General features: G+C 71.5%; 61 protein-coding genes (1 of these 61 running past the window's edge). 39 read left to right on the top strand and 22 right to left on the bottom strand.

The genetic code is table 11. The annotated features are described in order from the left end of the window. Positions 1 to 2 precede the first annotated feature (2 nt). The 5 genes from ACIGFK_RS14685 to ACIGFK_RS14665 all read left to right on the top strand — a co-directional run bounded on the left by ACIGFK_RS14685 (position 3) and on the right by ACIGFK_RS14665 (position 3,944). Positions 3 to 686, top strand: a complete 684-nt coding sequence (locus ACIGFK_RS14685) for a MobC family plasmid mobilization relaxosome protein (protein ID WP_400051959.1) — start codon at positions 3 to 5, stop codon at positions 684 to 686. Between the two features lie 12 nt (positions 687 to 698). Next, the gene (locus tag ACIGFK_RS14680) at positions 699 to 2,411 is read left to right on the top strand and encodes a mobilization protein (protein WP_400051958.1); all 1,713 of its coding nucleotides are present in this window, start codon (positions 699 to 701) and stop codon (positions 2,409 to 2,411) included. A 103-nt stretch (positions 2,412 to 2,514) separates the two neighbouring features. Continuing rightward, a complete protein-coding gene (locus ACIGFK_RS14675) occupies positions 2,515 to 2,946 on the top strand; it encodes a hypothetical protein (protein WP_400051956.1) in 432 nt (143 codons plus the stop codon). A 96-nt stretch (positions 2,947 to 3,042) separates the two neighbouring features. Next, positions 3,043 to 3,717 carry a hypothetical protein gene (locus tag ACIGFK_RS14670; RefSeq protein ID WP_400051954.1) on the top strand — a complete coding sequence of 225 codons (675 nt, stop codon included), beginning with the start codon at positions 3,043 to 3,045 and terminating at the stop codon, positions 3,715 to 3,717. A 38-nt stretch (positions 3,718 to 3,755) separates the two neighbouring features. After that, positions 3,756 to 3,944: a hypothetical protein gene (locus ACIGFK_RS14665; protein WP_400051952.1), complete on the top strand. Its 189-nt coding sequence runs from the start codon at positions 3,756 to 3,758 to the stop codon at positions 3,942 to 3,944. A 359-nt stretch (positions 3,945 to 4,303) separates the two neighbouring features. Here the strand turns inward: ACIGFK_RS14665 and ACIGFK_RS14660 are convergent, their stop codons facing one another. The 3 genes from ACIGFK_RS14660 to ACIGFK_RS14650 form a co-directional block, all read right to left on the bottom strand. Beyond that, positions 4,304 to 4,864 (bottom strand): DUF317 domain-containing protein, encoded by a 561-nt coding sequence (locus ACIGFK_RS14660; RefSeq protein ID WP_400052095.1) that lies wholly within the window; start codon positions 4,862 to 4,864, stop codon positions 4,304 to 4,306. Between the two features lie 234 nt (positions 4,865 to 5,098). Further along, complete coding sequence (locus ACIGFK_RS14655) at positions 5,099 to 5,425, bottom strand: hypothetical protein (RefSeq protein ID WP_308313446.1); 327 nt, start codon at positions 5,423 to 5,425, stop codon at positions 5,099 to 5,101. 132 nt (positions 5,426 to 5,557) lie between these two features. Then, positions 5,558 to 5,920, bottom strand: a complete 363-nt coding sequence (locus ACIGFK_RS14650) for a DUF317 domain-containing protein (protein WP_400051951.1) — start codon at positions 5,918 to 5,920, stop codon at positions 5,558 to 5,560. A gap of 383 nt (positions 5,921 to 6,303) precedes the next feature. Here ACIGFK_RS14650 and ACIGFK_RS14645 point away from each other — a divergent pair, with 383 nt between their 5' ends. The 3 genes from ACIGFK_RS14645 to ACIGFK_RS14635 all read left to right on the top strand — a co-directional run bounded on the left by ACIGFK_RS14645 (position 6,304) and on the right by ACIGFK_RS14635 (position 11,047). Then, the gene (locus ACIGFK_RS14645; protein WP_400051949.1) at positions 6,304 to 8,280 is read left to right on the top strand and encodes an ATP-dependent nuclease; all 1,977 of its coding nucleotides are present in this window, start codon (positions 6,304 to 6,306) and stop codon (positions 8,278 to 8,280) included. Continuing rightward, on the top strand, positions 8,277 to 10,208 hold the full coding sequence (locus ACIGFK_RS14640) for a UvrD-helicase domain-containing protein (RefSeq protein WP_400051947.1): 1,932 nt from the start codon (positions 8,277 to 8,279) through the stop codon (positions 10,206 to 10,208). Before ACIGFK_RS14645 ends, ACIGFK_RS14640 begins: the two co-directional genes overlap by 4 nt. A gap of 254 nt (positions 10,209 to 10,462) precedes the next feature. After that, entirely contained in the window at positions 10,463 to 11,047 is a 585-nt protein-coding gene (locus ACIGFK_RS14635) for a DinB family protein (RefSeq protein WP_400051945.1), read from the top strand. A gap of 92 nt (positions 11,048 to 11,139) precedes the next feature. On the opposite strand, the gene ACIGFK_RS14630 is transcribed toward ACIGFK_RS14635, so the two are convergent. The 18 genes from ACIGFK_RS14630 to ACIGFK_RS14545 all read right to left on the bottom strand — a co-directional run bounded on the left by ACIGFK_RS14630 (position 11,140) and on the right by ACIGFK_RS14545 (position 26,217). Next, on the bottom strand, positions 11,140 to 12,180 hold the full coding sequence (locus tag ACIGFK_RS14630) for a collagen binding domain-containing protein (RefSeq protein ID WP_400051943.1): 1,041 nt from the start codon (positions 12,178 to 12,180) through the stop codon (positions 11,140 to 11,142). A gap of 80 nt (positions 12,181 to 12,260) precedes the next feature. Continuing rightward, entirely contained in the window at positions 12,261 to 13,949 is a 1,689-nt protein-coding gene (locus ACIGFK_RS14625; protein ID WP_400051942.1) for a collagen binding domain-containing protein, read from the bottom strand. Between the two features lie 88 nt (positions 13,950 to 14,037). Then, entirely contained in the window at positions 14,038 to 14,514 is a 477-nt protein-coding gene (locus tag ACIGFK_RS14620; RefSeq protein WP_400051940.1) for a hypothetical protein, read from the bottom strand. A 20-nt stretch (positions 14,515 to 14,534) separates the two neighbouring features. Beyond that, positions 14,535 to 15,344 (bottom strand): DUF317 domain-containing protein, encoded by an 810-nt coding sequence (locus ACIGFK_RS14615; protein ID WP_400051938.1) that lies wholly within the window; start codon positions 15,342 to 15,344, stop codon positions 14,535 to 14,537. 65 nt (positions 15,345 to 15,409) lie between these two features. Continuing rightward, entirely contained in the window at positions 15,410 to 16,618 is a 1,209-nt protein-coding gene (locus ACIGFK_RS14610) for a hypothetical protein (RefSeq protein WP_400051936.1), read from the bottom strand. A 35-nt stretch (positions 16,619 to 16,653) separates the two neighbouring features. Further along, positions 16,654 to 17,913: an MFS transporter gene (locus tag ACIGFK_RS14605; RefSeq protein WP_400051935.1), complete on the bottom strand. Its 1,260-nt coding sequence runs from the start codon at positions 17,911 to 17,913 to the stop codon at positions 16,654 to 16,656. Between the two features lie 82 nt (positions 17,914 to 17,995). Next, positions 17,996 to 19,291: an MFS transporter gene (locus tag ACIGFK_RS14600; protein ID WP_400051934.1), complete on the bottom strand. Its 1,296-nt coding sequence runs from the start codon at positions 19,289 to 19,291 to the stop codon at positions 17,996 to 17,998. 97 nt (positions 19,292 to 19,388) lie between these two features. Further along, positions 19,389 to 20,246 (bottom strand): winged helix-turn-helix transcriptional regulator, encoded by an 858-nt coding sequence (locus ACIGFK_RS14595; protein WP_400051932.1) that lies wholly within the window; start codon positions 20,244 to 20,246, stop codon positions 19,389 to 19,391. A 47-nt stretch (positions 20,247 to 20,293) separates the two neighbouring features. Beyond that, a complete protein-coding gene (locus tag ACIGFK_RS14590; protein WP_327386839.1) occupies positions 20,294 to 20,719 on the bottom strand; it encodes a hypothetical protein in 426 nt (141 codons plus the stop codon). Then, positions 20,720 to 21,163 carry a hypothetical protein gene (locus tag ACIGFK_RS14585; RefSeq protein WP_400051930.1) on the bottom strand — a complete coding sequence of 148 codons (444 nt, stop codon included), beginning with the start codon at positions 21,161 to 21,163 and terminating at the stop codon, positions 20,720 to 20,722. Next, the gene (locus ACIGFK_RS14580) at positions 21,160 to 21,603 is read right to left on the bottom strand and encodes a hypothetical protein (protein WP_400051928.1); all 444 of its coding nucleotides are present in this window, start codon (positions 21,601 to 21,603) and stop codon (positions 21,160 to 21,162) included. Before ACIGFK_RS14580 ends, ACIGFK_RS14585 begins: the two co-directional genes overlap by 4 nt. Before the next feature lie 38 nt (positions 21,604 to 21,641). Next, positions 21,642 to 21,947, bottom strand: coding sequence for an SH3 domain-containing protein (locus ACIGFK_RS14575; RefSeq protein WP_400051926.1), 306 nt, complete (start codon positions 21,945 to 21,947; stop codon positions 21,642 to 21,644). Between the two features lie 153 nt (positions 21,948 to 22,100). Further along, positions 22,101 to 22,808 (bottom strand): hypothetical protein, encoded by a 708-nt coding sequence (locus ACIGFK_RS14570; protein ID WP_400051925.1) that lies wholly within the window; start codon positions 22,806 to 22,808, stop codon positions 22,101 to 22,103. Between the two features lie 55 nt (positions 22,809 to 22,863). Further along, positions 22,864 to 23,535 (bottom strand): hypothetical protein, encoded by a 672-nt coding sequence (locus tag ACIGFK_RS14565; protein ID WP_400051924.1) that lies wholly within the window; start codon positions 23,533 to 23,535, stop codon positions 22,864 to 22,866. Beyond that, positions 23,532 to 24,170, bottom strand: a complete 639-nt coding sequence (locus ACIGFK_RS14560; protein WP_400051922.1) for a DUF3631 domain-containing protein — start codon at positions 24,168 to 24,170, stop codon at positions 23,532 to 23,534. Before ACIGFK_RS14560 ends, ACIGFK_RS14565 begins: the two co-directional genes overlap by 4 nt. Continuing rightward, entirely contained in the window at positions 24,167 to 24,667 is a 501-nt protein-coding gene (locus ACIGFK_RS14555; RefSeq protein WP_400051920.1) for a hypothetical protein, read from the bottom strand. Before ACIGFK_RS14555 ends, ACIGFK_RS14560 begins: the two co-directional genes overlap by 4 nt. Then, a complete protein-coding gene (locus tag ACIGFK_RS14550; protein ID WP_327386832.1) occupies positions 24,664 to 25,329 on the bottom strand; it encodes a DUF4913 domain-containing protein in 666 nt (221 codons plus the stop codon). The genes ACIGFK_RS14555 and ACIGFK_RS14550 overlap by 4 nt, the downstream gene beginning before the upstream one ends. 132 nt (positions 25,330 to 25,461) lie before the next feature. Beyond that, positions 25,462 to 26,217, bottom strand: a complete 756-nt coding sequence (locus ACIGFK_RS14545; protein ID WP_191869075.1) for a site-specific DNA-methyltransferase — start codon at positions 26,215 to 26,217, stop codon at positions 25,462 to 25,464. A gap of 835 nt (positions 26,218 to 27,052) precedes the next feature. Between ACIGFK_RS14545 and ACIGFK_RS14540 the strand changes: the two genes are divergently transcribed. The 11 genes from ACIGFK_RS14540 to ACIGFK_RS14490 all read left to right on the top strand — a co-directional run bounded on the left by ACIGFK_RS14540 (position 27,053) and on the right by ACIGFK_RS14490 (position 37,578). Beyond that, positions 27,053 to 28,165, top strand: coding sequence for a C40 family peptidase (locus tag ACIGFK_RS14540; RefSeq protein ID WP_400051918.1), 1,113 nt, complete (start codon positions 27,053 to 27,055; stop codon positions 28,163 to 28,165). A 169-nt stretch (positions 28,166 to 28,334) separates the two neighbouring features. Beyond that, the gene (locus ACIGFK_RS14535; protein WP_030861899.1) at positions 28,335 to 28,637 is read left to right on the top strand and encodes a DUF6112 family protein; all 303 of its coding nucleotides are present in this window, start codon (positions 28,335 to 28,337) and stop codon (positions 28,635 to 28,637) included. After that, complete coding sequence (locus ACIGFK_RS14530; RefSeq protein WP_400051917.1) at positions 28,637 to 29,317, top strand: hypothetical protein; 681 nt, start codon at positions 28,637 to 28,639, stop codon at positions 29,315 to 29,317. Before ACIGFK_RS14535 ends, ACIGFK_RS14530 begins: the two co-directional genes overlap by 1 nt. A gap of 30 nt (positions 29,318 to 29,347) precedes the next feature. After that, the gene (locus ACIGFK_RS14525) at positions 29,348 to 30,670 is read left to right on the top strand and encodes an ATP-binding protein (protein ID WP_400051915.1); all 1,323 of its coding nucleotides are present in this window, start codon (positions 29,348 to 29,350) and stop codon (positions 30,668 to 30,670) included. Between the two features lie 77 nt (positions 30,671 to 30,747). After that, a complete protein-coding gene (locus tag ACIGFK_RS14520) occupies positions 30,748 to 32,208 on the top strand; it encodes an SCO6880 family protein (protein ID WP_400051913.1) in 1,461 nt (486 codons plus the stop codon). Positions 32,209 to 32,252: 44 nt separating this feature from the next. Continuing rightward, a complete protein-coding gene (locus tag ACIGFK_RS14515) occupies positions 32,253 to 32,714 on the top strand; it encodes a DUF6238 family protein (RefSeq protein WP_376053671.1) in 462 nt (153 codons plus the stop codon). A 30-nt stretch (positions 32,715 to 32,744) separates the two neighbouring features. Beyond that, complete coding sequence (locus ACIGFK_RS14510; protein WP_400051911.1) at positions 32,745 to 34,235, top strand: ATP-binding protein; 1,491 nt, start codon at positions 32,745 to 32,747, stop codon at positions 34,233 to 34,235. A gap of 31 nt (positions 34,236 to 34,266) precedes the next feature. Next, a complete protein-coding gene (locus tag ACIGFK_RS14505) occupies positions 34,267 to 35,049 on the top strand; it encodes a hypothetical protein (protein WP_400051909.1) in 783 nt (260 codons plus the stop codon). A gap of 212 nt (positions 35,050 to 35,261) precedes the next feature. Further along, entirely contained in the window at positions 35,262 to 35,651 is a 390-nt protein-coding gene (locus ACIGFK_RS14500; RefSeq protein WP_400051907.1) for a hypothetical protein, read from the top strand. 11 nt (positions 35,652 to 35,662) lie between these two features. Beyond that, a complete protein-coding gene (locus tag ACIGFK_RS14495) occupies positions 35,663 to 36,427 on the top strand; it encodes a glycosyltransferase family 2 protein (RefSeq protein ID WP_400051905.1) in 765 nt (254 codons plus the stop codon). Next, positions 36,424 to 37,578 (top strand): hypothetical protein, encoded by a 1,155-nt coding sequence (locus ACIGFK_RS14490; protein ID WP_400051903.1) that lies wholly within the window; start codon positions 36,424 to 36,426, stop codon positions 37,576 to 37,578. The genes ACIGFK_RS14495 and ACIGFK_RS14490 overlap by 4 nt, the downstream gene beginning before the upstream one ends. A 13-nt stretch (positions 37,579 to 37,591) precedes the next feature. Here the strand turns inward: ACIGFK_RS14490 and ACIGFK_RS14485 are convergent, their stop codons facing one another. Continuing rightward, the gene (locus tag ACIGFK_RS14485) at positions 37,592 to 37,828 is read right to left on the bottom strand and encodes a hypothetical protein (protein ID WP_053627885.1); all 237 of its coding nucleotides are present in this window, start codon (positions 37,826 to 37,828) and stop codon (positions 37,592 to 37,594) included. Positions 37,829 to 38,140: 312 nt separating this feature from the next. Between ACIGFK_RS14485 and ACIGFK_RS14480 the strand changes: the two genes are divergently transcribed. The 20 genes from ACIGFK_RS14480 to ACIGFK_RS14385 all read left to right on the top strand — a co-directional run. Next, positions 38,141 to 38,362 carry a hypothetical protein gene (locus tag ACIGFK_RS14480; protein ID WP_191869161.1) on the top strand — a complete coding sequence of 74 codons (222 nt, stop codon included), beginning with the start codon at positions 38,141 to 38,143 and terminating at the stop codon, positions 38,360 to 38,362. Positions 38,363 to 38,555: 193 nt separating this feature from the next. Next, a complete protein-coding gene (locus ACIGFK_RS14475; RefSeq protein ID WP_400052092.1) occupies positions 38,556 to 39,698 on the top strand; it encodes an AAA family ATPase in 1,143 nt (380 codons plus the stop codon). Next, positions 39,695 to 41,494 carry a hypothetical protein gene (locus ACIGFK_RS14470; protein ID WP_400051901.1) on the top strand — a complete coding sequence of 600 codons (1,800 nt, stop codon included), beginning with the start codon at positions 39,695 to 39,697 and terminating at the stop codon, positions 41,492 to 41,494. Before ACIGFK_RS14475 ends, ACIGFK_RS14470 begins: the two co-directional genes overlap by 4 nt. Positions 41,495 to 41,933: 439 nt before the next feature. After that, positions 41,934 to 42,194 carry a hypothetical protein gene (locus ACIGFK_RS14465; protein WP_400051900.1) on the top strand — a complete coding sequence of 87 codons (261 nt, stop codon included), beginning with the start codon at positions 41,934 to 41,936 and terminating at the stop codon, positions 42,192 to 42,194. A 105-nt stretch (positions 42,195 to 42,299) separates the two neighbouring features. Beyond that, positions 42,300 to 42,716 carry a hypothetical protein gene (locus tag ACIGFK_RS14460; RefSeq protein ID WP_053627888.1) on the top strand — a complete coding sequence of 139 codons (417 nt, stop codon included), beginning with the start codon at positions 42,300 to 42,302 and terminating at the stop codon, positions 42,714 to 42,716. A gap of 100 nt (positions 42,717 to 42,816) precedes the next feature. Next, positions 42,817 to 43,683, top strand: coding sequence for a relaxase/mobilization nuclease (locus tag ACIGFK_RS14455; protein WP_400051898.1), 867 nt, complete (start codon positions 42,817 to 42,819; stop codon positions 43,681 to 43,683). Further along, positions 43,680 to 44,330 (top strand): hypothetical protein, encoded by a 651-nt coding sequence (locus ACIGFK_RS14450; protein WP_400051896.1) that lies wholly within the window; start codon positions 43,680 to 43,682, stop codon positions 44,328 to 44,330. Before ACIGFK_RS14455 ends, ACIGFK_RS14450 begins: the two co-directional genes overlap by 4 nt. 10 nt (positions 44,331 to 44,340) lie before the next feature. Further along, on the top strand, positions 44,341 to 45,129 hold the full coding sequence (locus ACIGFK_RS14445; RefSeq protein ID WP_400051895.1) for a hypothetical protein: 789 nt from the start codon (positions 44,341 to 44,343) through the stop codon (positions 45,127 to 45,129). A gap of 271 nt (positions 45,130 to 45,400) precedes the next feature. After that, a complete protein-coding gene (locus ACIGFK_RS14440; RefSeq protein ID WP_400051894.1) occupies positions 45,401 to 45,784 on the top strand; it encodes a hypothetical protein in 384 nt (127 codons plus the stop codon). Then, on the top strand, positions 45,781 to 46,569 hold the full coding sequence (locus ACIGFK_RS14435; RefSeq protein ID WP_053627893.1) for a DUF317 domain-containing protein: 789 nt from the start codon (positions 45,781 to 45,783) through the stop codon (positions 46,567 to 46,569). The genes ACIGFK_RS14440 and ACIGFK_RS14435 overlap by 4 nt, the downstream gene beginning before the upstream one ends. Next, the gene (locus ACIGFK_RS14430; RefSeq protein ID WP_400051893.1) at positions 46,566 to 47,423 is read left to right on the top strand and encodes a DUF317 domain-containing protein; all 858 of its coding nucleotides are present in this window, start codon (positions 46,566 to 46,568) and stop codon (positions 47,421 to 47,423) included. Before ACIGFK_RS14435 ends, ACIGFK_RS14430 begins: the two co-directional genes overlap by 4 nt. Before the next feature lie 27 nt (positions 47,424 to 47,450). After that, positions 47,451 to 47,816 (top strand): hypothetical protein, encoded by a 366-nt coding sequence (locus ACIGFK_RS14425; protein ID WP_250743056.1) that lies wholly within the window; start codon positions 47,451 to 47,453, stop codon positions 47,814 to 47,816. Continuing rightward, the gene (locus ACIGFK_RS14420) at positions 47,807 to 48,646 is read left to right on the top strand and encodes a DUF317 domain-containing protein (RefSeq protein ID WP_400051891.1); all 840 of its coding nucleotides are present in this window, start codon (positions 47,807 to 47,809) and stop codon (positions 48,644 to 48,646) included. The genes ACIGFK_RS14425 and ACIGFK_RS14420 overlap by 10 nt, the downstream gene beginning before the upstream one ends. Positions 48,647 to 48,666: 20 nt before the next feature. Then, complete coding sequence (locus ACIGFK_RS14415; protein ID WP_400051889.1) at positions 48,667 to 49,260, top strand: hypothetical protein; 594 nt, start codon at positions 48,667 to 48,669, stop codon at positions 49,258 to 49,260. 37 nt (positions 49,261 to 49,297) lie between these two features. Then, a complete protein-coding gene (locus ACIGFK_RS14410) occupies positions 49,298 to 50,539 on the top strand; it encodes an acetyl-CoA carboxylase biotin carboxylase subunit family protein (protein ID WP_400051887.1) in 1,242 nt (413 codons plus the stop codon). Then, positions 50,536 to 51,309 carry a DUF317 domain-containing protein gene (locus ACIGFK_RS14405; RefSeq protein WP_400051885.1) on the top strand — a complete coding sequence of 258 codons (774 nt, stop codon included), beginning with the start codon at positions 50,536 to 50,538 and terminating at the stop codon, positions 51,307 to 51,309. The genes ACIGFK_RS14410 and ACIGFK_RS14405 overlap by 4 nt, the downstream gene beginning before the upstream one ends. Positions 51,310 to 51,351: 42 nt before the next feature. Next, positions 51,352 to 53,160 (top strand): type IV secretory system conjugative DNA transfer family protein, encoded by a 1,809-nt coding sequence (locus ACIGFK_RS14400; RefSeq protein ID WP_400051883.1) that lies wholly within the window; start codon positions 51,352 to 51,354, stop codon positions 53,158 to 53,160. Further along, positions 53,157 to 54,377 (top strand): DNA cytosine methyltransferase, encoded by a 1,221-nt coding sequence (locus tag ACIGFK_RS14395; RefSeq protein ID WP_400051881.1) that lies wholly within the window; start codon positions 53,157 to 53,159, stop codon positions 54,375 to 54,377. The genes ACIGFK_RS14400 and ACIGFK_RS14395 overlap by 4 nt, the downstream gene beginning before the upstream one ends. Next, positions 54,374 to 55,513, top strand: coding sequence for a DnaB-like helicase N-terminal domain-containing protein (locus ACIGFK_RS14390; RefSeq protein ID WP_400051880.1), 1,140 nt, complete (start codon positions 54,374 to 54,376; stop codon positions 55,511 to 55,513). Before ACIGFK_RS14395 ends, ACIGFK_RS14390 begins: the two co-directional genes overlap by 4 nt. A gap of 559 nt (positions 55,514 to 56,072) precedes the next feature. Further along, a protein-coding gene (locus tag ACIGFK_RS14385; RefSeq protein WP_400051878.1) for a hypothetical protein crosses the window boundary here: on the top strand, positions 56,073 to 56,573 show its start. Its footprint extends 984 nt past the window's final position; 501 of the gene's 1,485 nt are visible here — the first part of the coding sequence; the start codon lies at positions 56,073 to 56,075; the stop codon falls past the right edge of the window.

Genomic DNA, 56,573 nt, shown 5'->3' with positions numbered 1-56,573 from the left:
CGATGCCCTCAGCCGAGAACCCGCGCGAAGCGAAGCCGGACCAGCCCGTCAGACCGGCCGAGTCCCCCGGACGTGACCACCGTTCGCCTGGCACCAACTCGCTCCCAGGAGGAGCAAGTTATCCCTTTGGACACTCCACCATCGGCGGAGTGTCCAAAGGGTTCCCTGCCCCTGGGGGGCAGGGCCTCGTCCGGCGCCGGGGGACGCCTGACGAGGAGGCTGCGACCGAGGGCGGATCGCAGCCAGGAGGGGACCAACAGCCCACGCACGAAACCGCATCTGCCGCGCCCGCAGCAGCCCGTACCCGACGCCGTACGTACAAGCGCCGTCAGCGCCCCAACGTGTGCAGCGTCCGTATGAGCGACGACGAGCTCGTGCTCGTCGCGACCGCTGCCAAGACAGCCGGCGTCACCCTCGCCGGCTTCTTCGCCCGCGCCGCCCTCAGCGCCGCCCGCGATCCGCAGACCAGCGCCGCGGCCATCGCAGGGCGCCGCGAGATGGTCGCCGAGCTGTTCGCTGCCCGCCGGGACCTCGGACAGATCGGCAACAACCTGAACCAGCTGACCCGCGCGATCAACTCCGGTGCCCAGCCGCCCGACGCCCAGCTCGACGCCGTACTCGACGCGGTCCACGGCGCCTCCGCTCGTGTCCAGGGCGCCACAGACCAGCTCCTCGAACACACCTAGGACTCCACACCCATGGTCCCGAAGATCCACAAGCGCGGGCAGCGCACCATCGGCCTCCTCTGCTACTTGTACGGGCCGGGCAAGGCCGAGGAGCACGTCGACCCGCACCTGGTGGCTTCCTGGGACCACGGCGCCCCCGACCCCGGACGCGATGCCGAGGTCACTTACAAGCAGCTCCAGCAGCTCCTCGATCAGCCCCTGGCCCTGCTCGCCGAAGACGAACGGCCGGCGAAGCACGTGTGGCACCTGTCGGTGCGCAACGGCCCCACCGACCGGACCCTGTCCGACGAGGAATGGGGCGACGTCGCCCGCCGCATGGTCGCCGCCGCCGGCATCGACGACCCCGACCAAGGCTCCGGCTGCCGCTGGGTCGCCGTACGCCACGCGGACGACCACATCCACATCCTGGCCACGCTGGTGCGTGAGGACGGCAACCGGCCGGATCTCGATTTCGACGCCGTGCGCGTCCAGGCCGAAGCCCGCCGTCTGGAAGAGGAGCTGGGTCTGCGCCGCCTCAACCCCGGTGACGGCACCGCCGCGAAGCGGCCCACCAGCGCCGAACGCCACAAGGCCGCCCGCCAGGGCCGCGAGCGCACCGCCCGCGAGGAACTCCGCGAGACCGTCCGACGGGCTGTGGCCGGAGCCGAGAGCGAGAACGAGTTCTTCGACCGCCTGGGCGCCGCCGGCGTTCTGGTGCGCACGCGCGTCGCACCGTCCGGTGACCTCCTGGGGTACACGGTCGCGCTGCCCGGAGACGTCAACGCCCAAGGGGAACCGGTCTTCTACCCGGGCTCGAAGTTGGGCCCGGACCTGTCCCTGCCGCGGATCCGGGAGCGCTGGTCCGGCCGCCGGACCCACAGCCGGGCCGCTGAGCAGACGGTGCCGTCGGGGCCCGCATCGGCGCGGCGCCGGGCAAGCACGGCGCTGTGGCAGGCGGTGCTCGTCATGGACGGCGCGGACGACGCGGTGGCTGCGGCGTACATCGCGGCTGCCGGTGAGGTCCTGGACGCGCTCGCGAAGACGTCCGCCGCCCACACCCGGCGCCAACTGCAAGAAGCTGCCTACGTGTTCGAGCGGGCCTCCCGCTCCCACGTGCGGGCCGAACGCGGTCATGACCGGGCTCTTCGTCAGGCTGCCCGTGACCTGGTCTACAGCGGTCCGGCGCTCGGGCGGGGGGAGGACGGAGCGACGACCGCGATGGTGATCGACGCCGTGTTCTTCCTGGTGACCGTGGCCGCGCACTGGCATGGGAAGAAGGCACACGCCCAGCAGGCCGCCGCCGCCCAGCTGGCCGCCGAGCATCTGCGCACGGCCTACCGGGCCGCCGCCGCGCAGCCGATGGGTGTGCTGGCCGTACGGGGCCGGTCCCTGGCTCCTCCGGTACTGCGCCGCCAGGTCCAGCGGGTCCGGGAAGCACTGCCGTCGCCGTTGGCGGAGCAGGTCCTGGCGGAGGCCGGGTGGGCGGCGTTGGCGGCAACCCTTGCCGATGCCGAGGCGGCCGGGTACGACGCCACCGCGCTGCTGGCCGATGCGGCTGCCCGCCGGGAGCTGGCGAGCGCCGAGTCGGTTTCCGACGTGCTGGTGTGGCGGCTGCGCCGCGCCGCGGACCTGCCGGCCGACGCCCAGGCGGCGCCCCTGCCCGACGGTGGCTCCGTCCGGTCATCTCCCTCCGGGCGGAAGGCCGGGAACCCGGCCGCGAAGGGTCCGCAGCGCCGCAGGAGGTAACCGGACTTTCAGGGATTCGCGAGTTGCTGCAGATGGGGGCGGTGGGGCACGCTTCATGACCCGCCGACGTGTGCGGGGAGCCAACTCTGGGAGGGGAGCCCAAGTGTTCGGTCGCAGGAAGGCGAAGCAGGAGCGTGGGGAGATGGGGCCGGCGGGTGTTCCGTGGCTGGCGTACCCGGAGCCGCAGTGGCCCGAGCCGGCCCCCTCGGCGCCCGAACCCGCTCCGGCCGCTGCGGTAGTGGACGACTTCCTGCCGCCGGACTTCCGGATGGACACCGACGACGAGCTGGCCGGCCGGTTCATGCTGTGGCGGCGCCCCCTGGTCGTCGAGGGTGAGGTCCGCGCCTGCCCGCAGTGCCAGGCGTACCGGGACTGGGTCATCCTGTGCACCCAGGGCCGGATCTGGCTGCGCTGCCGCGACGAACACGAGACCCTGGAGCCCCACCTCGACGTGGCCTGGTACAACCGCAACAGCGGCCCGAGCAACGGCAAGTTCGGCACCCTCGAGGAGGGCCTGCGCTCCCTCGACCACTGATCCGGCACCGCGCCCCTGGACCCCCTGTATTCCTGCCCCGCCGCTCCGAGGAGGCGGCCACGGTCAGCCCACTCGCATCCGACCCAGGGAACCCGCATGCGCCTTCGCCATTCCGCCATCCTCACCAGCACCTGCCTCGCCCTCTGGGCCCTGACCGGCTGCTCCGCCCCGCCCTCCCACAGCGCGCCCGCCTGGAAGCAGGCAGAGACGCCCATAGCTACCGCCGGCGACCACGGAGTGCTGCCGTCGGAGCGGCTCACGGACGGGTTGCTCACCGCCGACGATCTCGGCCCCGGCTACACCGCCCGCCCCGCCACAACCACGGGTTCGCCCGAGGCGTCCGTCCAGGGCTGCCCGCAGCTGGAGCAGCTGGGCAGCGCCGTGGACAACCCGTACGTGATGTTCCCGAACCAGGGGAAGCGGGTCTTCACCGGCCCCGGCGGCACCCAGCTGACCGAGGAGTTGTACTCCGCATCGCCCAAGGAGCTTGCCGCGGGGGCCGGGCGGATCATGACCGCGATGGGCGCCTGCCCGTCGTACCAGCTGGTCACCGCCACCACCGTGGCGGAGGTCCGCACCCAGACAGTGGCGGTGCCCCGCCTCGGCGACGAGCAGTGGGGGCAGGTCCTCACCGTCACCGCCGGCGGACGGCGCACCATCGTCCAGCAGACCGTGATTCGCGCCGGGGCCGTACTCCTGGTCATCTCTGGCAGCCCGGCAGAAGTCACGGTCCACGCGCAGGCCGCCCTGACCAAGGCAACAACCCGCTGAGCCCCCTGTCCCCTTTCCTTCTCCTATATGGAGGTTCCGTGACCGAGTTCGTGTCCGCGGAGGCCCTCACCCGCCTCACCGCCGCCGGCGATCCGCAGGTGCGGCTGATGGTGGCCCTCGCTGCCCTAGGAGCAGACCGGGCGCAGATTGTTGGCGCCAGGTCCACCGGGCGCCGCGGCGAAGTCGCGCTTCCGGACAGCGAGCGTGCCACGGCGGCGTTCGCCTAGCTGCAGTCCCTGCTCGGCGCAGCCAACGCCCAGGCAGTGCGCCGCTCCGGCATCTGTGCCCGTGCTGCCCATCTCACGGAAAGCCTGGCCGCAGACGGGGGTCTCCCGGCTCTCCACTGGCACAAGCCCGGTGACCAGCCGCACGGAGGTGCCACGGGCCACGGCCGCTGACCGGCGGACAAGGCCACCTCTCCAACCGACGCCCCGCCCGACTCGCGCACACACGCCGAGGCCGGGCGGGGCGCCGGTCTCGTCGGCAGGCATCGCGACCGTCTTCTGGAGCCGCACATCGATCCGTGACCGTACTGCGGCGCAAAAGGCCGACGGCCGGACCCAAGCGGGGTCCGGCCGTCGGCTAATCAGACAGTCGGTTGCACAGTGAGCTGGCCCTCGCTGCTCTCCGGCAAGGTATGGCGGAGCACCGGTGCGGGCGAGGCCAGAGAGGCGGCGAAGGCCGCGACGAGATCATGCGGCGTGCTCGCGGAGAACATGGCGGCCCACAGGAGCCCGGCGCCCATTCTCGGTTCGCACCATGCCTGCCAGCCCGCCGCATCCGCCTCGGGATTGAGGACGAGCGGGTCGCCGTCCTGAATGCCCTCGTCCGGCAGGGTCGTCAAGACCATGGTGGCGGCCAGCCGGGGGTCGGACATGGCGGTGGAGGTGTCGAGGTCGCAGACCCAGCCACCTCCGGCTAGCGCGTCGAGCACCATCTGCGGCCCGGCGTAGCCGTGGGCGGGATCCGGGCGGCCCTCCAGTGCGAGCAGGAAGTCGGTCACGGCCTCGGGCGGGGTTCCGGCGGAGAAGTATGCATTCCACTGGGGAAGGCTGTCGGGGGTAGCCCGGGCAGAGACAGTCCACGCCACCGGCTGATCGCCCAAGAGGATGGGCTCGTCGGCCAGCACCCACTGCGCCCAGCTCAGTGCATCCTGCGCGACGTACAGGACGGTGCTGCGAAGTACCTGCCGGGCTTCGTCGGACTCGTCGGGCTCACGCCGGCCTCGGACAAGGGTGAGGCTGGTCCAGCCCGCATCAGTGAGGTGGGAGCCGACTTGGTCAGCAAGGAGGCCATCGTCGCCGGCGAGGTGGCGCGGGGTGACCCAGTAGGCAGGAAGCGAAGAGAAGTCAGGGGGCGGGGGCAGGAGTGCTCCTTGTCGTCAAGGGGTGTCGCGGCTCGTGTCGCCGTCGGAGACGGCGCGCAGCCGCCGTCCCCGTGCAGGCGGCTCGACTGGAGGCATCCAGGTGAGGGCTTCGGCGACCGGCCTGGGCAGGTTCCCGTATTGCACCGCCTCCGCGTCCTCGGCGAGATACACGATCGGCCGTTCGTCATGGTCCGTGCCCACAATCACGGCACCCATCTTGTGGGCCATGGGGAAGAAGGGGTTGATCGCGAGCCGGACACGGGCGGAGGGGTCCGCCGCGGACAGGTGCTTCATCAGGTCGGCGACGGTCATCTCGACGCCGGGCTCGGGCTGAGGGGCCACGGTTCTCCTCACGGGCGGAAAGCGCTGTGGTGGATGCGGATGTGCGCCGCGCGGCCTGCGAGAACAGAGCGCGGGGGAACAGGGGAGCCGCCGGAGGCCGGGGGCGAGGATCCGCGCCGCAAGGCGGCGTGGTCACTGCTGTCGGCGAGCGGTGGCGAGCACCTCGGAGACGGTAACGGCCACGAGCCGTGCCGGGGTTTGGGGATCGAATACGACACGGTAGCCAGGAACCTTGGCGGTGCCGGTGACGGCCAGGACCCAGCCCTCATCCTCCGCTCCGGGCCGGCCGTCGGGAAACCAACCGAGATACAGCCGGCCGTCAGCCGAAGAGATGTGGGTGTCGGCCCTGTCATCGACGATGAGGGTGAAGTCGCCGTTCGCCTCGGGGAAGCAGTCGATAACCTCGGTCGGCTGACCGGGCCCCAGAAGCCAACTATGCAAGCGCAACTTCTCGATCGTAGTGCGGAATCCAGCGTTCGATAGCTCCACCGTCACACGCATCACCTCTCTGACCTGGGAACATTCCGAATCCTCGGGAAGGTCGTCTAGGTTGACATGCACTGCAACGTTGCACCAGTCCTTGCGGGATCTTTCCTGTCTGCCACCGGCGAACTCTGCCCTTGGACATCTGTGGGATATCAGATCCTGTGGCCGAATCTCACGGCAGGTGGCCACTCAACGGCCGATTGGCCACGAATCCGAGCCCGACTGGTCAGCTTGTTCACTCCGTGGAGTGAGTCGACGCGAGGTCCGCTGAACCGGGTGGGGGCTAGGGCAGCAGCCACACCTCCAGCACGGCTCTCGTCAGGATCACACGGTTTCAATACCATCATGTGCGCGGTCGCCGTTCATGACGTCGTTTTACCGGAAAGTGACGAATGTTCATCGAGAAGCTCGTGCTAGAGAATTTCAAGTGCTTCGGGCCGGGGCGCACTTCCCTTCGCCTGGACCGGGGCATGACTGCCTTCATCGGTGCCAATGGTTCGGGCAAAACCGCGGCCTGCGAGGCGCTGCTGCGATTGTTCGGGATATCCGGGCAGGAGCGGTCGGTACGTGTGGACGACTTTCACGTGCCCGTCGGCGAGACCCACCCCGCCGCCAGCCGCGAGCTCACGATCGAAGTGGTGCTCGCGTTCCCCGAACTCGACGACAGCGGGGAGAACAACGATGGCGATGCCGCGGATGATGCGGAGCGTCAGCAGCAGGCCGAGCCGCCCCGAGCGGTCCCGGAGTTCTTCCGACGCATGGCCACTGCAGAGGATGGCGACCTGAAGGTCCGGGTGGCACTCCGGGCCGAATGGGTCGATGACGGCACCGTGGAAGGGGCGATCACCGAGTCACGCGTGATCGTCAACACCCTTGCCGAGGAGTACAGCGAGGACGACTATGTGCAGCTGACTGCTGCGGAGCGCAGCCGCATCCAGATGATCTACATCCCGGCCTCCCGGGACGGCGTGCGCCAGGTGACGGCCTTTCTCCGCAGTCGGCTGTGGCGAGCTGCGCAATGGTCAACTGACCTGCGTGACCTCGTCAGTGGCCACGCGACCGAAGTCGCCGAGAAATTCACCGAAGAGCCCGTGGTCCAGGCGGTCGAAAGCGCGCTGACCACCCGGTGGCAGGAACTGCACGACGCGGGGCTGCACTCGGATCCCAAACTGCGACTCCTCGATGGCGACTTCAACCAGCTGGTCCGCGACTCCGAGCTCGTATTCGAGCCCGACCACAACGGTCGCTCCAGGCCAGCCCGCATGCTGAGTGACGGACAGCGGTCACTGCTGCACCTCGCCCTGGTCGCGGCAGCTATCGACGTCGAGGCCGCGGTCCACGAAGGCCAGCACAGTGATGACTTCACGCTGCAGGCCGCTCACCTGCCACACCTGACCCTGATCGCGGTGGAGGAACCTGAGAACTGCCTTTCGCCGTTCTTCCTGTCCCGCATCGTTGGCCAGCTGCAAGATCTGAGCGGCGCCACAGCGACGCAGACGATCCTCTCCAGCCACTCCCCCAGTGTCATGACCCGCATCCGTCCCGAGGACGTCCGACACTTCCGTACGGCGTCGGCCACCGCGACCGCATCAGTCCGCGAAATCACCCTCCCCGACGACACCACCGAGGCAGGCAAGTACCTGCGGGAGGCGGTGCGTGCCCACCCGGAGCTGTACTTCGCCAAGTTCGTGGTGCTCGGCGAAGGCGACACCGAGCAACTCGTCATCCCCCGAATCGCACAAGCCCACGGCGTACAGCTTGACCCGTCGTTCGTAGCGATGGTGCCGCTCGACGGCAGGCACACCAATCACATGTGGAAACTGCTCCACGACCTGGACATCCCCCATGCCACCCTATTGGACCTCGACTACGGCAAGGTCGGCGCGGGCCCGGCCCGCCTCCGCGATGCCTGCAAACGCCTCATCGACAACGGGCTGGACCCGCTAGAAGGGCTCGCCGACTACGACGAGGTCGAGGAGATCCACGACGACCTCCTCCTCAAGGACATCAAGCCGATCCTGACCCACCTGCGCACATTCGCCGTCTTCTACTCCGCGCCGCTCGACCTCGACTACGCCATGCTGTGGGCGTTCGACAACGCCTACAAAAACGTAAGGGGCAACCAGCGCGGCCCGGCCTCCAGTGATCCCATCACCTCGGTCCTGGGTGAGAAGGGGACTAGGCCAGCCTTTTGGAACGAGTCACGGGCCGAGTCGCTGGGCTGGTACCGCTACCTGTTCCTGACGCGGTCGAAACCGAGCACCCACTTGGGCGCGCTCGGCCGCATCAGTGACGAAGAGCTCCGGCTGAATTCGCCTAAGGTCCTCAAGGCTCTCGTGGAGCACATCCGGAAGGAGATCTCGCGTTGAGCGCATCAGACCGTCTCGCTCCGACGAGCGCTCCGCCACTGCGCCCCAAAACACTGATCTCGGTGGAGGATTGGCGCCCTGCGGGTATCGAGGATCTAGAGCCGGCCGCGTGGGAAGCTCTACAGGACACCGGCAATGTGGCAGTCGTCGCCGGGCCGGGCGCGGGCAAGACAGAGTTCCTCGCTCAGCGCGCCGCCTATCTCCTGCAGACCGGGCTGTGTCCGTGGCCGCAGCACATTCTGGCGATCTCCTTCAAGCGGGACGCTGCCGCCAACCTCGGCCGCCGGGTCGCCGCCCGCGTTCCGGACCACGCCAGCCGCTTCGCGTCGATGACCTTCGACGCATTCACCAAGGGGCTGGTGGATCGGTTCGCGCCAGCCCTCCCACCGGACTGGCGGATGAGCCACGGGTACGACATCCGCATGACGACCGACTCCGAAGTGAGCGACTTCCTCAACACCGTCGCCTTCTCGGCGCCACAGACGCTGGCCGGGCAGCTCGGGTTTCAGCCCGGGCGCTTCGTCTCCGACATCGTCGGGGGATGGAACCTGCCCGAGAAGGTGCCGGCGGACAACAACGTCGACGCCGTCTCCTACGCCGTACGCGAGTGGTGGCGCTCCCGATACCTGCGGTCGGGGAAGGCGGAGGTCGACTTCGTCATGCTCAACCGGCTCGCCGAGCTGCTGGTTCGCACGGTGCCGAAGCTCCGGCGTGCCCTGCGGATGACTTACCCCATTGTTTTCGTCGACGAGTTCCAGGACACGACCAGCGCACAGTTCTCCTTCCTCACGTCAGTGTTCGGCGAGGAGACTTCGGTGACCACGGTCGGGGATGGCAAGCAAAGGATCATGGGCTGGGCCGGCGCAGTGCCCGAGGCCGTCCAGCGTTTCACCAGCACGTTCAACGCCACCACCTACTGGCTGGCATGGAACTTCCGCTCTAGCGACGCCCTGGTCGCGCTGCAGCACGTGATCGCCAGCAAACTCGATCCGACCACAGTGCGAGCCACGTCGAAAGCAACTGCCGAGGATGGGCACGAGCCGGCCATGTTGTGGACGTTCTCCGGCGGAGATAGAGAAGCGAAGTTCATCGCCGACTGGATCGCCCAGGACATCGCTGGCTCGAGCCGTGCACCGGCAGACTTCGCGCTCATCGCACGACAGAGAATCAAAGACTTCGAGCCGCTGTTTCGGGCCCGCCTCGCCGTACACGGCATTCGAGTCCGCAACGACGACGCGCGGGTCGGCAAGATGACCCTCCAAGATCTACTGAAGAGCGAGACGACTCGCCTGTTCGTAGGACTGCTCCGGCTGGCGCACCAGCCCCGTGGGCTCGCCGCAGCGTGGCAGGAGGTAGCGGCGACTTTGGAACGTGTACACGGCGCAACCGACGACGAGACGGCCCAGCAGCGTGTCGGCGAGGACCTGAGCGACCTGACCACCCAGCTCCGTGCCTGGCAACAGTCCCACCCTCCGTCGACCACGTCTGCGACGGAAGCCGTCCGAAAGGTGCTCGACCTCGTGGACAGCGCAGCCCTACGCCGCTATGTGAAGGCCACGGCACCCGGCGAGGAGTTCGATCTCATCACCGACGCATTCGAGAAGCGCCTTGAATCGGTGCTTGACGGAGCGGCCGACTGGGGTGTGGTGATCGACGAGTTCGAGTCCGCCGATGCCGTCGTCTTGCTCACCACTCACCGCAGCAAGGGCCTCGAGTACCACACCGTTTTCTTCCTCGGTATTCACGGCAAGCAGTGGTGGGCCCTCGGAAGGGACCCGCGTGAAGGAACATCAACCTTCTTCGTGGGTTTGTCCAGGGCTGCGCAACGGCTGGTCTTCACCACGGACCGGTCCGAGCGTAACGGCCCCATCGCAGCCTTCTTCGCGATGCTCACCCAGGCGGGCGTGCCCGAGATCGACCAGGGATAGGGCCAGCCCCGTGAGACTGCCCCGTCCGACACAGTGTGAGATGCCTCGTAAAGCCGCGGGTCCCAGCTTCGCTTCGGTATGCGAACTATGAGACCCCGCACCATCGAAGTAAGGGATTGCCTCACGTGGAGGTTCCGCGAGTTGCTTGTAGCTGGTCAGGGCGGCGGCCGTGGCCAGGCCTCGGCTCTGCCAGTCGTTGCGGACCACATACTCGATCTTGAGGCCACGAGCAGCTCATGGCAGGCTCGTGCCCCGTGATCGATGAGTTCGCGAAAGACAATCTGCACAACAGACTGCGGCGGGACCGCGAGGCGCTGCTCTGGAAACTCGACGGCTTGTCCGAATATGACGCCCGCCGGCCTTTGACAGCGACCGGGACCAACCTTCTCGGCCTGGTCAAACACGTGGCCACCGTCGAGGCCAGGTACTTCGGCGAAGTCTTCGACCGTCCTTCCCCGGAACCGCTGTGCCGGTGGCAGGAATCCGGCGGGAGCGATCAGTGGGCTGCCGAACACGAGACCCGCGATCAGATCATCGGGTTCTACCGGCGCACGTGGGAACACTCGGACGCGACGATCAACAAGCTTCCCCTCGACGCCCCCGGCCACGTGCCGTGGTGGCCGGAGCCCCATGCCGACACGAACCTGTTCGCCATCATGGTCCACGTCCTCGGCGAGTCCAACCGGCATGCCGGACACGCCGACATCCTGCGCGAGGGCCTCGACGGCCGGACCGGGATGCGCCCCGAACACGAGAAGCTGATCGACGAGGAAGCCCGCGCAGCCCACTGCGTGAAGATCGAGCAGGCAGCCAGGTCGGCCGCACCGACCAAGGCCTAGAGGTCGTGCCAGGTGACTTGATGTTCCCGGAAGCCCCTGAAACGCCGATGCCCCGGGAACCTGTCTGGTTCCCGGGGCCGGTGGTGGTGAGGTCAGTTGTCGTCGGTGCGCCGGTGCTGGCCGGTGCCGGTCTCGCTGTCGTCGTTCTTACGGCGGCGTGCGGCGTAGACGGCGCCGCCTCCGGCGGCGAGGAGGAGGCCGCCGATTGCCAGGAGCCATCCATTGGTGCTGTCGGCGCCGGTGTGGGCGAGGGAGCCTTCGGGCTTGGCGTCGGGTGCGGTGGGGGTCGAGGTGGCGGTGCCTATCTCCGTGCTGCTGGAGGGAGATGCGGCGTCGGACGGTTCCCCGGTGCCGGTCGAGGACGAGCTGGTCGGCGTGGGCAGAGAAGTGGGGTCGCCGGTGGGCTTGGCCGTCGGCTTCCCGGTCGGCTCCTCCGTGGGCTTGGTCGTGCCCGTGTTCGTGAAAGCCGCGGTGGTCTCGGCGCCGGGCTTGGCCGTGATCTCGACCGGGGTGGTCTCCAGCCGGTAGCCATCCGGGGCCTTGGTCTCAGTGGCGGTGTAGGCGCTGCCGGTCTTCTTGCCGACGGGGAGCGGAGCCTTGGCGGTGCCGTCCGGTCCGGTCGTGAGGGTAAAGGCGCCCTTGTCGTCCTTGGCATCCTTCGGGGCAATGTTGACGACGGCCCCGGCCAGGCCCTTGCCGGTGACCTTGAGGGTGAGGCCGGCGGACTTGTACGGGTCGGTGATCGCCAGGACCTTGGGGTCACCAGGTGCGACCACGACGTCCTGGTCGGGAACGGTGCCCAGCAGCGGGCTGCCGGAGCCGGTCTCCTTAAGGCGTACGACGCCAGGGGTGAGGTCGGAGAAGGCCAGGGTGCCGTCGGAGCCGGTCTTGCCTTCGGCGAGCGACTTGCCCGCGGAGTCGAGCAACTGGAAGGCGGCTCCGGGGGCGGGCTGGCCTTCGGGATCCGTCTTGACGATGCGCAGTCCGGCCTTGTCCGTCGGCGCCGGGTCTCCCTGGTCCTTGGGGGCCTCGGCGGACGGGGAGGGGGCTGCGGTGGCGGTGGTGGCCGGGCCTGCCAGGGCGGTGGCGGCGGTCAGGGCGAGCGCAGTGAACAGGAGGGGGCGGTGCTTCATCAGGGGTGCTCCGGGCGGGATCGTGCGGTGTGGGACGGTGGGGCGCGGGCCGCGAGAGCGGGGCCCGGCAGCGCTAGGGGTCAGTTGGGGGCGTCGCCCGTACGGCGGCGGCGGTTGATCAGGTAGAGGCCGCCTCCTGCGGCGAGCAGGGCGGTGGCTCCGCCGGCCAGCCAGGTGGTGGCGTCGGCGCCGGTGTGGGCGAGGGATCCGGGCGGCGTCGTCGGCGGGGTGGTGGCCGGGGGTGTCGCGGGCGGGGTGCTCGGGCTCGGCGGCGTGGTCGCGGTGGGCTTGTCGACGAGGGTGACGGTGACGTCGGCGCCGGGCCGGGCGGTGAACGCGACCGGTGTGGCATCGAGTTGGTAGCCGTCGGGGGCCTTGGTCTCGCCGACCCAGTAGCGGGTGCCCGACTTGAGCGTGACGTCGAGGGGGACGGTCGCGGTGCCGTCGGTCCCGGTGGTGAGGCTGGTGATCACCTTGCCGGGGGTGTGCTTGCCGGTCTTGTCCGTATCGTCGGCGCGGATGGCGATGACCGTACCCGGCAGGGTCTTGCCGGTGTTCTTGTCGGTCTTCTTCACCGACAGGCGGGCCTTCTTGAACGGGTCGACCAGGTCGAGGGGGTTGGCCTGGGCGGTGCGTCCGGCGGTGATCGTGATGGTCTGCTCGGGGACCAGGTCGTGGACGGGGCTGCCGGAGGAGGTCTCGCGCAGCCGGTAGGTGCCGGCGGGGAGCTTGTCGAAGACGAGGCTGCCCTGTTCATCCGTCTTGCCCGCGGCGACCTGCTTGCCGTCGGAGTCCAGGAGCTGGAACGCGGCGCCGACGAGGCGGGTGCCTTCGGGGTCCTTCTTGCGGATCGTCACGCCGCCGGTGGCCTCGCCGACGGTGATGGCGGCGGAGTCCTTGACGCTGGTGGTGCCCCCGGCGAGCAGCATCCGCTGGGCGGCCGGGTTCTTGGGCGTGAGGACCTGCAGCCCGATGGCCGGCAGCCCCTCGGCCGTCGCGGTGACGCTGGCGGTCCCGGGCTTCTCGGCGGTGAACTCCCAGGCGCCCATGCCGCTGTCGTTCGTGGTGACCTTGCCGGATGCGGTGCCGGAGCCCGACTCGGCGAGCGTGACGGCAACCTTGGGAACCGGCGTGCCGGCGGTGGTGGTGACCTTCACCGCAACCGTGACCTTCGTCCCGGCAGTGGTGTTCTTCACCGACGGCGTGATCTGGAGGGTGTAGGGGCCCGCGAGCTTCTTGGCCTCGGCGACGTAGCCCTGGGCGAGGGTGCGGGCGGTCGGGGAGACGACCGGATACGCCAGGCGCTGCTTCCCCCGGTCGCCGTCGAGAGCGTAGGTGCCGCCAGCCAGGTATTCGTACACCACGGCGTCGACTGCTGCGGCCTGGGCGTTGTCGCGGGTCTGCCCGTATTTGCCGATCACGTAGGCGGCCTGTGCCAGGTTCTCCTTGGTAACGGGCTTCCCTGTGACCGAGGACGTCCAGGACGGCACCGGCTGCGGGTCGCTGTAGCCTCCGGCGTCGGCCGGGCCCTTGCGTTCGGGGTCGGCGCAGTAGGTCTCGGTGTCGCCGTGGACGGCCGGGCCGGGCGGGCCGTAGGCGCCGATGTGGCTGGAGGCCGCGTGGCCTTCGGAGTCCGGGATGGTGTAGCCGGGGCCCAGTACCGCGGGGGCGTCCGGGGCGGCCACGGCCTGCGCGGGCAGCAGGGTGCCGGCGGCCAGGGCGGCGACGGCGACGGCCAGGTGAGCGGGTCGGGCGAGGCGAAGGCTCATAGGGGGAAGAGGTCCTGTCGGTGAAGGGAATGAGGGTGCGGACGCTGGCGTGTCCGCGAATGCCGGGGTCGGCGGCAGCCGGGTTGGCCTACCGAGCCCGGGCTGGGGAGGTCCGGGCCTGCGGCACCGGAGCCGTGAGGGGAGACGGGCCGGTGCGTACCGGCGGGGCGCCGGGGATCCACAGGCGTACGTACTGGTCGATCGCGACGCGCAGCCGGGTGACGTTGATACCGATCCAGGGCGCGTGCTCGCTGTGGTTCCAGTCGGTGACGGTGCCGTACCCGTCCTGGCCGGGCTTCTTGCCACGGCGGCGGTCGCGGACCTCGAAGGCGCCGTAGTCGGCGAAGCGCAGCACCGCGGTGTCGATCCGCCCCTGTTCCATGTGTACGACCTGCAGGCGCAGCCCGTCGTAGCGCCCGGCGTAGATCGTGGGAGCGAAGTCGATACGCAGGCGCAGCGGGAGGTCCGGTACGGGTGCGGCGTAGTAGGCATCGCCCACGACGGCTGCCTCCGTGTACGGCAGCGTGAGGTGGTCGGCGAACAACTGCTCGGTAAACAAGGCCACAGGGCTTCCTCGTTGGTCGGTCAGCGCCGTGCGGCGGGGCGCGCGGGCAGGGCGGCGGAGGGGGTAGTGGCGGTGCTCCAGCGCGGAATGCTGCCGACCGGGACAGGCGGGCGGACTCCAAGGCGGGGCCGGAGGTCGCGGGGAGTCGGTACCGGCGGGCGGGGCGGCACGACGGGCGTGAGCTGGGCGCGGGCGGCGAGCTCGGGGTGGAGGCTCTCGCGCCAGCGGGCAGCGGGAGTCGGATCGGTGAAGGCTGCCGCTGTGGCGGCGATGAGGTGGGAGGGCGTACGGGGGCTGAAGGTGATCTCCGCGCGGGTGCCCCAGCCCGGCGGGCCGGCCCACAGCTGCGTCCCGTCCTCCAGGTCGCGGCGCGAGCGGTTGATGTAGAGCCCCGCGTTGCGGTCCGGGGCAGCCAGCTCCACGGTGCCGACCTCGGCGCCCGTGCGCTCCCAGCCGGCCGCGACCAGCGGTGCCACGCTGTCGGCCCAGTAGGGCGACGGGGCCGCGAGGAAGCGGTCCTGGCCGTCGGCCCAGTCCTGGGCGAGCGCGGCGGTCAGGGCCGCGACGAGTTCGGGCGGGGTGTTCTGGTTGACGATCGCGGTCCACTGGGGTCCGGAAACGGCGTCCGGCGCGGCACTGATGGTCCACAGGTCGTAGTCGTCGCCCGCCCAGCCGATCCGGATGCGGTGGTCCGGACTGGTCACGACGAGCTGGTGCGAACCTTCGTCGAGGTGGTGGTGGGGCCAGTGCGCGACCGGCGCGAAGCCGGCATCGCCGTAGCCGGGTGATCCGGCGAGATACCGGGGCGTGACGTGAACATCGCCATCCACGGGAGTAACGGTGGTTCGGGGGGCGGGTACGGGCAAGGGCGTCTCCAGGACTGAAGGGGTGGCGGTCAGCGGGCGGCGAGGGCAGCGGTGGCGGCGAAGACCGGGCGAGAAGCGATCGCGGAGGGCAGGACGACGTCCGGCCTGCGGATGGCGGCCAGGTCGGCGAGGACCTCGCGCTTGGCCTGGGCGCGCAGGGCCGGGGGGAAGACGTCCGCCTCGAGCCTGCCGTCCGCGGCGGCATACGGGCGGAGCCGGGCCAGGATGCGGGCGGCGGCGGCCGGGTGCTCGGCGACGAGGCGGTCGAGGGCCGCGTCCAGGGCCTGGAATCGCAGGTCGTGGTCGGGAGCGGCGCGGCGCCGGTCGGTGACCGTCCCCGCGTACTGGTGGATCAGGCGGGTGTGTTCGGCCCGGCGCTGCCAGATCGCGACCAGGAACCGGCGCGCGTTGAGGATCTTGAAGGCGTCCTGTTCGGGCAGGTGGAAGAAGTCGCCAGGCAGGACACCCAGGGCGGAGGGGCTGGAGGCGCGGGCCACCGGCACGGTCAGGGTGGCGAGTTCGTCCAGTGCCGTGTTCCAGCGCCGCTGCAGCAGCGGGTGGCGCAGCGCGGGGTCACGGTCGTTCTGGTCGCGGGCGTCGTCGGCGACGGCGCTGCGGAAGGCCACAACTCCCCTGGCCAGGAGCTGCTCGACGCCCGGCGTGCTGGGGGCGGTGAGGTGGCCGTCGGCCCAGCCTTCCTCGATCGTGTCGAAGATGTCCTTGGCGAGCGGGCGTGCGGGCAGGCCGGCAGCGGCCTGGGCCTGGGCGAGGAGCTGGGTGAAGCGGGCGGGGTAGGCGTGGGCGAGCCAGCCGCGGGCGGTGGTGACCGTGTCGGTGGACGCGGTCCCCTCGGCAGCGTCGCGCGTACGGCTCTCGGCTCGGCGCAGCGCGGCGGCTTCCCGGTGGACCTGGTGGAGGGCGGTGCGTACCTGCCGCAGCTGGCGGGAGGTACGGGCGGCGCGCGGGTCTCGGCGGTAGGTCATCCGCTCGACGGCGACCTGCAGGTCGCCCTCGGCGAAGGTGAGCGCATCGCGCAGGTCGTGGAGGCGGCCGGGAGCGTGGAGGAGGTCGTGCTGGGCGGGGCGCAGGTAGTCGGCGGCGTCGGCTATCGCGGCCGTCACCAGGTGATCGAAGCGGTCCTGGAGGTAGTCGGAGAACGCCGTGTCGTCGAGGTCGGCGACTTCGCGAAGGCGGAGGCGGTGGTGCTGCGGCTGGGGAGCGTCGGAGGTCGCGGGCATGGTGGTCCTTTTCGAGGGGTTGGTGGCTGGGGCGTTCAGGCGGGGAGCGGGCGGCGGGTGGCCGGATGGGTGCGGAGTTTCGCGAAGGACACGGCAAGTCCTGCGGCCTGCAGGACGGCGCAGGCGGTGATGGCGTGGCCGAGGAGGTCGGGCGGGGTGAGCGCGACCAGGGCTCCGGCGAGGGGGAACGGCGCGAGCAGCAGCAGGATGATCAAGCTGAGGGTGCTGCCGAACACTTCGGCGGGTACGAGGTGGGCGCGCAGGGTGCGCAGCACCACGGTCATGCCCGCCTCGCCTGCCATGAGCAGCGCCACCAGGACCAGGAAGGTGGTGTAGGTGTCGGCGGCTGCCAGTGCCAGGCAGGCCAGGGAGGCGAGGGTTGCTGCGGTGGCGCCGACCGGCCACAGGCCGGCCCGGTCGATCGCGAACCGGGCGAGGGCGACCATGGCCAGGGAGGCGACGGCGGCGGCCGACCAGACGAGGCCGACCTGGCTGCTGGTGCCGCCGAGCTGCTGGATGACCAGCACGGGACCGGCGGCCTGCACGAGGCCGATCGCGGTGTTGGACAGCACCAGTCCGACGCACAGCCAGCCCAGCGCGGGCAGCGAGCGCAGGGTCAGCCAGCCGATCCGGAGTCCCTGGGCGACTGGGACTGGGGCGTCCTGGGGCCAGGCGGGGCGCTGGCGGGGGGCCAGGGCCGCGCCGAGCAGGGAGCAGGCGGCGATGGTCAGGAGCATGCCGGTGGCACCGGTGTACTGCAGCAGGACACCGGCCAGGGCCGGGCCGGCGAGCGTGGCGCCCTGGTCGATGCCGAGCAGGACGGCCTGGACGCGGTGGGCGTGGCCTCCGGCGTCCCGGCTGGCGGCGCCGCCGGCGGTCTCGGCCGCGATGTAGGAGAACTCCGTGAGGACGCCGGTCAGCGCGGCGAGCAGCATGACCGTGGCGATGGCGGCGGTGCCGCCGACGGTGGGGAGCACGAGGGCGGCGGCCAGGACGACGAGCGCGCGCAGGACCGAGGCGATGCGCAGGACCCGGGTGCTGCCGAAGCGGTCCACGGCGGCGCCGGCGAGGGCGAACGCGCCGAGGCGGGGCACCCATTCGAGCATGAAGGCGATGCCGGTCAGGGTGGCCGAGTCGGTGACGGCCAGGACCAGCAGCGGGATGCCGTACGTGCTCATGGCGAAGGCACCGGCATCGGCGGTGCGCGGGACATAGACACCGCGGACGGGCCCGAATGCGGGGACGCGGACGTGTCGGCCGGTGGGTGGCCGCAGGGCGGCGTGCTTGGGAGGCATCGTGTTTCCGGGGAGGTGGGACGGATACGTTCGGGGGCCGGATCGTCGGGGTGGTGACCGTCGGTCCGGGCGGCAACGGCCGTTAGTGGCCTGGGCCGTGAGCGGGCGCAGGGAATGCGTCGTGCGGGAGTGGGGTGTGCTGCCGGGAGCGGCGCGGGCGCCGGTGGCGGCCCAGGCGGCGGCCGGGGCCGAGCTTGGGCCGGGCGACGATCAGCACGGTCAGCGCGGTGGCGGCGCCTGCCGCGGGCAGGGCGGCGAGGATCTGCGGGCTGTCCGAGAGGGCTCCGGCGAGCGCGGTGCCGGCGGCCTGTCCCGTACCAACGGAGAGGATCAGCCAGGCATACGCCTCGGTGGTGCGGGAGGCGGGGGCCAGGGCGTCCACCACGTGGAACCCGTTGGTGATGATCAAGGTGAGGAACAGGCCCGGTATCCCGGCGAGGGCGACGGCCGCTCGGGGGCCGGGGTCGGCCAGCAGGGGCACCCAGCCGAGAAGGAACAGCGTGCTGGTGGTGATCAGTTGGGTGGTCGTGGTGCCGGGCCACGTCCTGCGGGCATAGACGAGACCGCCCAGGAAGCTGCCGGTGGAAAACGCGGCCGGCAGCACCCCGGAGAGCGTGGCCATCTGGTGCGTGGCGGCCATGTCCGCAGCCCAGACGTTCATCGCGCCGAGCGCGAAGCCGGTCCCCGCCAGTGCGGTGAACAGCAGGACCAGGCCCGCACTCATCAGCCGTCCGGTGCCCGCAGGCCCGTCTGCGGCCGGGCGCCAGTAGCGAGAGGGGCCCGCGCACAGGACGATGGCCGACCCGGCGAGCCCCAGGGCCGCGGTGGCCCACAGGGCAATGTCGGGGTTGTGCGCGGTCGCCAGCCACGAGGCGAGCAAGGGACCCACGATGTAGAGGAGCCCTTGGGAGCCGGTATCCAGGGCCTGCACGACGCGGCGGCGCCCGGCATCGGGCAGGACCGCCGGCCACAACGCACGGAGGCCGGCCTCCAAGGGCGGGGTGATCAGCCCCGCCAACCCCACGACCGCGGTCACGGCCGCCGGCTGTCCAGCCGCCCCGATCCACGGGAGCGCCACCAGGCAGGAGGAGTTGAGCAGGACGGCCGGAACGGAGACACGGGTCTGCCCGTACTTGTCCATCAGGCGGCCCTTGAGCGGCTGCGAGAGCCCCGAGGCCAGCCCGTAGATCGCGGCGAGGAGACCGGCGAAGGCCAGCGACCCACCGCCCTCGCTGATCCACAAGACCAACGAGACGGGGACCATGCCGTTGGGCAGGCGCCCGATCAGGGTGCCGCCCAGCAGGCGGGCCACGTACCGGCTGCCCAGTACGGCCCCGTACGTGGCCGATGGAGCGGTTGCGGTCGAGCGAGCGGTCAACGGGCGGGACTTTCCATCAGGGCTCAGCGCCAGGGCGCCGGGAGCGAAGGGGATACCGGCGGCGGGCGGCCGGAAGGTGGCAGAGAGCGGCGGGGGTTCATCGGCTCGGGCCGGTGGTGGCTGCGGAGAACAGCTCGCCGGGCCGCCAGGCGGTGACCGGGGCGGGGGCCGGAGGCTGGCTCACGGCAACGGCCTGGCTGGCCTTTCGGGCCTGGTGGGCTGCCCACTGCCCGGAGCGGGCGGCGGCCGGGATGCGCGGCGTGCCCCACACGGGGTGGCTCTCGGCGTCCGGCAGCGAGCGGGCGGTGGCCCACGCAGACAGGGCCCGGTAGATCGGGGCGAGGGCCTGGCCCGGGGCGGTCAGCTGCAGGGAGGCGACGTCATCGCGGGAGACGGAGACGATCCCGTCGTCGATGAGCCTGCGGATCGGCGAGTAGATCGCGCTGGGGCTGTGGTCGGCCATCGCCTCGGCGGAGAGCGCGGCCATGGTCGTGGTCCCGCGGGCCTTGAGGGTCCACAGCAGCACGGTGGCGTGCCGGTGGCCGATCACGGCGAGGGTGTCCTCGGCGTTCTGTGCGGCCGGGATCCGCTCCGGTTCGCTCTTCCCGGTCACGCGGTTGCGGACGAGATTCTTCTCCAGGTGCGCGTCGCCCCAGCCGGCCAGGGCGGTCAGGGACGGCATCAGGTCCCGGCCGCGGGCGGTCAGGCCGTAGGTGACGTGCAGGCGGGTCTGGGCGGTGCGTTCGACGAGTCCGGCCTCGGACAGCGCCCGCAGGCGGGGGTGGAGCTGGCCGTCACCGAGCCAGGGCAGGTGCTCCTTGAGCTTGGTGTAGCGCAGCGGGCCGGGCTGGGAGGCCAGTGTCATCAGCACCCACACGCTCCAGCGCGGCGCGATCATCTCCAGCGCCTCGGCAACGCGGGGCAGGTCGGTCGAAGGCAGGCGGGCAGCAGCCATGGCGGGAACTCCAGACGGGCGGGATGGTGGAGAAGAGGGAAGGGGGGTCAGCGCGAGCGGGCGGGCTCGGTGGTCGCGGCGCGAGGCGGGGCCGGGGAGACGGCCAGGGCCTGGGGCACAGCGGATGCCGCGGGTGCGATGTCGGGGACGCGGGCCAGGCTGTTCAGCACGTCGCCGAGGACCTGGGCGTGGGAGTCGCGGACGGTGACGGCGTGGGCCAGGCGGCGGGTGGCGTCGGCGATGTGGCCGACGTCCACGGATTCGATCGCGCGGTCGGGGTGAGTCAGCCGGTGGAGCTGCTCGGCGTGGAAGGTGACGGCGCGGTCGGCGTACTGCAGGGCGTCGAAGCTGTTGAGCAGGGCGTACCGCATGCTGCCCGGCACGGGGTCCGCGGCGAGTTCGGCAACCGGGCGGCCGTAGAGGGCTTCGATCCGCTCGCCCGCAGCCTGGGAGGCAGCGTACGGACCGGGCACTCAGCCTCTCCGAACTGCCACTCCGCCTCCGGCCCCTGCGGGGGCCGGCGGGAGATTGCTGCTCGCGACTGTCGGCCGGACGGCAGCCGGGGCGGCGAGCGGGCGGACCGCTGGTGGTGGCATCGCGGTGAGCAGCTTGTCCAGGGCGGTCCGGTAGCCGCTGCGTGCTGCCAGCGCCGCCTCCAGCCACTCAGCGTCGAACCGCAGCGCATCGGAACTCAGCAAGTCCAGCTCTGCGTCGGGGGCCATCGCCGCGTGAACGCGGTCACGGACCCGTACGACTTGCGCCTCGGCCAGGGCGAGGAAGACCCGCAGCTCCAGGGCCCGGACCAGGGCCGACGAGGCTCCGGGGCGGACCGCGCGCTCGTGGAGCTCGCTCAGCGGCCCGCCGAACACGCCCTCCAGGCGGGCGTCCTGGGTGCTGGGCCTGCGTCCGTCGCTCATCGGACACCGCCCCGGACCCGCGCGGGCTGTGCCGGAACGGGGGTGGGCAGCGTGGTCGTCACCCGGGGTCCGAAGCGCTGCTGGATGCGGGCCATCTCGGCAGGGGCCTGCAGGAGGAACCGGAGCGTCATGGCCCGGCCGTCACGAGCGGCAACAGCATGGTTCACCCGGTGGGCCAGCTCCATCACCGGGTCGTCCAGCTGATCCCCCACCGCTGTCTCCAGCGCCGCGACCAAGGTGTCCTCGGCCGTCTCCAGCACCTGCTGGGCCTGGGAGAGCAGCCCGTACCAGTGGACCGCCTGGGTAGCGCCGGGATGGGCCTGGGGTGCGGCGTGGACGGCCTGGGTCAGCTCGCTCATCGCGAAGCCGAACTGGGCCTCGATCCGGGCGGCGAACAGGCCGAGCACGTCGCCGTCGAAGACGTCGGGGATGTCGGACACGAAAGGGGGCTCCTGGAAGAAGGGAACGTACGGACGGGTCAGTTCGGGCGAAGGCCGTCGCCGCGGCGGAGGTCACCGTCGTCGACCCAGCCGGTGATGCCCGAGGCGGTGGTGACGTGCCGCCAGGTGCCGTCGGCCACCGACGCTGTGAACGGCTCCCCGCGCCGCAACACACCCACGGCCGTGGAGTCGCCGGCGGCGCGGGCATGGACGGCGAGAGCGAGCACCTGCCCGGCCGGCCGAGCCGTACGGGGCGCGACGGGGCGGAGTGCCGCGGTGGAGGCGGCCCGGGATGGGGCGCCGCCCAGGACGGTGGCGGAGATGGACGCGGATGTGTAGCACACAGCGGATGGCTCCAGACCAGGCAGAACAACAGGAAGTGACCGCCCTCAGCGGGGCGGTGGTGTTGCAAAGGGTCCGGAGAATCCCCGGTTTCCGAAACCGGGACTTCGCCGCTATATTGCGCGCCGCCGAAACGGGGCCGGGCGGGATCGTGTTCAGCGGCCGTGTGGCCGTCGAGATGCCTGCGGCACGGGTGTCGCCGGGGCGGTGCGGACCGGGCTACGGCGTGCGGTCGGAGCCGGCGGCGGCAGCTGCGGAGCCTCCTCGTCCGACCACGCCTCCCACCAATCAACCGCGGCGCCGTACGTCTCGAACCCGCCTTCCCTCAGGGTGTGGGTGTTGGAGTCCCAGTCGAACCGCTCCCGCAGGATCCGGAACTCCGGCACCGCCTGGGGGTCAAGGGAGCGCAGCATCACCACCGTCTCCACGGGTTCGCGCATGTCGGCGGTGTAGCTGGCCAGCAAGGCGAAACGGTCGCCGTCGCCGCGGACACGTGCCTCCAGGGCCCGGGTGACGTCGTCGGCGGGGTCGTGCACACCTTCCTGCGGGCTGAGCGCGTCGGAGGGACAGCCGCGGGCGATCAGGTACGACTGGGCCATCGCGTACAGCGGGAGTTCCTTGGAGTCGATCTCGAAGGTACGGGCGCTCAGGTCGCGCGAGACGTGCACTGCCCTGAGCTGCGGGCTTCCCGGAATACCCCTGGTGGCCCCCTCGTCGAGGAGCACGAAGTAGCTGTCGGTGTCGGTGCGGTGTTCGCCGAGCACCTTGAAGGACGAGATGTCGAGATGGTCGTGGTGCTGCTCGTGCTCCTCGTCAGCAGGCTCGAAGCCGTCGAGTTCGTAGTCGGGTTCGTGGAGGGACACGTGGGGCGGACTGCTTTCTGCAGGCGGGAGAGGACAAACCGCGGGCACTGCGCGGTCAGTGGTGTCGGGCTGGTGTCGGCCAGGCTCCGGCCGGGCGGGCGGGCACAGGGGCCGTGATGGGTGAGCGGCGGGTGCCGAGCAGGGCGGTCCGGCCGGTGTCGGTCAGGGTGACCGGCTGGCCGACGGTCAGTGCCCGGGAGGTGTCCCGGGTGACCAGCCCGTGGGCTTCCAGGCGCTGGAACGCGGGAAGTTCGATGAGACGGCCCTGGACGGTGCGGACCGAGACCCGGTGGGTGAGGAGGTGTTCGCGCATCGTGCCGCCGCCGGCGAGCGAAAGGAGCGCGGCGAAGTCGCGGGGTGTCAGCTCCTCGTCAGCGGGGGCGGCGGCCGGGGCGGCATCCCTCACCTCCTCCAAGGCGGCGGCCACACCCTCCTGCAGCCGGTCGCGGGCGGCCGTGGCCTGGGCCAGGTCGTGAACGGTCCGGCGCAGGCGGTCCAGGAGCGGGGCATCCACGGGGTAGCTGCCGGAGGACAGGCGCATCAGCGCGTTGCGGTGGTAGGCGACCGCGCCCTCGGCCGTCGCCAGGTCCCGGTGTGCTGCAGCGAGTGCGGCTCGCTCGGGCGGGAGCAGCCCGCTCAGGTGGTCGTGGTGCAGGACAGCCAGGTCGCCGACAACGCGCTCGATGGCGGCGTCCAGGGCGGTTGCCGGGGATTCGCGGGCGGTCACGACGGCCGGCAGTCGCAGTCGGCCGGGATGGCGGCCAGGAGAGCCGAGCGGCGGTAGGACTTGCGGCGACGGCCGTCGCCGTGGGTGATGTCGCGGCTGGCCACCTCGTAGGGGCGAAGCAGGGCGGCCAGGCGGGTCTGGGTGAGCTCGGCGTAGGCCCAGCGGCCCTCGGCGATACCCGGCAGGGTGCGCAGCTCCGCGACGAGGTCGGCGGAGGACAGCGCGTCCGGGCTGCCGTAGCGGGCGAAGGCGTCCAGGCAGGCGGCCAGGATGCACGGGGCGGCGACGGCGGAGACCGCGTTCTCGGCGGGGTGGCCAAGGGTGGTCGGCAGCTGCTCGGAGTCGGTGCACGGCGGGCAGCAGCTGTCGGCGCTCAGGAGGTGCGAGACCTGCCGGCCCGCCTTGGCGTGCTCGACGAGCAGATTGCTCAGGTCGTCGAGTTCCTGATCCTGGGCGGCGGCGGTGGTGGGCTGCGGCCGGCCGGCCCAGGCGCTCAGTTCCGCCTCCACCTCCAGCTGACGCTCGCGTGCATCCAGCAGGGCCTGATGGCGCGGGTGCGGAGCCGGGCGGGGCTCGAGGAGGGTCGCCATCAGGGCCTGGAGCAGGGAGGAGGACTGGGCGGTGAGGTTGGTCATCGCGAAGGACCCTTCGGGGAAGTCGTGGTGATGCGGGCGGGCACGGGAAGTCCGGGGACCGGGAAGGCCGGAACCGGAGGCCCCGGCATAGCGGCAGGACGCGGGCGGACCTGCGGCGAGAGGGAACGAGCCGCGTACGCGCGGGGCCCGGCCGCGGGGCGGGGGCGGCCGACGCGGGCCCGGACGGTGTCGTAGATGTCGTGCTTGGCCCGGGGGCGTACGGCGACGACGTGGATGTCGGTGGGGTGGCTGGACCCGGGCGGGGCTGGGCGGTGGGCGTAGACGATGCGCCACTCGACGCGGGAGCCGAGGTAGAGCTTGCGGTACCCGGACAGCTCCCCGGTCAGCTTGCCGCCCCTCACCTCCGCGCGGACCACGTCCTGGATGAGGGCGAGCCCCAGGTCCCGCATGTCGCCCGGGGCGGCCAACAGGTCGTTCAGGGCCTCGGGGTGGAAGGACAGCCCGAACGCCGCGGGAGGCTGCGGTGGGTGTGTCACGTGGCGGCCCCGACCGGCGAAGGTCCGGCGTCGGTCTGCTGGGTTTCGGCATCGCGGGCGGCGGACTTCGCGGACGGGCCCGGGCCGCGCAGCAGGCGGTGCTCGGGACGCTCCGGGTCGGTCTGGCAGGCGCTGAGGGGCCCACCGGGGGCGCGGACGTAGGCCAGGCAGTGGGTGAGGTAGTCCCGGTGCCACACGGCCATGCCGCTGAGGCCGGCCTCGGGGTCCTTGTGCTGCTGGTAGGCCAGCCACAGCGCGTGCAGCCACGCAACCACGTCGAGGTGCTCCTGCCACTGGTCGCACCAGGGTGCGGCGGTGGTGATCTCGGCGCCGTAGACGTCCATGAGGTGGTCGTCCACCCAGTCGGTGAGCGCGGCCAGTTCGTCCTCGAACTCCTCGCCCTCCAGCTCCAGGATGGGCTTGGGGTCCGGCGGCGGGGCCGGTGCGGCGTACGAGGGCATGCCGGGAAATCCCGCGAAGGGCATGCTCGCGGCCATCGGGTCGGCCGGCGGGGCGGAGGCCAGCGTGTCGATCATGCGGGCCTGTTCGGCCGACTGGTCCAGGAGCTTGCGCACCGATGCCTCGATCGATTCGAGGTCGCCTTCCGGCAGACGGACCGGCTCTATTTCCCCGCCATGGCGGGGCTCAGCAGATTCGGACACGAAAAGGGTTCTCCTTGCAGCCGGGGCCGTGGAATCAGTGGCTCCGATGGTCCGGAGAATCCCCGGTTTCGGAAACCGGGGATCTGCCGCTATATTCCGCCCCGCCGCAATCCGGACGGTGATGCGGTCCGGTCAGGAGGTCAGGTCGAAATCGTCCTGGGAATGCACCTGCTGGAGGGTCTCGGTGAGCCGGTCGGAGGCGACGGCCGCGTACTGGCTGGTCTTCTCGATGCCGATGAAGCTCCGGCCCTCCAGGAGGGCTGCGACCCCGGTGCTGCCCGATCCGGCGCAGAAGTCGAGCACGGTGCCGCCGGGCGGGGCGATCTTCACCAGCTGCCGCATCACCTCGACGGGCTTTTGGGTGATATGCCGGCGCGCCTTGCCCGAGGGCTGCGAGGCGCTGAACATCCCCGGCAGGTAGACCGGGTTGGCGGAGGCGTCGATCTTGCCCTTCGCGCCCCAGACGATGAACTCGCAGTCCTGGCGGAACTTGCCCTTCTGCGGCCTGGCCTGCGGCTTGTGCCAGGCCATGACGCCCAGCCACAGCCACCCGGCGGCCTGAAGCGCGTCCGTGGTGGCCGGCAGCTGGCGCCAGTCGGTGAACAGCAGCGCCGTCCCGCCGGTCTTCGTCGCCCGGTGGGCCTCGGTCATGATCTGCGTCAGCCAGAGCGTGTACGAGCGCTGGTCCATGTTCTCGCCGGTGAAGTCCGGCAGGGCGTGCTGGGCGTCCGCGGAGACGTACTTCTGGCGGGCGGAGCGGCTGGTGCGCTCCTTCGCCGTCCGGCCGCCGCTGTTGTAGGGCGGGTCGGTGATGACCGAGTCGGCGCAGCCGTCGGGCAGTGTCGCGAGCACGGTCAGCGCGTCGCCCTGGTGGAGGGAAAACGACAAAAGGGGACCCCAATTCGATGAGGGATGCGGGTGGAAGGCTCCGGACCGCGCAGAGGGTCACGGCCGTAGAAGCCGGTGGCGCGCGGGGAGGCCCAAACTGTAGGTCACAATCCCCGGTTGGGAAGCATCGCGGGCCCAGGAGCGCGGAATCTCGCGGATTTCGACGGCGATTTCGGTGACCGGGGATTCGGGCTTACTGTCGTGTCACTGCCCGGCGGACACCGCCGATGGCGTACCCCTTCCCCCTTTTCCCTTTTCCGCAGGAGGCCCCTGTGTTCCGTCCGTGACCCCGCACGCGGCCATCGCCGCCGCCCCGTCGCTCCCCGCCCGCCGCAGACCCTGACACGGAGACCGCCCATGTATCGCCCCTGCTGACCCGCCTCGTATCCCCCGCAACTTCCAAGGACCTGGAGGTCCCCCTGATGTTCCGCCCGTAACCCCCACTGCCCTGGTGCGCGAGGCAACGCCCACCCGGCAATCCCAGATCCCCATGGCCTTCCCGGCCCGGCACCCGCTCCAGGAGTTCGCTGATGTTCCGCCCGTAAGACGCCCCCGCATCCCCCTTCTTCACCGGCCCGCCGCTGCGTGCCGATCCCTGCATTCCCCTGGAGGCACGCCCATGTTCCGCCCGTAACTCCCCTCGTCCCGCCGGGTGCGTGAGGCAACACGCACCCGGGCCGGGATCCTCTCGCCCGCCTCCACCGCTCCGGCCGCACGGCCCTTCCCCTTTTCACACCGTGCGGCCGGGGCCCACCCCCGAGGACCTCCCCGTGACCCGTTCCTCCCCATCCCCACGTGACATCCCCGCGGCCCGCCGACCGGAGGCCGCCCGGGAGTGAAAGGCATCGCCGCCGCGATCGGCGCGCTCTGCCTCTCCCCCTTCCTGCTGGCCGGCACCGCTGTCTTCGCCGCAGCCGCGAGCGACTCCTCGGGCCAGGGCACCTCCTGCGTCACCAAGTCGGTCGACACCGATGCCGTACGGCGCCAAGTCGCCTCGGTTCTCGGCGGATCCGGCGCCCAGAAGGTCCAAGTCGATGGCCTTGACCTGCCGGACGAGCAGATACCGCACGCCCGCACCATCGTCGCCACCGGCATCACGCTCGAAATACCCGAGCGCGGCCAGGTCGTCGCACTGGCCACCGCCATCCAGGAGAGCCGGCTGCGCAACCTCGGCTACGGCGACCGCGACTCGCTGGGCCTGTTCCAGCAGCGGCCCAGCCAAGGGTGGGGCACTGCCACCCAGGTCCGCGACCCCGTCTACGCCAGCACGAAGTTCTACCAGGGCCTGCTGAAGGTCCCCGGCTGGCAGCAGATGACGATCACGCAGGCCGCGCAGGCCGTCCAGCTGAGCGGCTTCCCCGACGCGTACGCCCAGTGGGAGCCTCTCGCCCGCGCGCTGCAGCAGGCCATCGCCCCGACGCTGAAGGGTGCCCGGCCGTCCGCCGACGGCCAGAGCCCGGGCCTGCCGGCCACAGACCCGTGTGTCCCGGGCGAAGACGGCAGCGGCTCCGGGCCGATCCCCGAAGGGGCCGTCCCCAAGGGGTACTCGATCCCCGCCGACGCCGATCCCCGTGCCAAGACGGCCATCACGTGGGCCATGAACCAGCTCGGCACCCTCTACCAATGGGGCGGCTCCTGTCTCGCGCCCCACGGTCCGGACCCGATGGGCCGGTGCGACTGCAGCTCGCTGACCCAGCAGGCGTACAAGAAGGCCGGGATCACCCTGACCCGGACCACGTACACCCAGGTCAAGGAAGGCAACGCCGTCCCGCTGAACCAGCTTCGCCCCGGCGACCTGGTCTTCAGCCGCGGCACCCCCGCCGTCCCTGAGCACGTCGGTATCTACGCCGGCCACGGCTACGTCATCGAGGCCCCGCGCACCACAAAGCCGGTCCGCTTCAGCACCCTCGCGGATTACGCCGCCCACAGCGCGCGCCGTCTCCCGTGACACCGGTCCGCCCGGCCGGCCCTTGAGGCACCGGGCGGACCGGACCACCTTCGCGCCGCAGAGCGCCCCCTCCCCCTCCCCCCTTTCTTCCTGTTCCCCGGCAGGGCCCGTCGTGTCCTGCGCATGCAAGGAGCGCACCCCCATCTCCCCCGCGAACCTCACCCCACCCCTGTCCGAACGCCTGACCCTGCTTGCCTACGATCCGGGGGTCTCACCCAAGGGCGGCGGCCTGCCCGGACTCGAAGTCCTGCGCACCGTCGTCAACTCGATCAACCTCTTCGGCATCGTCGCGGTGGTCGGCGCGCTCGCCGTCAGCCTCGGCGTGTGGGCATGGGGCCACCACTCCGGCGGCCACCAGGCCGAAGCCAACGGCAAGAAAGGCGCGGTCGTCAGCGCCGGAGCCGCCCTCGGCCTGGGCGCGGCCAACGGCATCGTCGCGTTCTTCAGCGCCCTCGGCTCGCAGGTCCACTGATGAGGAAACGTTCCCTCGACGCTCTCGGTCTCGGCTGGCAGCCGCCCAGGCGCGTCATGATCGCCGCCGGCGTCCTGGCCGCGCTGCTCGTCCTGGCCGGCGCCACGGCCTGGTGGACCGGCCGCGGCCACAGCGACAGCGCTTCCGCCCCGCACACCGGGTCCTCCGCATCACCGAAGAGCACCTCGGCCCCCGCGCCGAAGCCGCCCCCGGGCGGGTCCAAGGTCGCCGGTCCGCCGCCGATCGCCGACCCGCTGGCCTTCGCCCGGGCGAGCGCGGTGATGCTGTGGACCTTCGACGCCCGCACCACCAGCCGTGACGACCAACTCGCCGGCATGCACACCTGGATGACCGGCGAGACCGCATACGCGGACTGGGACTCCGTCCAGGCCCAGATCCCGGACCCGCTCCTGTGGTCCCGGCTCAAGGACAACGCCCAGCACGCCAGCGCCACCACCTCCGAGGCTCACTTCCCCTCGGCGTTCAAGCAGGCCCTGGCCGAGAACCCGCAGGCGATCACCGAGGCCTACATCTACGCCGTCACCGTCCGCGGCAAGACGCAACTCGCCTGGAACGGCGGCGGAGGCGGCGCCGAGGACCGCCAGATCACCCTCGCCGTCCAGTGCCGCCCCGGCAAGGACTGCCGCCTGGCCGCTGTAGCCCCGCGCGTCGCCCCGTAGCCCTTCCCCCCTCCCCGAAAGGACGCCCGCGTGGGCTTCTGTGACCTGCCCGTCGCCGGCAAACTCTGCACGGTCGGCGACGTGATCGACTTCGCCTCCGACCCCGTCGGCGCCATCGGGGACTGGATGGCCAAGTCGGCCGGCGACCTCGCCGCCGCCGCGGCCGACCTCGCTGCGAAGGCCATCAACCGGACCACCGACATCGACCTCGGTGCCGGCTGGTTCCGCGACAACTACGAGACGATCCTGCCCATCGGCCTGCTCCTGCTGGTCGCCACCTTCTGCGCCCAGCTCGTACGCGCCGCCATCAAACGCGACGGCCAGGCCCTGACCCAGGCCGTCACCGGCACAGCCTCCGGCGTGCTGTTCGCGTTCTGCGCCATCGCCTTCACCACAGTGGCCCTCGAAGTCGTCGACGCGCTGTCCGACGGGCTGTTCAAGGCGTCGGGAACAGACATGTCCACGGCTGTGCGGCGCCTGGTGAAGATCTCGCAGATCGGGGCCATCTCGGGCATGGGCTGGCTCGTCGCCGTCGTCGCCGCCTGCGCGAGCGCGATCGGGATGTTCCTCTTCTGGGGCGTGATGATGGTCCGCAAGGTCGGAATCCTGATCTTGGTGACCCTCGCGGTCTTCGCGGGCGCCGGCGGCGGCTGGGAGGTCGCTCGCCGCTGGCGTCGCGGCTGGATCGAAGCCACCGCAACCCTCGTGGTGTCGAAGCTGTTGATGACGATCATCTTCGTGCTCGGCATCGCGGCCATGAGCAAGACCGAAGCCAAGGACGGCGTCGGCGCCCTCGCCGACATGGCCGCAGGCATGGTCATCATGCTCCTGGTGCTGCTCTGCCCGTACATGGTGTTCAAGTTCGTCCACTGGGCGAGCGAAGGCACAGACGGTGAGCAGATTCACCGAGCCGGCGGTGCGGGTGCCCAGATGGCCCGCCAGCACGCCGAGAACGCCGGACGCAAGGCCGCTTCCGCAGCAGCCACTGCGGGCACCGGCGGCGCGGCAGCCGGTGCCGGGGCCGCGGGCGGCACCCAGGCCGCAGGCGGCGGAGGCTTCCCCGGCGACATCGCCGCCAATCCCACCGGCGGAATGTCCATGGACAAGGACGACTCCGGCGGCGACAGCTCCGGCGGCGGCTTCCGTGACCTCATGGAGCAGTCCGGCACCCCGCAGACCCAGAACAGCACAGGGCAGGGCGGCGGTCAGGACAGCGGTCCGCCGAGCTGGGGCGGCGCCGGCGGCCAGCAGGGCGAGTGGAGCAGCAGTGCTCCCTCCGATCCGATGCTTCCGGCCCACGGAGCCCCCTCCGCCGGTGACAGCTCCCAGTCCACCTCGCCGACCGGCCTGTAACCCCACCAGCCCCGCCCGGGGCAGGGCCCGCCCTCCCGCGTGCCCTGCCCCGGCCTGACCCGACCCGGACCCGAACCTTGTCTTCCGAAGTTCTCCCTCTCACCGTCAAGTTCCCCCACCGGTCCCGACGCGGCATCCTGCTGGGCCTCAGCCTCCCGCAGCTCACTCTCGTCTCCTCGGCCCTCGCGCTCCTCCTGGTCACCGTGGTGACCTCGGGCCTGATGGGCGCCGTCGTCCTGGCCCCCCTGTGGATCACCACCGCCGTCCTGGTCGGAGTACGACGCGAGGGCCGGTCGCTGATCGACTGGGCGCCGCTCGTCGCCCGCTACGCCCAGCGCCGCCGGAGTGGGCAGACGGTGTGGCGGGCCCGGCCGGCCTCCCGGCCGCGGGTCGAAGGGCTGCTCCACCTGCCCGGAACGACCGCGTCGCTGCGGGTGGCCACCTCCGCGTCAGGCGCCGCCGCCGTCCACGACCCCCACCGGCAGACCCTGACCGCCGTCGCCAAGGTCAGCTCCCGCGCCTTCGCCCTGCTCGATCCCGCCACCCAGAACGCCAACGTCGGCGCGTGGGGCCGGGCGCTCGCTGGCATCGCCCGCACCGGGCACGTCGCCACCGTCCAGGTCCTGGAGCGCACCGTCCCGGACTCCGGCGACAGCCTCGCCCGGCACTGGGCCGAGCACGGCAACCCCCAGGCACCCGTCGCCGGACAGATCTACTCCGCGCTCGTCGAATCCGCCGGCCCGGCCGCCGCCCCGCACGAGGCCTACCTCGCCATCGCCCTGGACCTCAAAGCCGCCAAACGCCTGGTCAGCCAGGCCGGCGGCGGACTCGACGGTGCCTTCACTGTCATGGCGCAGACGACCGCGTCCGTCGCCCAGGCCGCCCGAAACGCCGGGCTGAGCGTCACCGGCTGGCTGGGCCCTCGGGAGATCGCAGCCGTGCTGCGGACCGCCTACGACCCCGCCTCCACCGCGCGCCTCCAGCAGTGGTCCTCCACCGGCCGGGCCGAGGCCGACCCGGCCGCCGCCGGCCCCGTCGCCCAGGTCGAGGAAACCGACCGGGTGATCACCGACTCCGCCCGGCACACCACCTACTGGATCGAGAACTGGCCCCGGACCGAAACCCACGCCGGATTCCTGCACAACATCATGTTCAGCACCGGTGTGCGGCGCACCTTCTCCCTCATCTACGCCCCGCAGGGGATCGACTCCGCCCTGCGAGATGTCCAGCGCCGCAAGGCCGCGATCATCGCGGACGCCTCCGAACGCCGCCGCCGCGGCCAGGTGGAATCCGAGGCGGACAACGTCGAGTACGCGGACGTCAAGACCCGCGAGAAGCAGCTGATCTCCGGGCACGCGGACGTCGCCCTGACCGGGCTGCTCACCGTCTCCGCCGACACCGACGCCCACTTGGACGCAGCCTGCGCGCAGATCGAAACGGCTGCCGCCGGCGCCCAGGTCGACCTGCGGCGCCTGATCTACCAGCAGACGGACGCCTTCACCGCCGGCGCTCTCCCGCTGGCCCGCAACACCCTCTAACCCGCCCGCCCGCCATCTTGGCGTCCATCCCCCGCGAGAAGCCCTTGTCACCTGACGACCGCAGCGACGCCCTCCCCACGAGCGACGCCCACCCGTATCTGCGGGCGGCCACCGCCGGCCTGCGCCACCACACGCGCACCCTCACCGCACAGACTGCCGTCGGCGAGAGCGTCCGGCCCGCCGACCGGCCTCACCTCGACAGCCTGCACGCCCACCTCACGGCCCTGCACCGGCTGCTGGACCAGATCGCTGAACGCACCCGGCCCGAGCGCCCCGCCTCCGGACGGCACCTGGCCACCGCCCACGCCCGCCTCTGGCAGGCAGCCGACGCCGTCCACGCGGCGTTCCACCTGCTGCCCGCACCGGCCCCCGGCGGCAATGACTGCCACCCCGAGCGGCTCCCGGAGGGCCCGCCCGTGCTGACCATCTGCCAGCGCCACCTGGCCGCCTCCCACGCCATTCGGCGCAAGACCACGGCCACCGACCTCGCCACCCCGGCGTCCTGAACACCCCGCCCCGGAAACGAGCGAGCACCGTTGTCCCACCGCCGCGCCAGCGCCACCCCCCTGTTCACCCCGCACAACATCGACCGCGCCCAGCGCCGGGCGCTTCGCAAGCAGACGGCCCGCGCCGAAGCCCGCGCCCGCACCGCCGCCGGCGGGGACGCGGAGCAGCAGCCCACCGAGGCCACCTACCCCGATGCCGTCTACCCGCTCGCCGGGCGCCCCGGCCCCGCGTCCGCCCGCGGCAGCCGCCTCAAACTCCCCGCCCACCGGATGACCACCGCCGTCGCCTCGGCCGCGTACCCGTTCCTCGCCGAAGGCGGGCTCGGCGCCGACGGCATCTATATCGGCCGCGACCTGCATGCGGAGGGCAGTTTCACCTTCGACCCGTTCTCCCTGTACGGAAAAGTCGAGGGGTTCACCAACCCCAACCTGCTGCTCGCGGGGGTGATCGGGCAGGGCAAGAGCGCCCTGGCCAAGAGCCTGGCCCTGCGGTCCGTCGCCTTCGGCTACCGGGTGTACGTCCCATGCGATCCCAAGGGTGAATGGAGCGCGGTGGCCGCCGCCTTGGGCGGGACGTCCATCGCGCTGGGGCCCGGGCTGCCCGGGAGGTTGAATCCATTGGACGCGGCTCCTAGGCCGGCGTCCGTGCCGGAGGCGGAGTGGGAGGGCGAGGTCCGCAAGCGCCGTCTGCTGCTGCTCGGCTCCCTGGCCCGCACCGTGCTGGGCCGGGACCTTCTGCCCATGGAGCACACCGTGCTCGACGTGGCGCTCGACGCCGCCTCCGCCCGGGCAGCGGCCAGTGGCCGTCCCCCGCTGCTCGGCGACATCGCCCACGCCCTGGCCGACGGGCCCGGCCTCGACCTCGCCGGCGGGCTGCTGGCCGGACGGCTCGGGGAGGCCGCCCGCGACCTCGCCCACGCCATGCGCCGCTTGGTCTTCGGAGACCTGGCCGGGATGTTCGACGCGCCCTCCACCAGCGCCTTCAACCCGTACAGCCCGATGCTGTCCATCGACCTCTCCCGCCTCGGCGGCAGCGACGACACCGCACTGGTCCTGGCCATGACGTGCGCCTCGGCCTGGATGGAAGCCGCGCTCACCGACCCGTACGGCGGCCGGCGGTGGGTGATCTACGACGAGGCGTGGAGACTGATGAGGCATCCGGCCCTCCTGATGCGCATGCAGGCCCAGTGGAAGCTCTCCCGCGGCCTGGGCATCGCCAACGCCATGGTCATCCACCGGCTGTCCGACCTGCTGACCGCGGGCGACGCCGGCAGCCAAAGCCGCGCGCTGGCCGAGGGGTTGCTCGCCGACTGCAGCACCCGCGTGATCTACCGCCAGGAGACCGACCAGCTGCACGCCGCCGCCGGACTCCTCGGACTGACCAGCGTCGAAACCGCAGCCCTGTCCCACCTCAGCCGTGGCCGCGGCCTGTGGAAGGTGGCCGGCCGGAGCTTCGTGGTCCAGCACCAGCTGCACCCCGCCGAGCTGCAGCTCTTCGACACAGACGGCCGTATGCATTGACCGAAGAAACGTTCAACCAACCCGGGAGCCCATGCCCACAGCACGCGCCGACCTGTCCCTGTTCGCCTCCGAGCTCGCCGCCCGTCTCCCCGGGCAGTGGACAAGCGAATACCAGCAGCATCCCACCTACCCAGACCAGTTCGCCACCATCGAACGTCTCTGGGACCGCGGCCACGTCGAGTACATCGTCAGCCAGTACGTCCTGGGCCACGAGGCCGTACTCCACGGCCCGGACGGCCAGCACCTCTACGTCAACGACCGGCCACTGCGGCCCGGCCAGTTCGTCGTCGCCCCGCTCGGCCCCGACATCGAGCCGCACCACTTCGGGGGCGTCGAGGAACCCAACGGGATCGCGGTCCCCAACGATCCCGTCCGGGCCGCCGCCCACATCGCGCGGCGGCTGCTGCCCCGCTACGAAGCAGCCCGCGACGCGGTGCGCCGCAGCCTCGTCGACCAGCCCGAGCCCCCGCACCGCGAAGCCCCGCCGCAAGTCGACCAGACCCTCACCCTGACCTGGTACGAGGACGGAGCGCTCGGAGCGCCGTACAAGGACGTCCCGGAGGAAGCCAGGGAAACCCTGTACGTCCACGGATTCCAGTACCTGCCCCACCAGGCCGCGTTCCTCCTCCCCGCCTCCTACGGCGAGGCCGACCGCGCCGTACGCATCCAGGCCGTCGCCCTCCGGCTCGTCGGGCACGGGATCGGCGTGAACCTGCGCCACGCCACGCCCACCGTCACGCTCCCGCCTCGCCCACCGGCCGTGGCCCGGCCGGTACCCGCACTGCCCGCAGCGCCTGCCGCCCGCGCCCGCTGACCACCTGCACGAAGGAAACCTCTATCAGCACCCGCAGCTTCATCGCCCGCCCCACCGGTACCGGCTACGAGGGCATCTACTGCCATTACGACGGCTACCCCGACCACCAGCTCCCCCTCCTGCTCTGCGCCGCCCGCTACCGCTTCGGCGGCGACCTCGACGCCCTTCGCCGGCACCTCATCGATGGACCCCACGACTGGAAGCAGCTCGGCATGGACCTCCTGGACAGGGCCCCCGACAACGTCCTGGAGCGGCTCGACCCCCACGGCGACCTCGGCCCCAGCGCGCCCTTCGACAACGTGTTCAACGTGGACGGCACCCCCGCAAAGCCGATCCCGGTCACCGACGCCAACGCTGATGCCATGGGCCTGGAATGGGGCTACGTCCTGCACGACCACGGCATCGAGGTCATCGCCCTGACCTGGTACGACGCCGGACCCATCGTGCCCTGGGACACCGACCCCCAGTCCCGGATCTCCGGCACCCCCTCGCTGTGGGACTCGAACCGGCCCGCGCCCATCCAGGCCCCCGCCACCCCACTGAAGATCACCAAGCCGCTCGCCCCAGCACCCGCACCCGCCCGACCGCGGATCACCCGCTGAACGCCCCGCACATGGAACGCACTCCGGAGAAATTCCTGTCCCCCGCGCAGATCACCGTCGTCATCGCCACCCAGCTCCGCCCCGAACGCCTGCCCTACCTGCAGGAGATGCACGCCAGCCTCACCCGGCAGACTGTGCCCTGGGAGGCAGTCCTCGTCCTCGACGGCGCCGACCCCGCCCTGGTACCTGCCCCAATCACCGCCGACCCCCGGGTCCGGATCCTCTCCCTGCCCCGGCCGGTCGGCGCCGCCTGCGCCCGCAACCTCGGCCTGAACGAGGTCCGCACCGAATTCGTGAACTGGGCCGACGACGATGACGTCTTCCCTGACTGGAGCCTGGGCGTACGCCTGGAGACCTTCACCGACGAGCTCGGGTGGGTCGCCGGATACAGCGAGGACTGGCTGCCCGACGGCTCCCGCCGTCTGTGGGAATGCCCGGCCCCGCCCGGCTACCACGCCGCCGGCGACGTGGTGACGTACTGGCCCCGGCCGCAGGACACCATCCCCGTCGGGCCGACGACCATCCTGGCCCGCACCCGCCTGGTCCGCGCGGCCGGCGGCATGGGCGGCCTCGTCCAGGGCGAGGACTACATGGCGGCCGTCGGCGTCACCGCGCTGGCCCCCGGCATGCTGCTCCCGCTGCCCGTCTACCGGTACCGCAAGCACGACGGCCAGATGACCCGCGGCGAGCAGTACGAGGAGCTGGAGCTGGCCGCCCGCCGCCATGCCCACGGGTTCGGGCACGGCCTGCGCAACGCCCTCACCAGCCGGACGTGAGCATGGACGACCGTACGACACCCCGTTCCAGGGGCCAGGCACAGATCATCCTCGCCGTCAGCCCGGCCGACGGCCTAGTCGCCGTCCCCGTGGGCGAGCAGTACCCCTGGGCCAACACCGCACTTCAGCTCACGCCCGGATTCGAGCGGCGCCCCGACGGCACGTACGCCCTGCGCGACGTGGACACCGCCGCACCCATCCTGCGCGCCCTCGCAGATACCGCACGCCGGCACCGCGTCCACCTCTTCGGCGGCCCCCGCACCTACCTCGGCGACTATGCCGCCGCGCTCGCCGACTGCCTGCCCGGGCAGTGGACGGTGAAGGTCGAGGTCTACTCGCACCCGGTGTGGCAGGAAGACCTCGTCCCCCTCCTGTGGGACGCGGGCGAACTCATCGACTGCGTGGAGCACATCCGCATCCCGTACGCCGCCCAGCTCACCAACGGCGCAGGCATCGAACTCCTCCTGGCCGAACGGCCCGGCAGCACCGACCAATACCTGCTCGGCTCCTTCGCCAGCGCCACCTTCGACGACAACTACGCCGACCCGCACGCCCCCACCTCGATCGTGCTGCCCTCCGACGCGGCCCATGCCGCCGGCCTGGTCACCGGCACGTTCCTGCCGGCGTACGAACAGGCTGTCCACGAACGACTGCTGGCCGCCGTCGAAGCGGCACACGGAAGGCTCGAGGAACTCCACACGGCATGGACGGCGATCCAGCACTCCGGCCGCTACAGCGACGGCACCCGCCTGGACCCGGCCACGCTCGGACACACCCAGCAGCAGTACCTCGAAGAAGGCTCCGTGGAGTGGCGCCGACTGCGCCCCCACGCCGCTGCGCTCCTCTCCCGCGTGCGCCCTGTGGCGGGCGCCGAGGACTCCGCCTCCCTAGATCGGCTCCACCAGCTCCTTCACCCGGACGTGGCGGAACCGTCGTGGCCAGCGGCGCCGTCCTCGCCCCCAGCCACGCAGCCCAGCACAGCCGAGATCCTCCGCCGGTGGCGGACCGGCGCGCCGGCCCTACTGCGCCAGGCACACGCCACTCGCCCCGTCGGCCCTGCTTCCACGGTCCGGCCCGCGCTTCCCACGGCCGGCGCAGCCGCGCCCGCCCTCCCCGGTGACCGGGTCGGGCGAACGCCCCGCGGCCGATGACCTTCCCCGACCATCAGGACGCCCCATGCAACCGCACTTCCATTTCGGGCTGCACGCCGAGCACGGTGTGGTCGCCCGTCCCAGCACAGCCATCACTTCCCACCTCGCGGCCTGGTACCTGGAGCGCGAGCAGTTCGAACCCGTGCCGGGCAAATCGGATCTGTTCCGGCTGACCCAGCCCGATCACGACCTGCGGCGCCGCGCCCGGCAGACCGTCCATGACCTCCGCCGACGTGGGTTCACCGTGCAAGCGGACCTCTCCCTTGATCCAGCCGAAACCGCCTCTCCGAGCGCCCCGACTCGGGGGAACGCCGCGACCGAGCGACTGGCTCGCATCGCCCGGGCCGCCTCCGCACGACCTCCGCAGCACCGCGTGAATGCTCCCCAGGTTGCGTCCGTGCCCGTACCCGCCCTCGGCACCCACTCCTCGGCTGCCAGACGAACACGGTGACCGCGAAGGGCCCCACCCCGGCCTGACCCTCACGCCGCACCGACACCCCACCGCTTTCCCGCCACCACCGAAAGGAGATCCGCCTTGCCCGAAACACCAGCAGAGCCGTTCCTGACGATCCGGCACACCATCACCGGCGAGATCACCACCACCGGCTACAACGCCGCCGCCCGGCGGATCCTGCTCCAGGACGGCTTCGAAGAGACGCCCGACTGCGCCTGCCGAGCGACGGAACCCGGAACGGAGCGGACACCCGGGCCTGCTCGGCAGCCAGCGAGCTACCCGTCGCCGGCCATCCCCTGCACCTGTACCGAGCCCCCGGTCGGCCGGTGAGCGCCGACGTACGCCCCGGTTGGCCCGGTCGCCGATGTCGGCACATTCCGTGATCCGCTCCGAGAGCGGCCAACCTCTCCTGCACATCGCCAGCCCCGCCCGCACCCGCACCTGTTGAAGGGAGCCCGTTTTGAGCACACCCGTACCGCCTACGAGTCCAGCGCGGACCAAGGGCGGCGAGCTACGGGCCAAGGTGGCCCGACTGCTGGCCGACCGGCCGGCGGACACGCTCACCATCGGGGACATGGCCCGGCAGCTGGGCCACTCCCACGGCGCGGTCCGTAACGCCGCCCTCACCCTGGTGCGGCGCGGTGAGGCCGACCAAAGCGGAACGGGGCAACCGGAGTTCCGCGCGAACGCGAAGACCGTCGCAGCCGCGCAGGCCGCTGTGATCAGCCCACCGGGCACCCACGCTCCCCGCGTCCAGGCGGCCACGGCCCGCACGGCCGCTCCCGCGGCAGCCGCGCCCAGGCAGACCGGCCCGATCCGCCGCGCGGGGGGCCAGCTCTACCACCCCCGGGAGCTGGCCGATCTGCCCGACGTCGAGGCGTTGAATCGCTTGCGTGACGCCGACGTGCCGGTGCTGCTCTACGGCCCTCCGGGCACCGGCAAGACGTCGCTGGTTGAGGCGGCGTTCCCGGACCTGCTCACCGTCGCCGGTGACGGCGACACCACGGTCGGCGACCTGATCGGCGAGTACACGCAGGCCGACGGCGGAGGCTACGTCTTCCAGTACGGTCCGTTGGTCACCGCGATGACCGAGGGCCGTGCCCTGCTGATCGACGATGCCACTCTGATCTCGCCGAAGGTGTTGGCGGCGCTGTATCCCGCGATGGACGGGCGCCGGCAGATCCAGGTCAAGGCCCACAAGGGCGAGATCATCAAGGCCGAGCCAGGCTTCTACGTGGTGGCGGGCCACAATCCCGGCGTCCACGGTGCCGTTTTGACGGAGGCGCTGTCGTCCCGGTTCAGCGTGCAGATCCAGATCGGAACGGACTATGACCTCGCCCTGGCCTTGAAGATCGATGCCCGGGTGGTCCGGGTCGCCCGACACCTCTCCCGCCAGGTCGACCTCGGTGAGCTGGGCTGGGCCCCCCAGTTGCGGGAACTGCTCAGCTACCAGAAGACCGAGGCCGTCCTCGGCATCAACGCCGCGCTCGCGAACCTGGTCGGCATCGCTCCTCTGGAGGATCGCGACGCCGTCGCCGACGCCGTCATCAAGGCTGTCGGCGTCAAGAAGATCGCGCCCCTCACCCTCGGCAAGCAGCTCCCCGCCTCAGCCGTCCGAAAGCCTCCGGGCAGCACCGTCTCCGCGCACCGGGGCCGCTCGCGATGAGCGCCCACCACCACGTCCAGTCCCCCGCCACCACGCCGGAGGACGCCGCCGACCTCGCGCGCTGGGACGACGACGGCGCCCCGCCCGCGCAACCCCGTTCCTCCCCGGACGCGTGGCTGCGCGTGGGAGCCGAACTCGGCGACCGGCTGGTCGCCCTCTCCGGCCGCCAGGACCTCCTCGTCACCTGCCGCCCCGGCACGCGCAGCGGCGCACCGGCCGCGTTCTACCCCACGTTGGGCGAGGTCGAGTTCGACGCCGGCCTGTTCGCCCCGCTCCAGCCCCACGAGATCCATCCGAGGATCGTGGGCGACGAGGAGCGGTATCCCGCCGCCTGGGGAGTGTTCGTCCACGAGGCCGCGCACGCGGCCCACTCCGTCTGGACACCGCCTGCCGGAGCGAACCCCCGTGTCGTCGAGGCCGCGTTCCTGCTGGAGGAGAGCCGCGCCGAAGGCGCGCACCTGACCAGGCGGCCCACGGACCGCACCTACCTGCGCACCAGTGCCCGAACCCTGGTCATGCCCGACATCGCCCACCCCACCCTCCAGGGCATCGAGCACGCCGCCTCCGTGGCGGCCCTAATCCTCGGCCGCCGTGACGTCGGCATCCTGGACGCCGGCGAGACCCGGGCCGTCGCCGATCTGTGCGAACAGGTGCTGGGCGCAGACCTGCTGGCCACGCTCACCCGCATCTGGACCGCAGCCCACCAGTGCGCCGACCACGACGCCACGACCATGCTCGGGCACGCCCAGGAGTGGTGTGACGCTCTGGACGTCGCGGCTCCCGCCCTGCCCGTGCCGGAGAACCTCACCGATCTGCTGTCCGGCGCCGTGGGGGTCGTCATGGACAGCACGGCCGCTACCGACGCCGCCGACCTCGCAGCACAGGCCGCAGCGGCCAACGCCATGGCCGCGAAGTCCCAGGCGCAGGCTCAAGACCGCGCCCAGCGGGCCGGCCAGCGACGCAAAGCCGCCGCCACCGCCAAGTCGGTCTTCAACGCCCGTGGCACCACCGTCGCTCCCGACGGCACACCTGCGCCCTACGGCAACCCGGTCACCGGCACCCGCCGGCCCACCTCCGCCGAGCAGAGTGCCGCCTCGCGCCTGAGCCGTGCCCTGCGTGCCGCCGCCTACCGCGAGCGGACCGAGGAGCGGACCACCAGCCCCACTCCGCCCGGCCGCCTCAACATGCGCGCGGCCCTCGCCCGTGACGCTCAGCGCGCGGCCGGGTCGGTCCCCACCGCGGAACCGTTCACCCACACCCGCCGCCGGAACTCCCCCACCCCACCGCTGCGTGTGGGTATCGCCGTCGACGTCTCCGGCTCCATGCGTGCCGCCTGCGCGCCCGTCGCGTCCGCTGCCTGGATCGTGGCACGCGCAGCTGCCCTGACCGACCCCGACTCCCTTACCGCCACCATCGCCTATGACAGGCACCTGACCGCATTGACCCGACCCACCCACCGGGCACCAGAGCGCGTGACGACGTTCGATGCCAACGGCGGCCACCACAACCTCGGCGACGCCATTGACGCACTCGACCACGGCCTCGAACTCAGCCGCCCCGGCGCCGGCCGCCTCCTCGTGATCGTCACCGACGCCCGGTACGGCAGCGACGAAACCGCTCAAGCCGTCACCCGCGTCAAGCGGCTCACGACCGCCGGCTGCGCCGTACTCCAGCTCACCCTCACCGCCCAGTCCCAGCACTTGCCGGGGACCGCCTTGCTGCACCTGCCCCGGCCCTCCAGCGCTCCCGCCGCCATCGCCGCGGCGGCCACAGACGCCATCCGCAGGACACGCTGAGACGACGCAGAAGGCGGAAGCGTCCCCGAGACCACCACCAAGCACTCCAGACCACCTCCGTCCGCCGCATGAATCGTGCATCTGATGCACGACCCTCCGCAGCGACGCAGGCCACCACCCCAACCGCCAACGAAAGGCACTCGTTTTGAAGCCCCAGACCAGCAGCCCGACCTCGAACATAACGCCCATCAAACGGAATTCCCCGGGGGTCCCCACGTCCTTTGAGATCTTCCACAGCTGTGGACACACCAGCACCCGTGATCTGTCCGATCGTTCGGCGGACCAGCGCGCTGGATACGCCCGATGGCTCGCCGCCCGGCAGTGCACCGATTGCTGGCGGGCCGATCACCAGGCTGATGCCGCCAGTACGGCCGAGTGGCTTGCCGCCAAGCGGGCAGACGAACAGGCCACCGCCGCCAACTGGGCAACCCAGTTCGACATGCCGCCCCTGGAGGGGCCGGAAAAGATCCTGGGCTGGGGCGAGCGGACCCGCCACCAGCTGGTGACCCGCGCGTACACCGCGCTGGTCACCGAAGGGACCTGGGACGAAGCCGACTGGGCCCAGCTGGAGGAGCAGGTCCGGCTGCTGACGAGGGCCGGGTGGTGGGTCGACCAGCGCGAGTCCGAAGGGAGCGATCTTCCCGAGCTGCTGGAGGCCGCCGACGACCGCGACCGGCCCACGGAGAACCCGTTCCGGTAGCCGCGCGGCGCGCAATATAGCGGCGAAGTCCCGGTTTCGGAAACCGGGGATTCTCCGGACCCTTTGTCTTCCACCGCCGCCCAGCGTCTTCGTGGAAGGACCGCCGTGCCCGAGACCAGCCCCGTGTATTTGCCGCCCGACCCGCTCACCCCGGAGCGGGACATCACCCACCAGCACTTCCGTCCCGGCGAGCACGTCGTGATCCTCAAGGGTGCCGCCGGCGGGGAGCTGTGGGGCGACGCGATGAGGGTCGTGGCCCCCTCCTGGCACACCCCGACCGACGAGGACGGGTGGCGGCTGCTCGACCCCAACGGCGGCGACCGCTCCTACGTCACGGCCCACCCCCGCTACCTGGTGCACCTGTCCAAGCGGTGCCCGGAGTGCCTGATGCACCAGAAGGCGCTGCGGGAGTACCTGGTCAAGCGCCTCGGGGACGGCGAGGACGTCGTGGACTGCAGCTGGTACTCCCTGACCGCACTCAACCAGCTCGTCCACGTCGCCGACACCCGGCCCGGGCGCTGACCACGGCCGTACCGGCGCCCCGAAGGCGCGGGCCTTCTGCCATCCGTTCAAAATGCAGCCCCCGAGCGAGACCATGATCATTGCAATCCACTCCCGTGACGTGACCGCCGAGGATGCCCTCGCCGATGCGCTCGGACGGGAGATCAGCCTGAACGAGGGCCTGACCACCGAGCCCGGTGGCACGGTGGTGGCCCACTTGAACCGGCTGGACCACTACACGGACGAGGACGAGACCTGGAGCTCGGCAACGTGGGCCGACCATCTCGCCGACCCGTCGCTGGAGCACCCGCTCGCCTCCGGGCCCGACGGCGACCGGCGCGCAATCCTCCACGTCACCGCGCACATGCATCCGCTGGACCGGGAGCTGAACCACGCCGAGTGGTCCGAGATCGGATACCGGATCGCCCGTGTCGCCGGTATAGCGCCACCCGGAGACGACCAGGCTTGCCAGTGGATCGCCGTCCAGGCCCAGCCCGGGCGCCTGGACGTGATCGCCAACCTCATCCGCCTCGACGGCACCTGGAGTGCCCAGCCCCGACGCCTCCTGCAGACCCTGGTCGCCGAGGCGCGGAGCATCGAGGCCGACCTCCTCCTGCACTCCAGCCACTGGCAGGACTCCCCGCGCCGGGACCGGGCGCCCGGGCTGGAGCACGTCGCCTCTCCGCGGGTGCCGACCGCGAACGGCCCGCTCGCGGGAATCCTGCGGCAGCTCGCCGCCGAGCAGTCCGGCCCGATCTCCACAGTGCGGCAGCTCGTGGAAGAGGTTGGTCGGCAGGCCGCCACGCTGCCCGGCGACCAAACCAAAGCCGCTGCAAGGGACTTGTTCTGGACAGCCCGCCGCCTGTACGGGCTGCAGGAGCAGCTGGGCGAGATCGCCTCCCGGCTCCAGCCCTCTGAGCCTTCGGCCGCCCTTGCGCCGGCCCGGCCGCTACAGGCACCTGCCGCATCACGGGCGGCCGTACGGTGAACGAGCCGGCGACCCCTCGCGAGGCAGCACCCGTCACGGTCGCCAGGGACATCGACACCGGCCGGATCATCGCCCGCGGCGGTGACGGACTGGCCCACGGCATCCTGGAACGCACCTTCTTCCTCCGCGAGGTGCACGGCACGACTTGGCACCGGATGTCGCCGACCGTTCTGCCGTCGGACCAGGCCGCAGTGGCACAGCTCGCCGTCGCCCGGCTCCAGGCGGCGGGGTACCGGGTCGAGGCCGACGCCGAATGCGCGACGGAGACGACACAGGACCGCTACGTCACGGACGGCCGGTCCATCGCCAACCTCGCCGCCGCCATCCGCGACGCGGCCGGCCCGGCCGAGGTATCCGACCGGCTGGATGAGGTGACCGCCGCTCACGACGGCATCCTCGCCGCCCTGGACCAGCTCCTCCACTCCCTTGCCGCCGTCTACGACGGCCTCGGCGGACCTGCTGACCGGCACATCGCGGCCCGCATGCGCTACCTGGCCGAGCACCGCCTCGGTCCCATCACCGCCGACCTGCTGCACACCCGCGCAGAGCTCGCCGACCGCAGCACGGCCCCAGCCCGGCCGGGCACCTCACTGCCCGCCGCCCCGCCGGCCGCACCAGCCCCTACCGCCTCCGGACGGACCCGATGACCCCCGCCCCATGTTCGAGGAGCCCATGCCCGCCCCCCGCACCCTGCCCGACGACGACAGCCGCGACGTGGAGTCGTTCGCCACCATCCTCTCCGAGGAACTCCCCGGGAACTGGACCGTGCACCACCACCAACACCAGCGCCACGAAGACCAGTTCCTGCACGCCGAAGAGGTCTGGGACCTCAACGAAGTGGCCGCCGCCCTCGCCGAGTACGCCCTGGGCGCAGACGCCCACCTCATCCGCGACGACGGCACCCGCCTGTACGTCACCCTTCATCCCCGGCATGACGAGGAGTTCCTCGTGGCCGCCATGGCTCCGTCCGGCGCTGCCCCGGAGGCGTTCACCGGGGTCCGCGAACCGGACGGGATCGCCGTGCCTGCCGATGCCGAGCGCGCCGCCCGCGCCATCACCGCCGACCTGCTGCCCCGATACGACATCGCACTCGCCCAGGTCCGGCACAACGCGATGAACCCCCCGCAGCCCCTCCCCTCTGCCGATGCTCAGCCGCAGCAGGTGGTGATGACCTGGCTCGAGGACGGCTCCCTCGCGGCTGTCACCACCGCCCGGCCCGCAGCCGAAGCCCTGGTCTCCGAAGGATTCGCGTGGAACACCACGGCAGGCGCCTATGTACTCTCCGGGGACGACACCCGCGCCCAGGCCCACGCCGTCCAGGCTGCCGGCGCCCGCCTCGCACGCCTCGGCTTCGCCACCGTGCTGCGTGCCGCCGTCCGTCCTGCCGCGGAGGCCGCGCTACCCACTCCGCCGCCCGGTGCCCGGACCGCCGCCCGCGCGCGGTGACCTTTACGCCCCGGCACCACCCAGCCCACGCCCAGCCATCCGTCGGCAGTGCCGGCCACCGGCCGCGCGTCCCACCGCTCAACGCCGCCAGCCGGCCGCGGCTCGCCCGTTTCCTGCTGCGCCGCTACCTGCGCGCCGCCGTCGTCAAGGCCGCAGGTCCCGACCGGCCTCGGCTCGCGCCTCCGCCGCGCACCGCACCTCCGGCCGCCTCCATCCACCGCCAACCCCGCTAACCATCGTCGGGGGTACGGCACAGCCCCCTGGACCGCCCATGACCCCACCCACCGCCGCGCTCACCGGCAGCATCGCCCACCAGCTCGACCAGCTCTCCGCGCACCTGTCCCAGGCCGGGCCCCAGCAGGCCGCACAGATCCTCCAGCAGGTCCTGGACTCCGAGAACGGCATCCTCGGCAGGCTGGCCGCCCTGGTCGGCACCGGCACCTACGTCACCAAGCACCACGCTCAGAGCGGCGTCTTCCCTGCGGAGATGTGGCTGGCACTCGGGCGCACCGCCAACACGCTGCACGACCTCGGCCTCGACCTGGACGAACACCAGGAAGTGTTCGAGGAGATCGCCTCGCGCCGCTCCCTGACCACGTCCTCACCGGCCTCCACGCAGGCCACCGCCCTGGTGGCGCGGGGGAGGCACCGGTGAGCAAGAGACAGCAGTGGACCGGCTGGGGCCAGGCCCAGCAGGCGCAGCAGCACTACCTGGTCGAGCCCCGCTACCTGGCCGGCGGCGGAGACCTGCGCCACGTCGGCGAGTTCCTGCGCGCGTCGGGGTGGAAGGACATCGCCCGCAGTTCCGGCACGATGCTCGCCTTCGACTCGCCCGACCAGATGGTGCGCGTGGCCTATCAGCCGCCGGGCGGATGGCAGGTCCACGGTGCCGCGCACGGGCATCAGCCGGCCTGGCAGGTAACCCTGACCCCGCAGACCCCGGTGGAGATCGTGGCGGGCCTGACCGATGCGCTGACCAAGCCGCGCTCGGCGCACGCCCCGAACGTGTGGGCGCCGCTCACCGAGAAGTCCTGGAGCATGCAGCAGGACGACTACTTCGTCGCCCAGAGCCCCGACCGGCACGCCGTCGTGCAGTACGTCCAACCCGGCGGTGACGGCAGCCAGAACCACTGGTGGGTCGGCGCCCGCAACGAGCACGGGCCCGTATGGAACGCGCAGGCCACCGCGAGTACGCCGCTGCACCTGGTGCAGTCCCTGACCACGGCCCTGGCCGACCCGGAGCCGGTGATGCGCCCGCTCGGGCACGTCCCGCTCAGCAACCGGATCCGCGTCACCTCCGTGTCCGTCCTGCCCGACCAGCTCGGCGCCTGGCAGCAGGCCCGCCTCTCCGCCGCCCGCGCCGCGGCATGGAGCCGCAACTGGGTCTCCTCCCGCGCCCGCACCGGCGCCAAGGCGTCCGGCTACGCAAGGACTCGATGAATCGCCCGGCCCCCTCCTCGCCGTTCCTCTCCCGCGCCCTGGGCCCGAGGTTCCCCGCAGATCGCAACGTCGTCGCGGTCACCCCCCGCCACCTCGCGGGCGGCGGCGATCCCCGGTGGGTCACCGGCCACCTGATGGCCCACGGGTGGAGGGACCAGTCCGTACCCGGATACCCCCACGTCCTGCTCTCGTCGCCCGATCAGCGGTTCCACCTCACCCTCGAACTGCCCCACCCGGACAGCGACGAGACCGCCTGGCGCTTCCTGCCCGCCGAGGGCATCAGGCACTGGCAGATGGCCTTTGGAGCCTGGACCCCGGTGGAGATCATCGCGGGTGCCGCCGACGCCCTCATCCGTCCCGACGGCCCGCACCTCTCCGTCGAAGACGTGTGGGAGCAGGCCCGTGCCAACGGGTGGACGGAAGTTACCGACGACCGGATCGCAGGACTGCTCGCTCCGCCCGAATTCGACGGAACCCCGCCGACCGCCTTCGTGCTCAAGGACCGCATCGTCGCCACCGGTCCACCAGCCTGGGCATGGAGGGTGCACGCCAGCGCTCCCCGCCCGGACGGCAGTGAGCATCAGTCGGTGTGGAGTGCGTCCATCGACGACAGCGCTCCGCCCGGGGTTGTCGCCGGATTCCTCTCCGCCCTGACGGATCCCGCCCCGCTCTACCGCACGGGGGACCAGACCCCGTACGTGTACGGGAAGTTCAGCACCCATACGGCGACGTCGCGCACCCTCGACGACCTGCGCGCTGCCCTGGGCCGACGCCTGGCCCCGGCCGCCCGGCCCCAGCCGCCCGCTCCGGCGTACCCCCCTCCCGGCCACGGCCCGACACCCCAGCGCCGCTGAACCGGCCTCATTTCCCTGGAGCTTTCGATGACTGACGGACACACCACCCGGCTGACCGCCGAGGACATCCGTGCCTCCGCGCACACCCTGCACCTCCTGACCGCCTACCTGCGGACGGGCCCGCACGTAACCGAGGCCCTCTCTTTGATCGCGGCACTCGTCGACGCGGACACCGGTACCGCAGTCCGGCTCGGTGAAGCCCTTCGGGGCATCGCCCGCTACCTCGCCCAGGAGACCACGGTCCCCCGCACCGACACCGTCGAGGCGACCTTGGGCGAATACATCGAGGCCGCGTCCATCCTGCAGGACCTGCGCCTGCTCGACCTCACCCTCGAACCCCTGCGCACCGCGCCCGTCCGTACGAGCCCCGCCGAGACGGCCCCGTGGCAGTAAGCCCCGCCCAGCGGGCCTCCTACGCCAGCGACCACCACACGAAGATCCCCTTCGAGACGACGCCCCGCCACCTCGCTGGCCCCGGCGACCCCCGTCACGTCACCCACGCCCTGCTCGCCGCTGGGTGGACCCTCACCTCCGCCCCCGGCGATCCGCGGATCGCCCTGACCGGTCCCGACGAGGGCCGGCACCAGATGGTGATCGACCCGTTCGCCTCCAGCACCTGGTGGCGGATCCACTCCGTCGACTGGACGTGGAACGCCTCCTTCGACCGGATGGTGCCGGCGGAGATCATCGCCGGATTCACCGACCGGCTCTTCGACGGCCCTCGCCGAGGCGACACCGGGCCGTGGGGGCACATGCAGAAGGCGGGCTGGAGCGTAGGCCTCCACCCGGACGGAACCGGCGAGGCCCTCTCGCCCGACCCGCGGCTGCCGATCCGGGCCGAACTGCGTCCCATCTTCAACGACTCGCCCGACCACCTCGCGTGGCGCATCGAGGCCCAGCCCGAGCACAGCGGCACCCCGATCTGGAAGATCTGGATCAGCGGCCCGGTCCCGGACCACCTCATGGCCGGCCTGGCCGAGCAGCTCGTCTCCACCGCCCCCGTCCTGCGCGGCATGCACGACCTCGACCACTACGCAGCCCGGCAGGAGAACAGTCCGCTCACCCCGGAGCAGGCGGTGGAAGCCCACTTCTCCCGCATCGACTCCGCCCGGGCCCGGGCCCGCACCCAGCGCCGCACCCGCCTCACCACCCGCCTGCCGGCACCGGCCGCCGCCCCGGCAAGCCCGGCGCCCTCCCGCGCATCCCGCGCGTCCCGCCCCTGAACCCTCGAAAAGGCCCGCCCGTGCCCCAGCCCGACCCCTCCGGCAGCGCCGCCGTCCCCGGCCAGCGGGAGATAGCCGGCCGTCTTGCCGCCTTCCTGCGCGCGGCGGATACGGCGCTCGACAGCTGGGACCTCTACTCCGACGAGCACACCGACCTCGACGGCTGGCCGTACGACCCGGAAGCCTACGACGGCCGCAAGGCCGAGCGGGACCGTGCGGTGTGGGCAGCGTTCAGCCCCCTCCGCGAGGAGGCCGGCGTCCTCCTCGACTCCGCCGAGGCCGATCTCGGCCGGGTCCCCGTCTCCTCCGTTCAGCAGCGATGGGCCTGGCAACTGGGCCAACTGCGCGATGCGCTCGACCGGATCGAAGCCACAGGGACGGAGTACCGAGAGCTCCTTACGGCCCATCCCCATGCGAGCTCCGAAGCTCGGCACGCCGCGGTCGACGCCCGCAACGCGGAGGCGTGGAACGCCCTGTACAGCTGGTCCGTCCACGGCCCCGCCGTCCTGGAGATCCGCACCACCGCCGTGCGCGCCACCGCCGGCCCCCGGCTCGCCGCCACACCACCGCCGCCTGCGCCGCCGGCCACCGCCGGTCACACGACCCTCCGCTGAACCAATCCCCTCTCTTCCCTTCCGCCTTGGAGTTCGTTTGTCCCACCGCCCGCTCGTCCTGGTCGTCGCCCCGGGTGACGACATCTACCGCGGTTACTGTCTGCGCCAGGTGTCAGACGCCTACGACGTCTGCGCCATCACCACCAGCCCCCTCACCTGGGAAGAGCCCTACGTCGTCGACCACGAGGTCGTTGGCGACATCGACGACGAGGCCGCTCTCCTCGCCGCCGGGCAGGCGCTCGCCGCCCGCCGGCCGATCGCGGGCGTGGTGACCTGGGCCGAGGCCCACCTGACCGCGGTGGCCCGGCTGGCTGAGCACCTCGGGCTGGCCACCACCAGCGTGGAGTCGGTGCGGACCTGCCGGGACAAGGCCGCCAGCCGCGCCGCGTTCGCCCGCCACGGCGTACCGTCCGCCCAGTCCCTGGCCGCCACATCCCTGGAGGAGGCCGCGCGCGCGGCGAGCACCATCGGCTATCCGGTCGTCGTCAAGCCCGCCTCGGTCGGCGGCAGCATCGGCGTCATCAAGGCCGAGACCCAGGAAGACCTCGCCGACGCGTACGCCTTCGCCACCCGCGGTGTCCAGCTCCACGGCGGAGACAACACGGTCGTCCTGGTCGAGGAGTACCTGTCCGGCGAGGAAGTCAGCGTCGAGTGCGTCACGTTCCAGGGCATGACCACCGCGGTGGCGGTGACCCGCAAAGAGCTCGGGGCTGAGCCGCTGTTCGAGGAGACCGGCCACACCCTCACCGCTGGCGACCCACTGCTGACCACCGTCGCGCCCATCGCCGCTGCGGCCGTGAAGGCCACCGGCACCGCGAACGGCATCCAGCACGTGGAACTGCGGCTGACCCCCACAGGGCCGCGCGTGATCGAGGTCAACGGCCGGATCGGCGGGGACTGGATCGGCTGGGCGGTCTGGCGGGCCACCGGCCTGTCGCTGCCGCGGATCGCCGCCGACCTCGCCGTCGGCTGGGAGCCCGACCTCACCCCCACCCGGCAGCAGGCCGTCGCCATCAACGTCCTCTACGCTCCCGCATCCGGAACCCTGGCCCAGCGGGCCATCGCCAACGGCTTCGCCGAGACCGCCGGTTGGGTGCACGGCCCGGCCTGGCTGTTCGAGGAAGGCGACAAGGTCCTCCTGCCGCCCGAGGGCGACCTCGACTCCGCACGGGTCGGCCTGTTCGCCACCCACGCCGACACCCTCGAACTCGCCGTCGCACGCCGTACGGTCACCGCGAACCACATCGCCCTCGCCGTCACGGACAGCGCACAGCGGTGAGCGGGGCCGAGAAGCCGGCGGTGCTGGCCCAGGTCGCTCCGCGCTACCTGGCCGGCGGCGGGGATCCGCGGTGGGTGACCGCCCCGCTGCAGAAGGCTTTCCGCTGGCAGCCGGCCCACATCCCCCTCAGCCCGGTCGTACGGCTCACCCGCCGCGACCGCGAGGCCGAACTGCTGCTGTCACCGGACCCGGACGAGCACTGGTGGACCCTGCACCACACCGGGACCAGCACCGAGAAGGCGTGGACCATGCGCTTCGGCGCCCGGACCCCGGCCGAAATCGTCGCCGCGGCCAGCGACGCCCTCACGACCAACGCGGCCGACAGCCCCGTCGATCCGATGCAGGTCCTGGAGCACGCCGGGTGGAAGCACTCCGTCCTGGACCACCAGATCTCCTCCCCGGACGGATGCGTCACCGTCTCCCGGCACCTGCTCGGCGCGCTGCACATCGAGGTCACGGCCCACGACGGCCCTCGGGCGTCCGAACCGACCTCCCGTACGGCCTGGCGGGCGTACTTCTCCGACCACACCCCGCCCCACCTGGCCGCCGCCGTCCTCTCCGGCATGGTCTCCACCGAGCCGCTGCTGCGTGACGAGAAGGCGATGGTCCCCTTCCTGCGCTACCGCGTCCGCATCGCCCGCGAACGCGTTCCCGCCCATCAGGCCGAGTACGCCCTGTGGGACCGGGTCGACCGCCTCGCCGCCCACCGCACTGGCACGCCGCTGCCGCCGCAGCTGCCCGGCGGGTCGCTGCCCCGCCGCACCCGCTGACCCCCCTTTCGTCCCCCGCCCCCTTCACGGAACAGCGCGTCCTTGTCCCAGTCCAGCTCCTCCTCCGACGGCTACGACATAGCCTTCAAGGTCCTCCTCGGGGTCTTCGCCGTCGCCATCCCCCTCTCCCATCTCGCCTGGCTCGGCGGGAACCTCACCGCCCTGCTCACCGGGCAACCCTGGGCCGGCTACCGGCCCGCCGACGCCCTCATCCGTCCCGACCGGCTCTGGCCCGGCCTGGGAGAAACGTCCCTGCTCCTCGGTGCCCGTGTCCTTCCCGTGCTCGCCCTGATCGCCCTTGCCGCCGTCGGCGGCGTGTGGTGGAGCCGCCACAAGGGCGCCTTCGGCGGGAAGAGCAAGCGCCGGGTCCAGGGCACCGCCAAGGCCAGAGACATCGAGCCCCTCCTGGCCAAGGCGATCACCGCAAAGGCCCGCAGCCTGCGCCCCAGCCTGATGGACGCCGACCGCATCGCGGCCTCGGACACCGGAATCCTCCTGGGCAACCTGCAGGGCACCCGGACCGAGATCCGGATGGGGTACGAGGACGTCGCGGTGGCGATCATGGCACCGCGCTCCGGGAAGACCACCTCGCTGGCGATCCCCTCCATCCTGGCCGCGCCCGGCGCCGTACTCCTGACCAGCAACAAGGCCGCCGGCGACGCCTATACGACCTGCTTCGACGCCCGCAGCCGAGTGGGGCGGGTGTGGTCGATGGACCCCCAGCAGATCGCCCACGCACCCCGCACCATGTGGTGGAACCCCCTTGCGGACGCCAAGTACCTGGAGGGAGCGAACCGGCTCGCCGGCCACTTCCTCGCCGCGTCCGTGGACGCCTCCCAACAGGGCGACTTCTGGTCCAAAGCCGGATCCAACATTCTGTCGCAGCTGTTCCTGGCCGCAGCCCTCGACAACCGCCCGATCACGGACGTGATGCAGTGGCTGGCATTCCCCGCCGACCGGCGACCGCTCGACATCTTGCGCGACCACGGATTCACCTCCGTCGCAGCCCAGTTGAAGGGCACCGTCGAGGGCCCGCCGGAAACCCGAGACGGCATCTATGAGACCGCGAGACAGTACGCGTCCGCCCTGCTCAGCACCGACATCGCCGCCTGGGTGACCCCACAGAAGGACGTACCGGAGTTCCGCCCGGACGAATTCGTGGCCTCCACCGACACCCTGTTCCTTCTCTCCAAGGACGGCGGCGGCGGAGCCTCTGCGCTGATCGCGGCGTGCGCGGACTCGGTGATGCGGGCCGCGACCGCGCGAGCCGAACGTACCGGCGGACGTCTCGACCCGCCCATGCTCGCGATCCTCGACGAGGCCGCAAACGTGTGCAAAATCAGCGACCTCCCGGACCTGTACTCGCACCTGGGCTCGCGCGGAATCATCCCGATAACGATCTTGCAGTCCTACAGGCAGGGCCAGAAGGTGTGGGGCGACGCGGGTATGGACGCCATGTGGTCGGCGGCCACCATCAAGGTCATCGGGTCCGGCATTGACGACCCGGACTTCGCGGACAAGCTGTCCCGGCTGATCGGCGATCACGACGTGGAGACCAAGTCCACCTCCATCTCGGAGTCGGGCAAGTCCACCTCGATCAGCATGCGGCAGGAGCGGATCCTGCCCGCAGACCGAATCCGTGCCCTGCCCAAGGGCACAGCCCTCCTCTTCGCGACCGGCCTGCGTGCCGCCATGCTCGACCTTCGCCCCTGGTACCTCGAACGCGGCGCCGGAGAGCTGGCCGCCTCTTCCAAGGCCGCCTCCGAAGCCATCACCGCCCGGGCCATCGCCAAAGTCGAGCCCACACACGCGGCCGAGCCGGGACGCGAAGACTTCGGGCTGGCCGTATGAACGACCTCATCGTGGACCTCTTCGCCGGACCGGGCGGCTGGGGGCACGCCCTGCACGTCCTGGGCGTACGCGACGTCGGCCTGGAATGGGACGAATGGGCCTGCAAGACCCGCGCGGCAGCCGCCCAGACCACCATCCGTACCGACGTCGCCCTCTACCCTGTTCGGCCCTTCGTGGGCCGGACCCGCGGCCTGATAGCGAGCCCGCCCTGCCAGGCGTGGAGCATGGCCGGCAAACGCCTCGGCCTGATCGACCAGCCGCTCGTCCACCAGGCCGTGGCGGACCTGGCTGCCGGCCGGGACACCCGCGAACAGCTACTCACCGCCTGCCAGGACCAGCGGTCGCTGCTGGCCGCCGAGCCGATGCGCTACCTCCAGGCCCTGCACCAGGCCGGCGAGCCGGAATGGGTACTGATGGAGGAGGTCCCTGACGTCGCCCCATTGTGGAAGCAGTACGCCGCCGTGCTCCGCTCCTGGGGGTTCTCCACCTGGAGCGGCATCCTCAACGCCGCTGACTACGGGGTGCCGCAGACGCGGCGGCGAGCGATCCTGATCGCCTCCCGTACCCGTACGGCGGCCCCGCCCGAGCCTACGCATGCCAAGTTCAGCGAGCCGGAGACCTTCTTCGGGCCCGGCCGCCGGACGTGGGTGTCCATGGCCGAAGCCCTGGGCTGGGGCCGCACCGACGGGCCCGTACCCACCGTGTGCGCCGGCGGCGGCCCTGGGGGCGGACCGGAGCCTTTCCCCTCCGGCTCCCGCAAGACCCTCTCCGACGCCCGCGACCGCGGCGCGTGGAAGAACCCCCCGCTCCGTCCCGGGAACCCCAAAGTCGAACCTCCGTACATCTGCACGGAAAGCCCTCCGCGGACGCCGCGGTGCGGTGGCGGACGTGCCTGGGTCCTGCGCAGCAACAGCCAGGCGAACGCGGCCATCCGGTCCGTGACCGAACCGGCCGCCACCCTGTTCTTCGGCAACCGGGCCAACGAATGCGTCTGGACCACTACGGGCCCCGCGGAGACAGCACCGCCAGCCATCCGTATCACCGCCGAGGAAGCCGGGATCCTGCAGTCCTTCCCTCCCGCCTACCCCTGGCAAGGCAACAAGGGCCAGCGCTTCTCCCAGATCGGAAACGCCGTTCCCCCGTTGTTCGCCGCCCACTTGATCGCACCGCACATCGAACGCACGCTCAGCCACGACGACTTCGTCCTGGCGGCATGATGTCCGACGCCACTCGTACCGAGGCCGACGAGGATCTCCTGCAGTACCCGGCGCCGCCGCCGGTGGTCCACTACGCCGAACAGGCCCTGCTCGGGGCCCTGCTCCTGGTTCCCGAGCGACTCAAGACCATCGGGCCGCTCGAACCTGAGCACTTCGCCAACACCGCGCACAGCGCCCTGTTCGCGGCGATGCGCACGGTGTCCCCGCCCGCGCCCGAGGTCCACCGCAGCAGCCCGGTGTGGCCGAACCAGCTCCTCGACGCGGCTCAGCCCCAGGCCCGAGCCCTGACGGCCTCCTACCTGCACACTCTCATCAGCGTCTGCCCCACCGACGACCACGCCCCTGCTTACGCGCAGATGGTCCGTTCCGGGCACGCCCGCCGCGCTCTGCGGCGGCATGCCGGTCTCCTCGCCCAGGCCGCCCGCGCCCCGGGGCCCGATCCGGCCCGGACGGTTCTCACCCGGGCCGACCAGCTCGCGGTCTACCTCGACGAGCTGGCAACCGCCTTCCCCTCCCACCCCGGCTCGATACCCCGGACCCCGGCCGCGCCCACAACAGCGGTCCAGGCATCGGTCGAGGCGGCGGACGAGGAGCGAATGCTGCTGGCCGCGGCCACCGCCCACCCCGAGGACCTGCCGCGGATGCGGTGGCTGCACGAGACCGACCTCACCACTCCGATGCACGCCGCCCTCTTCGCCTGTCTCACCGGCCTGGCCCGCCGTGGTGCACCGGTGGACCCGATCACCGTGCTGTGGGAGGCACAGCAGCGCGGCCTTCTTCACGACGGGTTTGGTCCCGCCGATGTCCTCGACGTGGTCTCCCATCCTGCAGGGGCACCCGAGCATTGGGGGCAAAAGATCCTCCAGCGCGCCCTCCTCCGCCAAGCCGAGGATGTCGCCGCCCGGATCGAAACCCTCACTGCGGACGAAGCCACCACCGTCCACCAGCTGGCCACCGGCAGCCGCCGGGCCCTCGCCGCGCTGTCTTCCGTCCGGGCTCGCTGGCACCAGGCCGTCGGAGACCCGGGGTCAGGAGCACGCGCCGTTGCTCCCGCGCCCGTCCAGACCCCAGTGCTCCGGCAACCGGCCGCGCGGGCCGGCCCAGCAGCGCGCCACCCGGCTCGGCCCACCCGATGAGGCTCTCTCGCATTCGCTGGCCTCCTACCGCTTCCGCTCCACACAGAAGGTTCCGCATGCCGTACGTCCCCGCCGACACCCACGTCAGCTTCACCCTTCATCCCGACCACCATCCTGGCGTTCTCGCCACGACCTCCGGCCCCACTAGCGACGCCGCCCGCTCCCACCTTCACGACCTCGGCTTCCGCAGCACCGGCCCGGACCCGATGGTCCTCGCCCGAGTTGACCGGGAGGAGCCCTACTACGCCGACCAGGCAGCCAACGAGCTAGCCCGATACGGCTTCACCGTGGACATCGCCCCAGCACTCCAGGAGGAGATCAACACCGAGTGGACCTGGGCCGACTACCCCATGCCGTGGTGCACCCCCCGAAGAGATACGGCAGGTCAGCGCCGACGCCCAGCGCATCCACGACGACATCGCAACCGGTCGGTTGACCATCCATCTTTTCTTGGGACGGTTCAGATCTGTCTCACGAGGTGTCGCTCGGCCTGATGAAGCTGGCTCGGAAGCATTGTCGACCGCTGGTATCTCTCGTCTCCCGCACCGTCGCCAGGGAGATGAAGATGCTGTTGTTTTCGGTGGACTCGAAGTCAGCCAAGCACTGGCTGGACAGTCCGGTGGTGTCCGGCGACGCGGTGGCCCGGATGCTGAAGCATCGGTCGGTCTCGGACGGCACGCCGGTCTTCCTTGACGAGGAGACGATGATGCCGGTCGAGCCCCTATGTTCGTGGGGCCGGAACATGTCGCATGCAGATCTGGCTGTCTCCACGCTGAGGGACTACGGGCGGATCATGGCCCGCTTCGCCTCGCATCAGGAGGCCCAAGGGCGAGATGTGCTGGCGGCCAGCGAGGCGGATCTGGTGGCGTTCAAGAGGTTGCGAACCCAGTTGCAGGAGCGGCCGATCGGGCCCTCTGCCTGGGGTAAGGAGTCCGGGCTGCTGGATCAATTCTTCCGGTACGCGGTTGAGCGGGGGTACCTCCAACGCCGGCCGGTTCGGGTGGCTGCTCGCGGCCGTAATCCGCTGGCGCCCCGTGTGCGACGGGGGATGGACATCCGC

The sequence above is a fragment of the Streptomyces sp. NPDC085524 genome (assembly GCF_044541755.1).
Taxonomy (GTDB): domain Bacteria; phylum Actinomycetota; class Actinomycetes; order Streptomycetales; family Streptomycetaceae; genus Streptomyces.
The sequence above is the reverse complement of the archived record's forward strand: the minus strand, read 5'-3'. Positions and strand labels throughout refer to the sequence as shown.

Coding starts and splice junctions, on each gene's coding strand:
- ACIGFK_RS14425 (WP_250743056.1), top strand. CDS start 47,451: ATGACTGACGGACACACCACCCGGCTGACCGCCGAGGACATCCGTGCC.
- ACIGFK_RS14670 (WP_400051954.1), top strand. CDS start 3,043: ATGCGCCTTCGCCATTCCGCCATCCTCACCAGCACCTGCCTCGCCCTC.
- ACIGFK_RS14610 (WP_400051936.1), bottom strand. CDS start 16,618: ATGCCCGCGACCTCCGACGCTCCCCAGCCGCAGCACCACCGCCTCCGC.
- ACIGFK_RS14445 (WP_400051895.1), top strand. CDS start 44,341: ATGTTCGAGGAGCCCATGCCCGCCCCCCGCACCCTGCCCGACGACGAC.
- ACIGFK_RS14560 (WP_400051922.1), bottom strand. CDS start 24,170: ATGACCAACCTCACCGCCCAGTCCTCCTCCCTGCTCCAGGCCCTGATG.
- ACIGFK_RS14645 (WP_400051949.1), top strand. CDS start 6,304: ATGTTCATCGAGAAGCTCGTGCTAGAGAATTTCAAGTGCTTCGGGCCG.
- ACIGFK_RS14470 (WP_400051901.1), top strand. CDS start 39,695: ATGAGCGCCCACCACCACGTCCAGTCCCCCGCCACCACGCCGGAGGAC.
- ACIGFK_RS14585 (WP_400051930.1), bottom strand. CDS start 21,163: ATGAGCGACGGACGCAGGCCCAGCACCCAGGACGCCCGCCTGGAGGGC.
- ACIGFK_RS14605 (WP_400051935.1), bottom strand. CDS start 17,913: ATGCCTCCCAAGCACGCCGCCCTGCGGCCACCCACCGGCCGACACGTC.
- ACIGFK_RS14395 (WP_400051881.1), top strand. CDS start 53,157: ATGAACGACCTCATCGTGGACCTCTTCGCCGGACCGGGCGGCTGGGGG.
- ACIGFK_RS14465 (WP_400051900.1), top strand. CDS start 41,934: ATGCCGCCCCTGGAGGGGCCGGAAAAGATCCTGGGCTGGGGCGAGCGG.
- ACIGFK_RS14495 (WP_400051905.1), top strand. CDS start 35,663: ATGGAACGCACTCCGGAGAAATTCCTGTCCCCCGCGCAGATCACCGTC.
- ACIGFK_RS14685 (WP_400051959.1), top strand. CDS start 3: ATGCCCTCAGCCGAGAACCCGCGCGAAGCGAAGCCGGACCAGCCCGTC.
- ACIGFK_RS14430 (WP_400051893.1), top strand. CDS start 46,566: ATGAATCGCCCGGCCCCCTCCTCGCCGTTCCTCTCCCGCGCCCTGGGC.
- ACIGFK_RS14680 (WP_400051958.1), top strand. CDS start 699: ATGGTCCCGAAGATCCACAAGCGCGGGCAGCGCACCATCGGCCTCCTC.
- ACIGFK_RS14595 (WP_400051932.1), bottom strand. CDS start 20,246: ATGGCTGCTGCCCGCCTGCCTTCGACCGACCTGCCCCGCGTTGCCGAG.
- ACIGFK_RS14630 (WP_400051943.1), bottom strand. CDS start 12,180: ATGAAGCACCGCCCCCTCCTGTTCACTGCGCTCGCCCTGACCGCCGCC.
- ACIGFK_RS14625 (WP_400051942.1), bottom strand. CDS start 13,949: ATGAGCCTTCGCCTCGCCCGACCCGCTCACCTGGCCGTCGCCGTCGCC.
- ACIGFK_RS14500 (WP_400051907.1), top strand. CDS start 35,262: ATGGACCTCCTGGACAGGGCCCCCGACAACGTCCTGGAGCGGCTCGAC.
- ACIGFK_RS14505 (WP_400051909.1), top strand. CDS start 34,267: ATGCCCACAGCACGCGCCGACCTGTCCCTGTTCGCCTCCGAGCTCGCC.
- ACIGFK_RS14440 (WP_400051894.1), top strand. CDS start 45,401: ATGACCCCACCCACCGCCGCGCTCACCGGCAGCATCGCCCACCAGCTC.
- ACIGFK_RS14390 (WP_400051880.1), top strand. CDS start 54,374: ATGATGTCCGACGCCACTCGTACCGAGGCCGACGAGGATCTCCTGCAG.
- ACIGFK_RS14530 (WP_400051917.1), top strand. CDS start 28,637: ATGAGGAAACGTTCCCTCGACGCTCTCGGTCTCGGCTGGCAGCCGCCC.